The 55,878-nt window shown below is 71.8% G+C and carries 56 protein-coding genes (1 of these 56 running past the window's edge); 23 read left to right on the top strand and 33 right to left on the bottom strand.

Features of this window, described 5'->3' with window-relative positions; translation table 11 throughout:
* The 5 genes from ABZ860_RS27280 to ABZ860_RS27260 all read right to left on the bottom strand — a co-directional run.
* Window positions 1-249, bottom strand: the beginning of a protein-coding gene (locus ABZ860_RS27280; RefSeq protein WP_357225260.1) for an acetyl-CoA C-acetyltransferase. 897 nt of this gene lie to the left of the window's left edge; the window shows 249 of its 1,146 coding nt (coding positions 1-249); it begins with the start codon at window positions 247-249; its stop codon lies off the left edge, out of view.
* 101 nt (window positions 250-350) lie between these two features.
* Entirely contained in the window at window positions 351-1,283 is a 933-nt protein-coding gene (locus tag ABZ860_RS27275) for a hypothetical protein (RefSeq protein WP_357225259.1), read from the bottom strand.
* Between the two features lie 81 nt (window positions 1,284-1,364).
* On the bottom strand, window positions 1,365-2,279 hold the full coding sequence (locus ABZ860_RS27270; RefSeq protein WP_357225256.1) for a class F sortase: 915 nt from the start codon (window positions 2,277-2,279) through the stop codon (window positions 1,365-1,367).
* A gap of 8 nt (window positions 2,280-2,287) precedes the next feature.
* On the bottom strand, window positions 2,288-3,214 hold the full coding sequence (locus ABZ860_RS27265) for a hypothetical protein (RefSeq protein ID WP_357225255.1): 927 nt from the start codon (window positions 3,212-3,214) through the stop codon (window positions 2,288-2,290).
* Window positions 3,215-3,372: 158 nt separating this feature from the next.
* Complete coding sequence (locus ABZ860_RS27260; RefSeq protein ID WP_357225252.1) at window positions 3,373-4,605, bottom strand: hypothetical protein; 1,233 nt, start codon at window positions 4,603-4,605, stop codon at window positions 3,373-3,375.
* 148 nt (window positions 4,606-4,753) lie between these two features.
* On the opposite strand from ABZ860_RS27260, the gene ABZ860_RS27255 reads away from it, so the two are divergent.
* Entirely contained in the window at window positions 4,754-5,497 is a 744-nt protein-coding gene (locus tag ABZ860_RS27255) for a hypothetical protein (protein WP_357225251.1), read from the top strand.
* Between the two features lie 12 nt (window positions 5,498-5,509).
* Here the strand turns inward: ABZ860_RS27255 and ABZ860_RS27250 are convergent, their stop codons facing one another.
* Together ABZ860_RS27250 and ABZ860_RS27245 are read right to left on the bottom strand one after the other, a co-directional pair.
* Window positions 5,510-6,394 carry a class F sortase gene (locus ABZ860_RS27250; RefSeq protein ID WP_357225248.1) on the bottom strand — a complete coding sequence of 295 codons (885 nt, stop codon included), beginning with the start codon at window positions 6,392-6,394 and terminating at the stop codon, window positions 5,510-5,512.
* A gap of 11 nt (window positions 6,395-6,405) precedes the next feature.
* Complete coding sequence (locus ABZ860_RS27245; RefSeq protein WP_357225247.1) at window positions 6,406-7,836, bottom strand: hypothetical protein; 1,431 nt, start codon at window positions 7,834-7,836, stop codon at window positions 6,406-6,408.
* Between the two features lie 237 nt (window positions 7,837-8,073).
* Here ABZ860_RS27245 and ABZ860_RS27240 point away from each other — a divergent pair, with 237 nt between their 5' ends.
* Window positions 8,074-9,219, top strand: a complete 1,146-nt coding sequence (locus tag ABZ860_RS27240; RefSeq protein WP_357225245.1) for an acyl-CoA dehydrogenase family protein — start codon at window positions 8,074-8,076, stop codon at window positions 9,217-9,219.
* 31 nt (window positions 9,220-9,250) lie between these two features.
* On the opposite strand, the gene ABZ860_RS27235 is transcribed toward ABZ860_RS27240, so the two are convergent.
* Together ABZ860_RS27235 and ABZ860_RS27230 are read right to left on the bottom strand one after the other, a co-directional pair.
* The gene (locus tag ABZ860_RS27235) at window positions 9,251-9,412 is read right to left on the bottom strand and encodes a hypothetical protein (RefSeq protein WP_167538831.1); all 162 of its coding nucleotides are present in this window, start codon (window positions 9,410-9,412) and stop codon (window positions 9,251-9,253) included.
* A 65-nt stretch (window positions 9,413-9,477) separates the two neighbouring features.
* Entirely contained in the window at window positions 9,478-10,269 is a 792-nt protein-coding gene (locus ABZ860_RS27230; RefSeq protein ID WP_357225244.1) for an alpha/beta fold hydrolase, read from the bottom strand.
* Window positions 10,270-10,416: 147 nt separating this feature from the next.
* On the opposite strand from ABZ860_RS27230, the gene ABZ860_RS27225 reads away from it, so the two are divergent.
* On the top strand, window positions 10,417-11,307 hold the full coding sequence (locus ABZ860_RS27225) for a hypothetical protein (RefSeq protein WP_357225241.1): 891 nt from the start codon (window positions 10,417-10,419) through the stop codon (window positions 11,305-11,307).
* 35 nt (window positions 11,308-11,342) lie between these two features.
* Here ABZ860_RS27225 and ABZ860_RS27220 read toward each other — a convergent pair whose 3' ends face one another.
* Window positions 11,343-13,571: a SpoIIE family protein phosphatase gene (locus ABZ860_RS27220; RefSeq protein ID WP_357225239.1), complete on the bottom strand. Its 2,229-nt coding sequence runs from the start codon at window positions 13,569-13,571 to the stop codon at window positions 11,343-11,345.
* Between the two features lie 120 nt (window positions 13,572-13,691).
* Complete coding sequence (locus ABZ860_RS27215) at window positions 13,692-14,396, bottom strand: metal-dependent transcriptional regulator (RefSeq protein WP_357225236.1); 705 nt, start codon at window positions 14,394-14,396, stop codon at window positions 13,692-13,694.
* Between the two features lie 79 nt (window positions 14,397-14,475).
* Here ABZ860_RS27215 and ABZ860_RS27210 point away from each other — a divergent pair, with 79 nt between their 5' ends.
* Window positions 14,476-15,087, top strand: a complete 612-nt coding sequence (locus tag ABZ860_RS27210) for a UdgX family uracil-DNA binding protein (RefSeq protein WP_357225235.1) — start codon at window positions 14,476-14,478, stop codon at window positions 15,085-15,087.
* Between the two features lie 5 nt (window positions 15,088-15,092).
* Here ABZ860_RS27210 and pdxH read toward each other — a convergent pair whose 3' ends face one another.
* Window positions 15,093-15,764, bottom strand: coding sequence for a pyridoxamine 5'-phosphate oxidase (gene pdxH, locus ABZ860_RS27205; protein ID WP_357225233.1), 672 nt, complete (start codon window positions 15,762-15,764; stop codon window positions 15,093-15,095).
* A 143-nt stretch (window positions 15,765-15,907) separates the two neighbouring features.
* Between pdxH and ABZ860_RS27200 the strand changes: the two genes are divergently transcribed.
* Entirely contained in the window at window positions 15,908-17,014 is a 1,107-nt protein-coding gene (locus ABZ860_RS27200) for a citrate synthase 2 (RefSeq protein ID WP_357225231.1), read from the top strand.
* A 128-nt stretch (window positions 17,015-17,142) separates the two neighbouring features.
* Here the strand turns inward: ABZ860_RS27200 and ABZ860_RS27195 are convergent, their stop codons facing one another.
* The gene (locus tag ABZ860_RS27195) at window positions 17,143-19,875 is read right to left on the bottom strand and encodes an ABC transporter substrate-binding protein (RefSeq protein WP_357225229.1); all 2,733 of its coding nucleotides are present in this window, start codon (window positions 19,873-19,875) and stop codon (window positions 17,143-17,145) included.
* 123 nt (window positions 19,876-19,998) lie between these two features.
* Between ABZ860_RS27195 and serC the strand changes: the two genes are divergently transcribed.
* The 3 genes from serC (at window position 19,999) to ABZ860_RS27180 (ending at window position 22,501) form a co-directional block, all read left to right on the top strand.
* Window positions 19,999-21,111, top strand: a complete 1,113-nt coding sequence (serC, locus tag ABZ860_RS27190; protein ID WP_357225226.1) for a phosphoserine transaminase — start codon at window positions 19,999-20,001, stop codon at window positions 21,109-21,111.
* A 149-nt stretch (window positions 21,112-21,260) separates the two neighbouring features.
* Window positions 21,261-21,827, top strand: a complete 567-nt coding sequence (locus ABZ860_RS27185; RefSeq protein WP_357225225.1) for an RNA polymerase sigma factor — start codon at window positions 21,261-21,263, stop codon at window positions 21,825-21,827.
* Window positions 21,824-22,501, top strand: coding sequence for a hypothetical protein (locus tag ABZ860_RS27180; protein ID WP_357225222.1), 678 nt, complete (start codon window positions 21,824-21,826; stop codon window positions 22,499-22,501). The genes ABZ860_RS27185 and ABZ860_RS27180 overlap by 4 nt, the downstream gene beginning before the upstream one ends.
* A 12-nt stretch (window positions 22,502-22,513) precedes the next feature.
* Here ABZ860_RS27180 and ABZ860_RS27175 read toward each other — a convergent pair whose 3' ends face one another.
* Window positions 22,514-23,131: a rhomboid family intramembrane serine protease gene (locus ABZ860_RS27175; protein WP_357225220.1), complete on the bottom strand. Its 618-nt coding sequence runs from the start codon at window positions 23,129-23,131 to the stop codon at window positions 22,514-22,516.
* Window positions 23,132-23,263: 132 nt separating this feature from the next.
* On the opposite strand from ABZ860_RS27175, the gene ABZ860_RS27170 reads away from it, so the two are divergent.
* Entirely contained in the window at window positions 23,264-23,866 is a 603-nt protein-coding gene (locus tag ABZ860_RS27170) for a TetR/AcrR family transcriptional regulator (RefSeq protein ID WP_357225218.1), read from the top strand.
* Window positions 23,863-24,771 (top strand): SDR family oxidoreductase, encoded by a 909-nt coding sequence (locus ABZ860_RS27165; RefSeq protein WP_357225215.1) that lies wholly within the window; start codon window positions 23,863-23,865, stop codon window positions 24,769-24,771. Before ABZ860_RS27170 ends, ABZ860_RS27165 begins: the two co-directional genes overlap by 4 nt.
* An 83-nt stretch (window positions 24,772-24,854) precedes the next feature.
* On the opposite strand, the gene ABZ860_RS27160 is transcribed toward ABZ860_RS27165, so the two are convergent.
* The 9 genes from ABZ860_RS27160 to ABZ860_RS27120 all read right to left on the bottom strand — a co-directional run bounded on the left by ABZ860_RS27160 (window position 24,855) and on the right by ABZ860_RS27120 (window position 32,670).
* Window positions 24,855-25,763, bottom strand: a complete 909-nt coding sequence (locus ABZ860_RS27160; RefSeq protein WP_357225213.1) for a hypothetical protein — start codon at window positions 25,761-25,763, stop codon at window positions 24,855-24,857.
* 276 nt (window positions 25,764-26,039) lie between these two features.
* On the bottom strand, window positions 26,040-26,837 hold the full coding sequence (locus tag ABZ860_RS27155) for a crotonase/enoyl-CoA hydratase family protein (protein ID WP_357225212.1): 798 nt from the start codon (window positions 26,835-26,837) through the stop codon (window positions 26,040-26,042).
* 15 nt (window positions 26,838-26,852) lie between these two features.
* Window positions 26,853-27,632 (bottom strand): SDR family NAD(P)-dependent oxidoreductase, encoded by a 780-nt coding sequence (locus ABZ860_RS27150; protein WP_357225210.1) that lies wholly within the window; start codon window positions 27,630-27,632, stop codon window positions 26,853-26,855.
* 33 nt (window positions 27,633-27,665) lie between these two features.
* Window positions 27,666-28,010 (bottom strand): STAS domain-containing protein, encoded by a 345-nt coding sequence (locus tag ABZ860_RS27145; protein WP_142565964.1) that lies wholly within the window; start codon window positions 28,008-28,010, stop codon window positions 27,666-27,668.
* A gap of 40 nt (window positions 28,011-28,050) precedes the next feature.
* Window positions 28,051-28,803, bottom strand: coding sequence for an ABC transporter ATP-binding protein (locus ABZ860_RS27140; RefSeq protein WP_357225209.1), 753 nt, complete (start codon window positions 28,801-28,803; stop codon window positions 28,051-28,053).
* The gene (gene cbiQ, locus ABZ860_RS27135; protein WP_357225206.1) at window positions 28,800-29,564 is read right to left on the bottom strand and encodes a cobalt ECF transporter T component CbiQ; all 765 of its coding nucleotides are present in this window, start codon (window positions 29,562-29,564) and stop codon (window positions 28,800-28,802) included. The genes ABZ860_RS27140 and cbiQ overlap by 4 nt, the downstream gene beginning before the upstream one ends.
* A gap of 107 nt (window positions 29,565-29,671) precedes the next feature.
* A complete protein-coding gene (locus tag ABZ860_RS27130) occupies window positions 29,672-30,721 on the bottom strand; it encodes an energy-coupling factor ABC transporter permease (RefSeq protein WP_357225203.1) in 1,050 nt (349 codons plus the stop codon).
* Between the two features lie 76 nt (window positions 30,722-30,797).
* The gene (locus ABZ860_RS27125) at window positions 30,798-31,181 is read right to left on the bottom strand and encodes a hypothetical protein (protein WP_357225201.1); all 384 of its coding nucleotides are present in this window, start codon (window positions 31,179-31,181) and stop codon (window positions 30,798-30,800) included.
* Window positions 31,105-32,670 (bottom strand): glycosyltransferase family 2 protein, encoded by a 1,566-nt coding sequence (locus ABZ860_RS27120; protein ID WP_357225198.1) that lies wholly within the window; start codon window positions 32,668-32,670, stop codon window positions 31,105-31,107. The genes ABZ860_RS27125 and ABZ860_RS27120 overlap by 77 nt, the downstream gene beginning before the upstream one ends.
* Before the next feature lie 141 nt (window positions 32,671-32,811).
* On the opposite strand from ABZ860_RS27120, the gene ABZ860_RS27115 reads away from it, so the two are divergent.
* The 5 genes from ABZ860_RS27115 to ABZ860_RS27095 all read left to right on the top strand — a co-directional run bounded on the left by ABZ860_RS27115 (window position 32,812) and on the right by ABZ860_RS27095 (window position 38,742).
* Entirely contained in the window at window positions 32,812-35,166 is a 2,355-nt protein-coding gene (locus ABZ860_RS27115) for a GH1 family beta-glucosidase (RefSeq protein ID WP_357225195.1), read from the top strand.
* A gap of 69 nt (window positions 35,167-35,235) precedes the next feature.
* Window positions 35,236-35,874, top strand: coding sequence for an HD domain-containing protein (locus ABZ860_RS27110; protein ID WP_357225192.1), 639 nt, complete (start codon window positions 35,236-35,238; stop codon window positions 35,872-35,874).
* 75 nt (window positions 35,875-35,949) lie between these two features.
* Window positions 35,950-36,171, top strand: coding sequence for an EF-hand domain-containing protein (locus ABZ860_RS27105; protein WP_357225190.1), 222 nt, complete (start codon window positions 35,950-35,952; stop codon window positions 36,169-36,171).
* Between the two features lie 96 nt (window positions 36,172-36,267).
* Window positions 36,268-36,891, top strand: coding sequence for a TetR family transcriptional regulator (locus ABZ860_RS27100; RefSeq protein WP_357225187.1), 624 nt, complete (start codon window positions 36,268-36,270; stop codon window positions 36,889-36,891).
* 312 nt (window positions 36,892-37,203) lie between these two features.
* On the top strand, window positions 37,204-38,742 hold the full coding sequence (locus ABZ860_RS27095; protein WP_357225185.1) for an FAD-dependent monooxygenase: 1,539 nt from the start codon (window positions 37,204-37,206) through the stop codon (window positions 38,740-38,742).
* Window positions 38,743-38,769: 27 nt separating this feature from the next.
* Here ABZ860_RS27095 and ABZ860_RS27090 read toward each other — a convergent pair whose 3' ends face one another.
* Window positions 38,770-39,339 (bottom strand): isochorismatase family protein, encoded by a 570-nt coding sequence (locus ABZ860_RS27090; RefSeq protein ID WP_357225183.1) that lies wholly within the window; start codon window positions 39,337-39,339, stop codon window positions 38,770-38,772.
* Between the two features lie 90 nt (window positions 39,340-39,429).
* On the opposite strand from ABZ860_RS27090, the gene ABZ860_RS27085 reads away from it, so the two are divergent.
* Window positions 39,430-39,873 (top strand): MarR family transcriptional regulator, encoded by a 444-nt coding sequence (locus tag ABZ860_RS27085; protein WP_357225180.1) that lies wholly within the window; start codon window positions 39,430-39,432, stop codon window positions 39,871-39,873.
* Between the two features lie 4 nt (window positions 39,874-39,877).
* Here the strand turns inward: ABZ860_RS27085 and ABZ860_RS27080 are convergent, their stop codons facing one another.
* The 4 genes from ABZ860_RS27080 to ABZ860_RS27065 are packed head-to-tail and all read right to left on the bottom strand — an operon-like array spanning window position 39,878 to window position 46,068.
* Window positions 39,878-41,107: an MFS transporter gene (locus ABZ860_RS27080; protein WP_357225177.1), complete on the bottom strand. Its 1,230-nt coding sequence runs from the start codon at window positions 41,105-41,107 to the stop codon at window positions 39,878-39,880.
* Between the two features lie 23 nt (window positions 41,108-41,130).
* Window positions 41,131-42,114, bottom strand: a complete 984-nt coding sequence (locus tag ABZ860_RS27075) for a hypothetical protein (protein WP_357225175.1) — start codon at window positions 42,112-42,114, stop codon at window positions 41,131-41,133.
* Window positions 42,114-42,758 (bottom strand): hemerythrin domain-containing protein, encoded by a 645-nt coding sequence (locus tag ABZ860_RS27070; protein ID WP_357225172.1) that lies wholly within the window; start codon window positions 42,756-42,758, stop codon window positions 42,114-42,116. The genes ABZ860_RS27075 and ABZ860_RS27070 overlap by 1 nt, the downstream gene beginning before the upstream one ends.
* A 43-nt stretch (window positions 42,759-42,801) precedes the next feature.
* Window positions 42,802-46,068, bottom strand: a complete 3,267-nt coding sequence (locus ABZ860_RS27065) for a BTAD domain-containing putative transcriptional regulator (protein WP_357225169.1) — start codon at window positions 46,066-46,068, stop codon at window positions 42,802-42,804.
* Between the two features lie 87 nt (window positions 46,069-46,155).
* On the opposite strand from ABZ860_RS27065, the gene ABZ860_RS27060 reads away from it, so the two are divergent.
* Together ABZ860_RS27060 and ABZ860_RS27055 are read left to right on the top strand one after the other, a co-directional pair.
* Complete coding sequence (locus tag ABZ860_RS27060) at window positions 46,156-46,695, top strand: GNAT family protein (protein ID WP_357225167.1); 540 nt, start codon at window positions 46,156-46,158, stop codon at window positions 46,693-46,695.
* A gap of 105 nt (window positions 46,696-46,800) precedes the next feature.
* Window positions 46,801-48,648, top strand: a complete 1,848-nt coding sequence (locus tag ABZ860_RS27055) for an FAD-dependent oxidoreductase (protein ID WP_357225164.1) — start codon at window positions 46,801-46,803, stop codon at window positions 48,646-48,648.
* Between the two features lie 42 nt (window positions 48,649-48,690).
* On the opposite strand, the gene ABZ860_RS27050 is transcribed toward ABZ860_RS27055, so the two are convergent.
* The 3 genes from ABZ860_RS27050 to ABZ860_RS27040 form a co-directional block, all read right to left on the bottom strand.
* The gene (locus ABZ860_RS27050) at window positions 48,691-49,089 is read right to left on the bottom strand and encodes a hypothetical protein (protein ID WP_357225162.1); all 399 of its coding nucleotides are present in this window, start codon (window positions 49,087-49,089) and stop codon (window positions 48,691-48,693) included.
* Window positions 49,086-49,643: a MarR family transcriptional regulator gene (locus ABZ860_RS27045; protein WP_357225159.1), complete on the bottom strand. Its 558-nt coding sequence runs from the start codon at window positions 49,641-49,643 to the stop codon at window positions 49,086-49,088. The genes ABZ860_RS27050 and ABZ860_RS27045 overlap by 4 nt, the downstream gene beginning before the upstream one ends.
* Window positions 49,644-49,728: 85 nt before the next feature.
* On the bottom strand, window positions 49,729-50,214 hold the full coding sequence (locus tag ABZ860_RS27040; protein WP_357225157.1) for a MarR family winged helix-turn-helix transcriptional regulator: 486 nt from the start codon (window positions 50,212-50,214) through the stop codon (window positions 49,729-49,731).
* A gap of 83 nt (window positions 50,215-50,297) precedes the next feature.
* Between ABZ860_RS27040 and ABZ860_RS27035 the strand changes: the two genes are divergently transcribed.
* Complete coding sequence (locus tag ABZ860_RS27035; RefSeq protein WP_357225154.1) at window positions 50,298-50,942, top strand: NAD(P)H-dependent oxidoreductase; 645 nt, start codon at window positions 50,298-50,300, stop codon at window positions 50,940-50,942.
* A 103-nt stretch (window positions 50,943-51,045) separates the two neighbouring features.
* Here ABZ860_RS27035 and ABZ860_RS27030 read toward each other — a convergent pair whose 3' ends face one another.
* Window positions 51,046-52,563 carry an alpha/beta hydrolase domain-containing protein gene (locus tag ABZ860_RS27030; RefSeq protein WP_357225151.1) on the bottom strand — a complete coding sequence of 506 codons (1,518 nt, stop codon included), beginning with the start codon at window positions 52,561-52,563 and terminating at the stop codon, window positions 51,046-51,048.
* 85 nt (window positions 52,564-52,648) lie between these two features.
* The gene (locus tag ABZ860_RS27025; protein ID WP_357225149.1) at window positions 52,649-53,053 is read right to left on the bottom strand and encodes a nuclear transport factor 2 family protein; all 405 of its coding nucleotides are present in this window, start codon (window positions 53,051-53,053) and stop codon (window positions 52,649-52,651) included.
* A 58-nt stretch (window positions 53,054-53,111) separates the two neighbouring features.
* Here ABZ860_RS27025 and ABZ860_RS27020 point away from each other — a divergent pair, with 58 nt between their 5' ends.
* The 4 genes from ABZ860_RS27020 (at window position 53,112) to ABZ860_RS27005 (ending at window position 55,701) form a co-directional block, all read left to right on the top strand.
* On the top strand, window positions 53,112-54,059 hold the full coding sequence (locus ABZ860_RS27020; RefSeq protein WP_357225146.1) for an RNA polymerase subunit sigma-70: 948 nt from the start codon (window positions 53,112-53,114) through the stop codon (window positions 54,057-54,059).
* Window positions 54,060-54,076: 17 nt separating this feature from the next.
* Complete coding sequence (locus ABZ860_RS27015) at window positions 54,077-54,694, top strand: DUF1707 domain-containing protein (RefSeq protein WP_357225143.1); 618 nt, start codon at window positions 54,077-54,079, stop codon at window positions 54,692-54,694.
* A 75-nt stretch (window positions 54,695-54,769) separates the two neighbouring features.
* Complete coding sequence (locus tag ABZ860_RS27010; RefSeq protein ID WP_357225142.1) at window positions 54,770-54,973, top strand: hypothetical protein; 204 nt, start codon at window positions 54,770-54,772, stop codon at window positions 54,971-54,973.
* Window positions 54,970-55,701 (top strand): rRNA methyltransferase, encoded by a 732-nt coding sequence (locus ABZ860_RS27005; protein WP_357225139.1) that lies wholly within the window; start codon window positions 54,970-54,972, stop codon window positions 55,699-55,701. Before ABZ860_RS27010 ends, ABZ860_RS27005 begins: the two co-directional genes overlap by 4 nt.
* Window positions 55,702-55,878 lie beyond the last annotated feature (177 nt).

Below are 55,878 nucleotides of genomic sequence, written 5' to 3'. Positions count from 1 at the left end.
CACTCCGGCCACGGTCTCAGGCAGACCCGCGCTGAGCCACGCGTTGCGCGCGATGTCCATGGACTGCGGGCCGAACTGCATGACGCAGCCCATGATCACGTCGTCCACCGCGGCGGGGTCGACGCCGGTGCGCTCGACGAGCGCGGAGAGAGTGTGGGCGGCCAGGTCGACCGGGTGGACCGCGGAGAGCCCGCCCTTCTTCTTGCCGACCGGCGTGCGGACCGCCCCGACGATGTACGCCTCTGCCACAGTGCCTCCATAGGAAACCGAGCAATGTTCGGTTAGTGAGAGGTTACATCAGAACTTTCGTCGGGGGAGGCGACGGCAGGGGCATGGTCGACGGGCAGCGCTCAGGCGTACCGTCCGGGTAGCACGTCGTCGGCCTCGACGAGCTGGAAACCCCGGCTGTCGGCCGCGATCCCCCGGAGCCCGTACGCGAGCGCGAGCGCCACGGCCGCCCGCGCGAGCAGCGACTCCCGCACCTCGTCCGCCTCCTCCGCCTGGGAGCCGCCGTCCGGCGCGCTCGCGGTCGCGTCCGCGCTCGTCACGTCTTCGGTCGGGCCGTCGGCCGCCTCTCCCGAGACCACGCCGGTGAGCTCCACGTCCTCGCCTCGCGTCTCCTCCGTACGCGCGACCGGGGAGACCCGGGCGATCGCGATCTCCGTGAGGTACGGCCAGCGGGTCTGAGCGGCGGGCGGCAGGCGGTGCCCCTCCTCGATCGTGACCAGAACGTCGGCGCCCGCGTAGACGTCGGCCACCCGGCCACGGCGGACGGGGACGTGGACGACGCCCTCGACCAGCTCACCTTCCGGCCATCTTTCGGTGTCCACGGCGTCGGCGTGCCGCAGAGCCCCGGCCAGGATCGGCAGGATCTCCTCGGGCTCCGGCACGGCCGGCAGGTAGACCAGCGGGTCGCCGCCGTCCTCGGCCGGATCGAGCGGCTCGCCCTGGCAGAGCGACCAGCCGCCCAGGCGGTAGGCGATGCCCTCGGCCAGGCTCTTGTCGAAGAAGTCCACCGGCAGCGGGCCGTCGGCGGCGATCCGGCACGCCCAGAGCGTGTCCTCGCCGGGCACGCCGAGCTTGGCGAGGACCTCTCCGGTCAGCTCGACGGGCGGCTGGATGCGCGACCCGCCCGCGAGGATGTCGTCGCCGTCGGTTCTCGCCTCGGGGTCGGCGAGTTGCGCGACGGCCAGCAGCGTCTTCGGATCCGGCCGGGCGGGCAGCAGCGCCGTGGGCCCCGTGCGCAGCCGACCGGGCAGCAGGAGTTTCGAGAACCAGCCCACAGGCCCTCCTCATGATCGGTCGAAGAGACCATAGCCTCCGACGGCCGCCCGCCACGAGCCCTTCCGGCGAGGTGCCCCGGCTCAGGACTTCGTTTTCGCCAGACGCGTTCCGGTCATCGTGGCGTAGACGATGACATTGTCGAAGTAGTGACCGGTCGAATAGTTGTATTTGCCGCCACAGGTGATCAGCCTGAGCTCGGCGTTGTCGGCGTGCCCGTACACCCGGTTGGTGGGGAACGTCTGCTTGTTCGCCTGCTCGATACCGCCCACGGTGAAGATGGCCACGGTCCCGTCGAGGCGGTACACCTCGATCTTGTCGCCGTACGCCAGTTCGTGCAGCCGGGTGAAGACGGCGCTGCGCGAGGTGGTGTCCTTGTGGCCGAGCATGACCGCCGGGCCCGCCTCACCCGCCGTCGGGCCGCCGCGATACCAGCCGACCAGGTTCGGGTTGCTGATCGGGGGCGTCTGGATCGCACCGGAGCGGTCGAGACCGACCGACTTGATCGGGGCGTTCACGCCGATCTTGGGGATGACCAGGCGCTTGGGCGTGGACGGCTGCATCGCCGGAGCCGCCGGAATGTTCGGAACCGGCGGAGGCGCGTCGGCGACCGCCTGCGTCAGCGGCCGCCCGGCGCCGCCCGGCCCCACGGACGGGGCGAGCCCGTTCTGCGGCGCAGCGAGCTTCACCGTCGAACGGGTCGGCGCGTACTCGTCGGGGTTGTTCACCATGATCACTACACCCGCGATCACGATGACCAGGCCCAGGATGGCCGCCGTGATCAGCACCCGCCGGATGGCCGCCGCGGCGTCGCCGGGAGGCTTCTCCTCCGGCGGCTGCGGCGGGGGCACCGGCTGCACGGGCTGCATCTGGGGCAGCATGACCGGCTGGAAGACCGGCTGGCCGTAAACCGGCTGCGGGTAGCCCTGCCCGCCCGGCCCGAGAGGCACGCCGTACGGCCGGCCCGGCGGGTACTGTCCAGGTGGCGGGGTGGTCATGGCTCGTCCTACTGCCTCACCGGGCGGCGCCGGGTCCGCAGCACCAGTCCGCCGGCCCCCGCCGCCAGCATGAGCGCGGTGCCGGTGAGGACGAAGAGACGGGCGTCGGGGCCCGCGTCGCCTCCACCGCCGGTGGCCGCGCCGCCTCCGGGCGTGTTCTCGACCTGGGAGGACCTCGTCTTCCTCGTCTTGGGCGGCGTGGGCGACGCGAAGACCGTCTCGTACACCGTCCTGGTGTTACGCGGCGAGGGCGAGGCGCTCGCGGAGGCACTGGGGCTGGCGCTGGCGCTCGCGCTCGCGGACGCCGAGGGGCTCGTCACCGGAATCGTCGCCACCGCGGGCGCCGTGTTGGCACCCGTCGTGGCGACCGTGCAGGTGTAGAGCAGGGTGGGCGTCGTGGTGGTGGTCGTGCCCGTGCCGGCGGGCGCGACCATGCTGATCTTGAAGTCCTTCGCCGTCAGCACGACGGAGGTGGCCTGGGCCGCCGGCGTGATGGTCAGCGTCGCCGTGGGGAGCGGCGGCATCGACCCCTGGGCGGTGACGGACGCGGTCAACGCCGCGCCGGTCGGCGAGGGCGTGGACACGCCCGCGGTCATCCCGGCCGGCAGCGCCGACGCCGACACGCTGGGTTGCAACTCGATCGACGCACCGCTCGCGATCGCCACCGGCGCGGGGAACGCCGAGGTCGTGAGCGGCTGGATGTTCAGGGTGGCGGTGTACTGGGTGCCGGTCACCGCCGAGGTGTTCGCGCTCAGCGTCACCGTGAAGTCGTGTGCGACGGCGGTGCCGCCCGTTCCCGGTGCGCAGCTGTACGTCACGGTCTTGCTGTCGGCGTGCGCGCCGAGCGCGCCCAGGCCCAGGAGAAGGCCCGCGCTGACCACTCCGGCCGCGGCGGCCCTTCCCGCGATACGGCCCCGCGCCTTTGACTTCAGCACTGACTTCTCTCCACTTCGATGCTCGCAGTCAACAGGCGTACCAGCATTCCAGCATACGGTCACAGTCAGGTAGAGATCATACGGACAAAAACCCCAAGACCGCCTCCACTTGCTCAAACTTTCTCGCGTTTCCGGCATGTCCGCGCGTCAGCCGGACGCTAGTGCCTGCCGTACGAGCCGGGGTTCGGGCCGAAGCGCCGCAGCAGCAGCCCCCCGGCCGCCGCCGCGGCCACCAGCGCCAGGCCGGTGAGCACGACGAGCCGGGCGTCCGGGCCCGCGTCGCCCCCGGCCCCGGTCTGCGCGCCGCCGAGCGGCGTCGTCTTGATCTGCTTGGTCGCCGTGTGGGAGACCGCCGCGGTGGCGGTCGCCGTGACTGTGCGAGTCCTGGTCGGGGTCGGGGTCGGGGTCGCTGTGGCGCTGGGAGTGGGCGAACTGCTCGCGTCGTCGCTGTCGGACGGGCTCGGCGAAGGGGAGGGCGACGCGGACGCTGAGGGGGACGGCGAGGTGGACGAGGAGGCGGCGACGGTGAGCGCGAGCGACGCCCGGGTCGCGGACTCCGGCAGCGTGCACGTGTAGAGCGCCTCGCCCGCACCGGTGGTGTCCCCCGCGGGTCGCAGCCTCAGCGTGAAGTTCCCGGCCGCGACCCCGACGGTGCCCGTCGCCGTCGGGGTCAGCGTGACGAGCAGTTCGGGGATCGGCGTCAGCGTGGCCGACGGCGAGAGGGACGAGGGAAGCACCGTGGAGGCGGCCGGGCTCAGCGTGATGGCCGAAGGAGTCTCCTCCTGGGTGCCGGTCGCCTCGTCGCCCGTGGTCGAGCCGCTGTCCTCGCCTGAGGGAGTCGCACTGGCGGAAGGCGACGCACTCGCGGAGGGGGTCGGGGAAGTGTCCGTCGCCAGCTGGGCCCCTGTGCCGGGCGAGGCCGAGGGCGAAGGCGACGCGGAAGGCGAGGCCGAGGCGGACGGAGAGGACGACGGGCTTGGCGTCGGGGAGGCGGAAGGGGTGGGGCTCGGCGACGCGTCGGCGGGCTCGCTCACGACGGGAGCGCCGGTCACCTCCACCTGGCCCTCGGCGATCACGACGTCGTTCGCCGCGATGCCCGTCGCGGGCGCCACCAACGCGCTCTGGCCGGCCGGCGGCGAGGAGGGAGCGATCCGCCAGGTCACGGTCGCCGTGCTGCTCACAACCGGGTCGTCGGGCGCGACCAGAGTCACGTTGACGGGGTAGGTCGCGGCGGCGCCCCCGGCGGGAGTGCAGGAGTAGGGCACGGTCGTGGTTTCGGTCGCCGCGAGCACCGGCCACGCCATCAGGGCCAATGCGGCCGTCGCTCCCGCCGCCGACCGGGCCGCGATGCGGCCCCGGGCACTCCTGCGCCGGGCACTGGGGTCGGGCACGACGTCTCTCCTGCCACCACAGTCACGTACACGTAGCGAACAGTCTCGCAGGAGTTGACCATCGACATAACCGGCAGCGCCCGTATGTCAGGAAATTCCCAGGGAACCTTCATCGCCCTCCCACGGTAGGGAGAGCGGAGGTGTTGACATGAGACGACTGCTCGTGGCCCTCGCGGCGATGGCGGCGATCCTCGCGCCGGCCCTGCCCGCTCATGCGCGGGCCGGCTTCTGGGCCGTGACCGAGCTCGACCCGCTTCCCGCAAAGGTGCGGCCCGGGGTCTCCTACACGGTGGGCTTCTGGGTGCTCCAACACGGCACCCATCCGTACGAGGGCCCCGGCGGCCTCGAACCGATCGGCCTGCGCCTGACCGGGGAGGACGGCACGACCTTGACGTTCGACGGGACTCCGCTGCCGGAACCCGCCCACTACGCCACGTCCGTCAACGTGCCGGCCGGACGGTGGCGGGTGCAGGGCCTGCAGGGCATGTTCGCGCCGTACGAGATCGGCACGCTCACGGTGCCGGGCGGGCTCAAGGCGGCTCCGCCGCAGTTCCCGGTGCCCGCCGGCACCGAGGTCATGGATTACTGGGGGCCGGTGAAGCCGCCCGGATTCCCCTGGAAGGCGACGGCCGTCATCCCCAACCGCCTTCCCGCCGCGACACCCGCCGCGTCCGCGCAGCCGGTCAGGGCCACCCAGCCGGCCCGGGTCTCTGCGGCCGTCGACGATCCCTCGCCGTGGCGTCAGCCGTACGCGCTGGTGGCCGTCGCGGTGGCGGCGGTGGCGGGCACGCTGCTGGTCCAGCGCGCGGCCCGGGCGGCCGCACGGCGCAGGCCGCACGATCCGCCCGAGCGCGAGGCGCGAGAGGGCGAAGAGGTGATCAGCGCGGGCTGATCACCCCCGCGATCACTTGCCCTTGGTCTCCGTCAGCGTCGCGTAGACGATGATGTTGTCGGTGTAGTGGTGCTGCTTGGCGTTGTAGACCCCGCCGCAGGTGATCAGTCGCAGCGACGATGTGATCGTGTTGCTGTAGACCCGCTTGGTCGGGAACGTCGACTTGCTGACCTGCTCGATCCCGTCCACCGTGAAGATCGCCATCTTGCCGTCCGCACGGAGAACGGCGATCTTGTTGCCGCGCTTGAGCTCGCGCAGGCGGCTGAAGACGGCGGCGCCCTTGCGGGTGTTCACGTGCCCGAGGATGATCGCCGGCCCCTGGTCGCCGGGGGCCGGTCCGAAGCGGTACCAGCCGGTGAGGCTGGGCTTGCTCAGCGGGGGCGTCTGGATGACGCCGGACTTGTCCACGCCCACCGAGCCCACGGCGGCCTTCACACCGATCGCAGGAATGCTGATCTTGAGCGGTCTGCCGGTGACCTTCTTGGTCGTCGCCTTCTTCGCGCCGGACGACGAGGACGACAGCGGCTTCGAGGACGACGAGGCCACGCTCGTGAGAGTCAGCGGGGCGATCGGCTGCATCGCGGGAGCCGGCGGCGGCGCGGTCGGGTCCGCCGCCGTGAGCGGCACACCGGGCCCGCCCGGGCCCACGGTCGGCGGCAGGAAGGCCACGTTGCCCGCGTCCTGGACGTTCACCGCGCCGGGGACCGGCCCGCTCTCCTGTGCGTCCGAGGGGCTCAGCACGGCGAGCATCCCGGCCATCACCGCCGCGATGCCGCCGAAGGACCCGGCCACGAGCAGGGTCGCGAGGACCGGCTGGGGCAGCGGCTTGCGCGTCTTCTTGGCCTCGGTGCCCGCGCCGCCCTGCTCGGGAACGCTGCCGTCAGGAGTGTCGTTCATCGTCATCCTCCTCAGCCCCGCTCGCCCGAGTGCGCCGCCCTGCGCCGGAGCATTGCCACACCACTGAGCATGCCGATCATCAACAGCGCGCCGCCCGAGCCGATCAGCAGCATGCCCGAGGACGACACGCGCTCGGGAGCCTCACCGGTCTGCGCGCCACCCTGAGGCGTGATCGCCACCTGCGCCACGCTCGGTGTCGCGGTCAGTGTCACCGTCCTCGTCGCCGTCGGCGACGGGCTGCCCTGCGTCACCACCGCCGTCACGACGTAGTTCTGCGTCTGCGCCGCAGCCGGCGACGGACTGGCCGACGGCGAAGGCGAGGGTGAAGGCGACTGATTACCGCCGCTCGGCGACTGGGAAGGCGTGGGCGACGCGCTCGGCGAGGCGCTCCCGGAAGGGCTGGCCGAGCTGTCCGGAGAAGGCGAGCTGTCCGGCGACTGGCTCGGCTCCACCGAAGCGGACGGGCTGCTGTTCGTCCCGCCGCCGATCGTCACCTGGACGGCGACCGGTGCGCTGATGAGCGTGCACTCAGCGCGGTACTCCTGCGGCGGGTTGGCCAGCTCCCGCGTGACCACGCGGAACGCGTCGAGCTGGCCCCACTTGCCGTCCTCGACGTTCTTGATCGTGATCGTGTGCTCGCCGTACTTGAGACCGTGGAACTTCCACAGGGTCTGCCCGCCCTTGTTGGCGTCGTTCACCGGGGTGCCGTCGTCGTTCGTCGAAGGGTCGATCCGCGGCGGAGTGCCGGGCTGACCGTCGACGTCGATGTCGATCGGTCCCGCGCGCCGGTCGCGCTGCGCGACGTAGTCCACTCCGGTGCCAGTGAAGGTGAGAGACGCCCAGGCGCCGCCCGCCGTGGTCCGGTGCAGGTCGAGGTGGTAGTCGTTGTCCCCGCTCGGCTGCCCCTCGAGGTTCTCCCAGCCGCCGCTGTAGGTGATAGCCGAGTCGTCGTCGTTGACCATGACCTCGGAGGCGGGGGGACGGAAGTCGACGAACAGCTTGCCGGGTTTGACCGTGAGGGTGCCCTCTCGATCGGTGTAGGCGAAGTCGGCGATGCCGTCGGGAAGCTTGAGCGGGGTGCCCTTGATCATCGCGCCCGGCTGGTCCACAGACCCCTTGGGCTGAAGCTGCCCGATCCAGCTGCCGGTGAGATTGACCCTTCCGGTCACCTCGATCCGGCCGCCGTTGGGCAGCCGCGCGGGCGATCCGAAACGCGTCGCGTCCTTGTAGTTGAGCTTCCACGCCACGGTGAGTGGATCGCCGACGTTGAGCGTCGTCGGGACGGTGAGCTTCGTCCGGAGATAGACGGTGCCCGAGCCCGAGGTGGCGATGCCCTGCTGACAGGCATAGTCCACCACTAGATCGGCGGTATTCGCCTGCGCCGTCATCGACGGCACGACGACGATCGCCGTACCGGCCAGGCCGAGGGCCAAGGCGGCCATGGTCCTAGGAAGACCAGCTTTCCACCGAATCACCGCATACTCCGATCACAGGTCCGTCCTGGCGGGCCTATAGCAAACCGAAGGTAGATCTTAGGGGTAACCGAAGCGGTCAAAGGGGTCGTTATCGCGATGGTTTCGGAGTTGTGACCGTCCGTACAACCTGGAGCCGATCGACCGGGGAGGACCAGAATCGTATTCTGGTGCGGCCAACAGACCCTGAGCCGGAAGGCGTACCCGATGCGGCGAGACCTCTTCGACGAGGAGCACGACCTCTTCCGCGAGACCGTCCGTGAGTTCATGGCCCGTGAGGTCGTCCCCCACCACGCGCAGTGGGAGAAGGACGGCATCGTCCCCCGCGAGGTGTGGAAGAAGGCGGGCGAGCTGGGCATGTTCGGCTTCTCGGTGCCGGAGGAGTACGGCGGCTCGGGGATCACTGACTTCCGCTACAACGTGGTGATCGTCGAGGAGATCATCCGCGTCGGCGCCACCGGCCTGGGATTCGGCCTGCACAACGACATCATGGCGCCGTACATGGTCGACCTGACGAACGACGAGCAGAAGCAGCGCTGGCTGCCCGGCTTCGCGTCCGGCGAGCTGATCACGGCCATCGGGATGACCGAGCCGGGGGCCGGCAGCGACCTTCAGGGCATCCGCACCACCGCCGTCCGCGAGGGCGACCACTACGTGGTGAACGGGCAGAAGACTTTCATCACCAACGGCATCAACTCCGACCTCGTCGTGGTCGTGACCAAGACCGACCCCTCGGCGGGCGCACGCGGCACCTCGCTGCTGGTGGTGGAGCGCGGCATGGAGGGCTTCACCCGCGGCCGCAACCTGGAGAAGGTCGGCATGCACGCGCAGGACACCGCCGAGCTGTTCTTCGAGAACGTCCGGGTGCCGGTGGCCAACCTCCTGGGCGGCGAGGAGGGCCAGGGGTTCTTCCAGCTCATGAACAACCTGCCGCAGGAGCGGCTGTCGATCGCGGTGGCGGCGGTGGCCGCGGCGGAGACGGTGCTGGAGGAGACGATCGAGTACTGCCGCAACCGTACGGCCTTCGGCCGCAGCATCGGCAAGTTCCAGAACACACGGTTCCTGCTGGCCGAACTGGCCACCGAGGTGGAGATCGCCCGCCACTACGTGGACAAGTGCGTGCGGGCGCTCAACGTCAAGGAGCTCACGGCGGTGGACGCCGCGAAGGCCAAGTGGTGGACGACGGAACTGCAGAACAAGGTCATCGACCGGTGCGTCCAGCTCCACGGCGGTTACGGCTACATGCTGGAGTATCCGGTGGCCAAGGCCTGGCTGGACAGCCGCGTACAGACGATCTACGGCGGCACCACCGAGATCATGAAGGAGATCATCGGCCGGTCCTTCGGCTTCTGACCCGGCGGCTCGGCGGGCGGCCGACGGCGGATCAGCTGTGCTGCTGTCCCCAGATCAGCAGCATGGCCACCACGAACACGACCATCACGCCTCCGTAGGCCACCGGGCTCAGCCGGAAGAACCGGCGCACCTTGTTCAGCAGCCACGCGAACAGGAGCGCCAGGAAGACCAGAAGGATGAGTCCGGTGTCCACACTGATCAGTATGCGTGGGTTTCCCCGCCCCCGCGCGCCCGTCGGCACAAGCGGCGCAGGGAGACTCAGCGCGGGTCTTCGCCGCTTTCGCGGCTGCTGCCCTCGGCGATCACCCGCGCGACCAGTTCCGGGTCGTCGCTCATCGGCAGGTGGCCGCAGCCCCGCAGCAGCAGCGCCCGCTGCCCGGCCCAGCGCGCCGCGCGTACGGCCTGCCGTCGCGGCAGCAGCCGGTCGCGGTCGCCCCAGGCGATCGTGACCGGCACCTGGGGCGGCGCGGGCGGCGCGACCCACGCCATCGAGTCCAGCGTCTCCTCGAACCCCACGCACTCGCGCATCGCCGTGGCCGCCGCGAGCACGGCCTCACGCGACAGCCGTTCCGGACGGGCCACGAACAGGCCCATGGCCAACGCCTTCCCCTCGTCCGTGCGGGCCGCGAGCGCGGGCAGCCCGTCCGCCCGCGCCGCCAGCCGCACCAGGCGGAGCACGGCCCGCGCGTACGCGTGCTCGGGCCGGGACCAGAACCCGGCGGGAGACAGCGCGACGGCCGTGCGGACGTCGGCGGAAGAGGCCAGGTCGAGCGCGATGTAGCCGCCCAGCGAGTTGCCCGCGACGTGCGGCCTGCTCAGGCCGAGCCCGGTCCAGAACTCGCGCACCGCCCGCCCCAGCGTCTCCACGTTGTACGGCGTGCCGTATGGCAGCGGCGGGGACTCGCCGAAGCCGGGCAGGTCCACCGCGATGACGTCGTGCCGCTCCGCGAGCAGGTCGAGGACCGGCAGCCAGCCGTGCCGGTGGTGACCGATGCCGTGGAGGAGGACGAGCGGCGGGCCGCTGCCGCGGCGGTCGTGGGCGAGCTCCATGCGTCCGAGTCAAGCACCCGGGGCGGCCGGAAAGAAGCGCGCAGTGCGTCGCGTCCGTCGTCGTCGGTTAACGGACCCGCCGTTCGCTCGTCTTCTGCTCCTGCAATCATGTTCCGTCGCACTGATTGAAAATGAAATGAACCACAAATGATCATGACAAAGCCGGAGGAACACACCGGCCTCGCCGACCTGCCCGAGCCGGAGACGAAAGCCGGGGTCGTCGATCTGCTGGAACGCGGCGGGTCGGTCGTGGTGCCGATCGGCATCGCCCTCTACGCGCTGCTCTATCTCGGCATCCAGCAGGTCTACGGCATCTTCAACATCAGCCCCGAGCAGGCGGGCATCGACCAGGCCACGATGTTCGGCCGCCTGGTGGGGACGCTGGTCCTGCTCATCATCGCCGGCGCCCTGCTCGCGGGTGTCGTCGTGGCTGCCGTGTGGCTGCTCGACAAGGCGACCCTCGGCCATCTGTCCCGCCTGACCCAGGCCGTACGCGTGCGCCCGTGGGCCGCCGCGATCGTCGGCGCGCTGTGGTGCGGGGCGAGCTATTGGGGCTTCCTCGGCTACCTCGGGCTGGGCGAGGGCGCGTCGCTGGCCGGCGTCGTGATCACCTCGGTGCTGATCGGCGCCCTGGCCTTCCTCGTGCCGTTCCGGCTGCTGCGGCGGCGGCCGACCGGCCGCGCGGGCATGAAGATCGTGGTGGCCGCGTTCACCGGCATCGGGCTGGGCTTCGCGCTGATGGGGCAGATGGAGAGCGACGCGCTCGCCGTCGCCGAGAAGGGCAGGCCCGCCAGCATGCTCCTGTCCATGGTGGGCTTCCAGGACCAGTGGGTGGTGCTCAACGACCGCGAGAGCGGCAAGGTGCTGCGCGGGGGCGTGGAGGTGCTGCTGCTCGGCGAACGCGAGGGCACGTACGCGTTGTACGACTGCGCGCACCAGGAGACCTTCCGCATCTCCATGGAGGCGACCGTGCTGCGGCAGGTGACGCTCGAACCCGAACGCCCGGACGGATACAGCTGCCTGGTGCAGAAGAACTGACCGTGACGCCCCCCGCGCCGGAGGCGCGTCACGCCCTAACGACCGCCGATGGGGATCTCGAACCAGACCGCCTTGCCCTCGCGGGTAGGGCGGGAGCCCCAGCGCCGCGCGAGCTGGTCGACGAGATAGAGGCCACGACCGCCCTCGTCGTTCTCCCCCGCGCTGCGGATGCGGGGCAGGCGGAGATCCTGGTCGAAGACCTCGACCCAGACGGACTCCGCGCCCCTGCGCAGCCGCAGGGTGAACTCCTTGTCGCCCGCGATCTCCTCTTCGAAGCCCGGCACGTCCCACGACTCGTCGAACGGCAGCGGCGGCCCGTCGAGCACCAGCTCGCGGCGCGGCACGCTGGCGCTGGCGGCGTGCAGGACCACGTTGGTCACGACCTCGGAGACGAGCAGGCAGGCCAGCTCCGCGCGTTCCTCGGGCACCTGCCATCCCGCGAACGCCTCGGACGCCATCCGCCGCGCCTCGCTCACCATGATCGGCTGGGCCGGGAACGTGCGCTCCTGGGACTGCAGCTCGGTGCCCGCGGAACGGACGACGAGGATGGCCATGTCGTCGTCGATCTCGCCGGGCACGGCCACCGTGGCCAGGTCGGCGATGCGCTCGACGGACTCCCCCGACGCCTTGGCGAGCTTCTCGCGCAGGATGTCGAGCGCCTCGTCGTCGCCGGGGACGCCCGTGGCGGAGTCGCGCGGCGGCCTGCGGTCGACCAGTCCGTCGGTGTAGAGAAGCAGGGTGGCGCCGGGCGGCAGCACCCTCGTCTCCTCCTTGTAGACCAGGTCGGCGTGCATGCCCTTGGCCCGCACCCCGAGCGGCTGGCCGACCTCGGTGATGTCCAGGTCCTTGACCTCGCCGTCCACGATCAGCAGCGGGGGCGCGTGTCCGGCGTTGGCGAACGACAGCTGCCTCGACCACGCGTCGTACACCATGTATTGGCAGGTGACGATCGGCGGGTTGGTGATGTCGGCGCCGAAGTCGTCGTGTTCCGGCGCGGCGACGATCCTGGTCCACTCGTCCAGGCGGGCGAGGATGTCGGCGGGTGGTTTGTCGTCCTGGGCGAAGGCGCGCAACGCGGCCCTGAGCTGGCCCATGACCGCCGCCGCCTTGGCCCCCCGGCCCTCGACGTCGCCGATGACGATGCCGACGCGGCCGGCCGACAGCGGGATCACGTCGTACCAGTCGCCGCCCACCTGGGTCTGGATGCCCTGGCCGTGCGAGGCGAGCGGGGCGGCCGGGTAGTAGCGGACCGCGATCTCCAGTCCGTCGAGCGAGGGCAGCGGCTGACGCGGAAGCAGGTGCTTCTGGAACGACTCGGCGGTGTGCCGCTCCTCCTCGAACAGCAGCGCGTTGTCGACGGCGAGCGCGACGCGGGTGGCGATGGCGCCGACGAAGTCGCGGTCGAAGGTGTCGTAGTGGGGGGAGCGCCGGTTGGTGAGGTTCGACAGGCCGAGGTACATGAGGCCGAGCGTCTCGCCGCGCACGCACAGCGGGGCGACGATGGCCGAGGTCATCCCGATCTCGCCGCACAACCGGGCCGCGCCCTCGCTCGTCGCCGGGTAGCTGACCTGCGAGAAGTCCTCGACCAGGATCGTCTCCTGGCGGCGCAGGGCGGTCTCGGCGTAGTGCCCGAGGGGGTATCTGATCTCCGCGCCCACCGGCCGCCAGGTGTCCGGCGGCGGCGTCCAGCCGTTCACATGCGTGGAGACCTTGCGCACCAGGCGGTCGCCCTCGTTCAGTTCGATGAAGCAGTGGTCGGCGAACTGCGGGACGAGCATCTCCGCGACCCGGTTGAGCGTCTCCTCCACGTACAGGGAGCCTGCGAGCCGCTCGCCGATCCGCTCGAGGAGGCCGAAGCGGTCCTTCTCACGCTCGTTGCTGCGCATCGCCTCGCGCGCTGTGATCACGATGCCGCTCACGGAACCGGAGGGGTGCCGCAGCGGCACGGCCTGCGCGCGCACGTAGATCGTCGTGCCGTCGCCGCGGGCCACGTCGAACGTGCCCTCCCACACCCCGCCGCGCAGCACGTGCTTGGCCAGCTCGGCCGCCAGCGGATGGTCCTTCTCCGAGATCCCGAGGGTGTGCAGCGACTCCTTGCCGGGGGAGGCGCCCACACGGCCGAACAGCTGCTCGGCGAAGGGGTTCCAGTACAGGACGTTGCTGAAGCGGTCGGTCACGACCACGGCCATCTCCGCGTGGTCGAGCACGGAACCGGCCGAAAGGTGGTCGTCGGCGTCCTGTGACAGATCTCCCCATCGCCTCATGCCACGACCGTCCCTTGACGAGGTGGGTTCGCTATGCCGGGCACGGGCGCTCCTGCGAAGGCTGGGTCGCGAGAAATGAAAGGACTCCCTAGGGGATTCAACCAGGCACAACTCATTCCGTCATCGTCTGGTGACAAAAACGTGTGAGGCGACGTCCCTCGAAAGGTCCGCGGTCGTGGTTCCCACCTCACCATCACCAGTCACCGTTACACCGTTGTCACTCGCCGCGAGCGTCACCTCGCGTCCGGGTTGTATCCCAACTTGCTTGAGTTTAAGCATCACGGCGGGGTCGCTTTGCACTTGTTCGCTGATTCGGCGCACTACAACGGGCACAGGCGCCTGTCCCGCGAGGGTCACCATGGGAGACACCATCTCATCTCCGGCCGAACCGGACTGCGGCACCCCCAGCTCGTCGAGACCGGGGATCGGGTTGCCGTGCGGGCACACCCGGGGGTTCTTGAGAAGGTTCACGAGCCGGGTCTCCACCGAGTCCGACATCACGTGCTCCCAGCGGCACGCCTCTATGTGGACCTCTTCCCACGGCATGCCGATCACCTGGGTCAGCAGGCACTCGGCGAGGCGGTGCTTGCGCATCACGCGGATGGCCAGCGTGCGGCCCAGCGCGGTCATGCTGAGGTGCCTGTCGCCCTCGACCTTGACCAGGCCGTCGCGCTCCATGCGCGCCACCGTCTGGCTGACGGTCGGACCGCTCTGCTGCAGCCTCTCGGCGATCCGGGCGCGAAGCGGGACGATGCCCTCCTCTTCGAGTTCGAAGATCGTCCGGAGGTACATCTCCGTCGTATCGATCAGGCCGTGTGCGGTCAAAGCTCCTCCAGTCCCTGTAAATCGATGCTACGACCTCCCCCTGTGTTCGCAGCCGACCTTATTGGGGAAGCGACCCAGGGTGGGAAACATCGGAGCCCAGGGATTCCTTCCGGCGGAGATCAGCCTGCCCGCGCTCAGGGAGGCCGCACGGCACTGCGAGGGCTGCGACCTCTACCGCGCCGCCACGCAGACGGTCTTCGGCGAGGGCGTTCCCGACGCGCGGTTCATGCTGGTCGGCGAGCAGCCGGGCGACCAGGAGGACCGCGAGGGCGCGCCGTTCGTCGGGCCCGCCGGGCGCATGCTCGACAGGGCGCTCGAAGAGGCGGGCATCGAGCGCGAGGCGGTGTACGTGACCAACGCGGTCAAGCACTTCAAGTACGAGCCCCGCGGCAAACGCAGGATCCACCAGAAGCCCACCGTGGGAGAGATCAACGCGTGCCGGCCCTGGCTGGAGGCCGAGATGCGCCTGGTGGACCCGGAGGTGACCGTGGTGCTGGGGGCCACGGCCGCCCGGGCCCTGCTGGGCCCGGACTTCCGCGTCACCAGGCACCGGGGAGAGCCGGTCCCCCGGCGCGAGGGGGCGTACTACGTGGCGACGATCCATCCCTCGGCGATCCTGCGCGCGCCCGACCGGGACGAGGCGTACTCGGGCTTCCTCGCCGATCTCAAGGTCGCGGCCGGGCTGCCCTGACCGGGTCAGGGGGCGAGGCGCTCCAGCGTCCAGGTTCCGCCGGTCCGCCGGTAGCGGAGCCGGTCGTGCATGCGGTCGGTCTGGCCCTGCCAGAACTCGACCTCCGCCGGCGCCACCCGGAAGCCGCCCCAGAAGTCCGGCAGCGGCGGATCCTGCGGCCAGCGCGCGGCCAGCTCGCGGAACCTGGCGTCGAGCTGCTCCCTCGACTCCACGACCGCCGACTGACGGGAGGCCCACGCGCCGATGCGGGAGCCGTACGGGCGAGAGTGGAAGTAGGCGGCGCTGTCCTCGCGCGGGAGCCGTACGACGGACCCCTCCACGCGGACCTGCCGCCTGATGGGATGCCACGGGAACAGCAGGCAGGCCCGCGGGTTCTCACCGAGGTCGCGGCCCTTGCGAGACTCGTAGTTGGTGAAGAAGACGAACCCGCGCTCGTCGAAGCCCTTGAGGAGGACGGTGCGGGCGGAGGGACGGCCACCGGCGGAGCTGGTGGCGACGACCATGGCGTTCGGTTCGGGCAGGCCCGCGGCGACCGCGTCCGCGAACCACAGCGCGAACTGCGTCACCGGGTCGCCTGCCATGCCGGATTCGAGCAGGGGCTCACCTTCGTAACTGTGCCGGAGCCCGGGGAGGTGCGAAGCGCTGTCCACGGAAAGGTATTCTCGCCTGCTCGGCATACGTCTCGCTCGGTGGCCCCTACCTGGGAGAACCCCATTGGGTAGGGCCGGGGGCGCGACAGTCGGGCGCTGCGGGTTAAATTGACCCGCCGGTATCTCGACATCAAGGCTCTGGACTTCACAAGAGAGGGAGGCGGCCGAGAATGTCCGACTTCAAACCCGGGCTCGAAGGCGTGGTGGCGTTCGAGACCGAGATCGCGGAACCGGACAAAGAAGGGGGCGCCCTGCGATACCGGGGCGTCGACATCGAAGAGCTCGTGGGCAACGTCTCCTATGGACACGTCTGGGGCCTGCTCGTCGACAACACGTTCCAGCCGGGCCTGCCCCCGGCGGAGCCGTACCCACTTCCCGTCCATTCCGGCGACATCCGAGTAGACGTACAGAGCGCGCTGGCCATGCTGGCGCCTTCGTACGGCTTCCGCCCGCTGCTCGACATCGACGACGACCAGGCCCGCGACGATCTCGCACGCGCCTCGGTGACCGCTCTGTCGTTCGTCGCGCAGTCGGCCCGCGGCCTGGGCCTGCCCATGGTCCCGCAGAAGCGCGTCGACGAGGCCGAGAGCATCGTCGAGCGCTTCATGGTCCGCTGGCGCGGTGAGCCCGATCCCAAGCACGTGAAGGCCATCGACGCCTACTGGACGTCGGCCGCGGAGCACGGCATGAACGCCTCGACGTTCACCGCCCGCGTGATCGCCTCCACGGGCGCCGACGTGGCGGCCGCCCTGTCGGGCGCGGTCGGCGCGATGTCCGGCCCGCTGCACGGCGGCGCGCCGGCGCGGGTGCTGCACATGATCGAGGGCGTCGAGAAGATGGGTGACGCCCGCAAGTACGTCCAGAGCGAGCTGGACAAGGGCCAGCGGCTCATGGGCTTCGGCCACCGGGTCTACCGGGCCGAGGACCCGCGCGCCCGCGTGCTGCGCCGTACGGCCAAGGAGCTGGGCGCGCCGCGCTACGAGGTCGCCGCCGCGCTGGAGACCGCCGCACTCGAGGAGCTGCACGCCCGCAAGCCGGACCGGGTCCTCGCGACCAACGTGGAGTACTGGGCCGCGGTGGTCCTCGACTTCGCCGAGGTGCCGTCGAACATGTTCACCTCGATGTTCACCTGCGCCCGGACCGCCGGCTGGGCCGCCCACATCCTGGAGCAGAAGCGCACGGGCAGGCTGGTCCGCCCCAGCGCCAACTACGTGGGCCCGAAGCAGCGCTCCATCAACGACGTGCCCGGCGCCGCCGAGGTCGTCGGCAAGGTCTGAGCCTCAGCGCGGGTCGTGGCCCTGCGGCGTGCCACAAGCTCCGAGAGGCCGCCGGGCCCCGCCCGCGCACCGTCGGCAACCTGTGACGGCCCGCCCTGAGGGGCGGGCCGTTTCCGCGTCCGGAGGCGTCATCGGCCGGAGCCGGCGGCGTCCTGGCGTGCGGGCGCGGACGGGCCCGCGGACGGGACCGCCGCCGGGGCGTTCCGGGCCGCGCGCTCCCCGGCGTCCCCGTCGAGGTTCGGGCAGATCCTCTCCTCGCCGTTCTTCTCCTTGCCCTCCTCGGGCTCGGTGGTGGCCAGGCGCCCGCAGCGGTACGCGACCTCGGACCTGCCCGCGTCGTTCACCTTCATGATCGCGATGGTCTTGTCCTCGGGCTCGTGGGCGGCGGCGCCGAAGGAGATCACCCCGCTCGAACCGTTCCATCTGTCGCGCGGGGAGACGAGGGAGATCTGGTAGAGCACGTCTCCCCTGCTGGGCAGCCCGCCCCGGTAGGCCGCGTTGACGCGCTCGTAGAAGAGCTTGGCGGCGTCGTAGCTGAGGATGAGGTTGTCGTCGGACTCCTTCGGGTGCCGTCCGCTCAGCAGGCTCTGCACGAAGCCCGTCGGCGCCACGGTGCCGCCGCGCCACAGCTCGCGGCTCGCCAGCGCCGCGTAGTAGACCTGCACGCGCCGGTAGTCGCCGATCACCGGGCCGCTGTTGGCGACCGCCTTGATGACGTCGTCGCCCGCGAGGACCTTGATCGGCTCCTTGCCGCAGTCCTTGCCCTCGATGTAGCGCAGGAAGTCGAGGAAGTCGGCCGCACGGCCCGCGTAGAGGAGCAGGTCGGGCCCGTGCCCGCAGGCCCGGCTCACCGCCAGGTCCATGCCCGTTCCCCGGTCCTTGTACGCGACGCGGTCGCTGACCGTGATCCCCACGGCGCGGGCCTCGTCCGCGTAGTCGTCGGCGAGGTTGTTCGTGTAGTTGTCGTCGTCCGTCTGGTCCTGGACGACCACCGCGGACGGCTTGGGCACCCTGCCGAGGAGCCGATGGCGGGCGTACCTGGCGGCCAGCCGCGCCTGCCGCCGGTTCGACGGCCCCAGGCGGAACACGTACGGCGAGGTGTAGCCGGACCCGGACCGGGCGGGGTCGTCCGCCAGGTAGCCGAGCCGGTCGGCCGTCGCGGTGGTCACCAGCATCGGGATCTTCGCCGTGTGCAGCGTCCGGATGGCCTCCTCGACGCCGCGGACGCTGCGCTGGAAGCCGATCACGCCGAGGACGCGGGGGTCCTCGGCCGCCATCTCGCTGACCAGCTCCGCCGTACGCCGCCCCCGGTGGAAGTTCGTCCCGGCGTTGGCCACGAGCACCTGGAGGCGGGGCGCGCCGGAGACGCCGCGCTGATACTCCTCCACGGCCGTCAGCTCCGCCCGGGCCCCGACGAACGCGCTGTCGTTCTGGTCCTGCGCCACGGAGTACTCGCCGAACAGCACCACGCTGACGTACGTCCCGGCCTGCCTGGCCAGGTCGTTGTTGTGGTCGATCCGGGCGACGAGCTTCGTTATCTCGTCCGACGAGAAGAGCCCGTCCGGGGTGGGCCCGTCGGCGTTCACGACGCCGACGCACTCCTTGTCCATGCGCTCGACCCAGGACAGGCCGCCGCAGTGCGCGTTGCGGTCCTGCTGGATGCGCCCGAGCAGGACGACAGGACCGATGAGCAGGAGCGCCATCACGCACCAGTAGCCGATCGCCCGCAGCCGGCTGCCCAGCAGGCGCGGCCGGTAGTCGTCGTCCGGCGGGATAGCGGGCGCGCTGACCATCAGCCGCAGCGGCGGCACCCGCCGCCGCGCCGCCGTCCGCCACGACGCCACCAGCGTGGACAGGTCCGACATCCGGCCCGCGGTGACCGGCCGGCTGCCCGGCGCGAACGAATCGGGCACGGCGGCCAGCACCAGGAGCGGCGGCAGCAGCCCGGTCTCCTCGACCGTCTCCTCCAGCGTGCGCAGGAGCCGCTCGTTGACGTCGCCGGACCACCGCGCGTCGAGGACCAGCATCGCGTAGAGGCCACGCCCCCAGCTCGGCCACGGGATCAGCCACTTCTGGTACGCCTGGCGCAGGTCCTGGCACAGGGCGTGGACGAGCAGCCGCTCGACCTCCTCCTCGCTCGCGTCGGCGATGCGCAGCGCGTACTTCGGCAGGCGCTCGAAGGGCTTCCTGGTCAGGTAGGGCTGCTTCCTGAACCAGCCGTTGAAGAAGGACCCCCTGATCGAGAGCATGGCCTGGATCAACGTGCCGACGACGGCGACGAGCACGCCGAGCGCCCACGGGATCAGGCCGACCAGGTCGGAGGCCCCGCCGAGCGACCAGGCCGCGAGCGTGCCCACCGGCACCCATGTGGTGGCCGCGCGGCCGAGGAAGTCCGCCGCGGTCCTGCGCCCCCGGTCGCCGCCGTACCTGCCCCTGCGCCAGTCCTTGAGCCGCTCCTTGAACTCCTCCTGGCCCGTACGCGACTGCGGGTCGGGCGGCCAGGTCCGGCCGGGCACGTCGACCGGCTCCCCGGAAGGCGGCTCCTCGCGCTGGCGGCGCGCCCACAGCACGAACTGGACCAGCGGGAACCGCGGCGGGGGCAGGAACGATCCGCCGACGGGCTTGCCGAGCTCACCGTGCTCGCCCGCCAGCGCCTCGACCAGCTCACGCAGCGTGTCGTACTCCCCCGCCCTGACCGTGGCCTGCGGGAGGGAGTCCTCGAAGGGCGCGGCGAGCCGCCGGGCCGCGTCGAAGGCGCCGCCGTCGCGGCCGACGACGAGGACGAGGGGCAGGGGTCGGTCGGATCGCCAGAAGAACGGCCTGCGAACCAGTGTCTCGATGACGGCGTGCGGGTCGGCCACGCGGTTGTCTCCCGGGGGGCGGGGTCCATTCCTGAGGTGGTGCGTGATCTTAAAACGGGACCATGATGTCTCACCATCCGGACCATGGTCTAGAGCATCCGCAGGTCTCACTACGCTTGAACCGTGGCTGACATCGTGATTCCCGCTGACATCAAGCCCGCCGACGGCCGCTTCGGCTGCGGGCCCTCGAAGGTACGCCCCGAGCAGCTCGCCGCTCTCGCCGACGCCGGGGCGAAGGTGATGGGCACCTCCCACCGGCAGAAGCCGGTGAAGAACCTCGTCGCCCGCGTCCGCGCCGGGCTCACCGACCTGTTCTCCCTCCCGGAGGGGTACGAGGTCGTGCTGGGCAACGGCGGCACCACGGCGTTCTGGGACATCGCGTCCTTCGGGCTGATCCGGGAGAAGTCGCAGCACCTGAACTTCGGGGAGTTCTCCTCGAAGTTCGCGACGGTCGCGAAGAAGGCCCCCTGGCTCGCCGACCCGTCGGTGATCAAGTCGGAGCCGGGCAGCCACCCGCTGCCGGTCGCCGAGGAGGGCGTGGACGTCTACGCGCTCACCCACAACGAGACCTCGACCGGCGTCGCGATGCCGATCAAGCGCGTCGTTGACGACGAGTCGCTGGTCCTGGTCGACGCCACCAGCGGCGCCGGCGGCCTGCCGGTCTCCGCCGACGAGTTCGACGTCTACTACTTCGCCCCGCAGAAGAGCTTCGCCTCCGACGGCGGCCTGTGGATCGCGCTGTTCTCGCCCAAGGCGCTGGCCCGGGTGACGGAGATCGCCGAGAGCGGCCGGTTCGTCCCCGAGTTCTTCAGCCTGCCGACCGCGATCGACAACTCGGTCAAGGACCAGACGTACAACACCCCGGCGGTCGCCACGCTGTTCCTGCTGGCCGACCAGATCGACTGGATGAACGCCCAGGGCGGCCTCGCCTGGACCACCGCCCGGTCGGCCGACTCCGCCTCGCGGCTGTACACCTGGGCCGACAAGACGTCGTACACCACGCCGTTCGTGGCCGACCCTGCGCAGCGCTCCAACGTCGTCGGGACCATCGACTTCGACGACGCCGTGGACGCCGCGGCGGTCGCGAAGGTGCTGCGGGCCAACGGCATCGTGGACACCGAGCCCTACCGCAAGCTCGGCCGCAACCAGCTGCGGATCGCGATGTTCCCGGCGGTCGACCCCGCCGACATCGAGGCGCTGACCTCCTGCGTCGACTACGTGGTCGAGCGTCTCTAGTGTTCTCACGGCGGCCGCCTCCCTGGCGGCCGCCGATCTCGCCGACGGTCTCCGGGCCGTCGGCTTTTTCGTTTTTCCGGTCCTGTAACGGTGTGCGGCCCTTCGTCCAAGCAGGGTTGTGTTTTGTCACACGACCGAGGGGAGCGCCGGTGCGCCGCAGACAGACGGGTCCGGCGGGCTTCGCCCGTGATCCCGACGCATTCGAAGCCTTCTACCGGCGGCACGTCGACGCCGTGACGCGGTTCCTGTCCAGGCGGGCGGACGATCCGCACACCGTCGCCGACCTCACGGCCGAGGTGTTCCTCGCCGTGCTGGATTCCGCGCACACCTACCGCCCGGACAGGGGCAGCGAGATCGCCTGGCTGTACGGCGTTGCGCGCAACACGGTGCTGGCACAGCGCCGCCGTACGGCGAGGGAGTTACGCGCCACCAGCAGGATCGCCGGCCGCCGCCTGCTCGACGCCGACGACATCGCCCGCCTGGAGGAACGCGTCGACGCCGAGTCGCCGGCCCGCCTGGCGCTGGAGGCGATGGCCGATCTGCCGGACGCCGACCGCGCGCTGCTGGAACTCGTGGCCGTGGACGGGCTCAGCCCCGCCGAGGCCGCCGCCGCGCTCGGCATCAGGCAGGGCACCGCCCGGGTGAGGCTGCACCGCGCCCGTCGGCAGGTCCAGCGCTTTCCCGGCGTCATGGAACTGATCGGAGGAACGAAGTGAACGACACTTTCGAGGACAGGCTGCTCGCGGAACTCAAGGCGGAGATCGCCGCACGTGAGGTCCGGGCGCACACACCGAGGCGCCGGAGCGTCCGGACCCGGGTCCTGGCCGGCGCCGGGATCGTCGCCGCCGCCGCGGCGGCCGTCGCCGTGCCGCTCGTGGCCGGGCAGCAGACCCCTGCGTACGCGCTGACGAAGAACCCGGACGGCTCGATCAACCTCAAGATCAACGAGTTCAGGGACCCGGACCAGGTCGAGCGCGACCTGGCGAAGATGGGCGTGCACGCCGACATCACCTATCTGCCGCTGGGCAAGAGGTGCGCCTACGGGCGCGCTCCCGTGGTGAAGGGCGACCGGACCTCCTTCGCCAAGAAGGACCTGGAGAGCAAGGACCCGGCCGTCCAGGCGCGCATCCGAAGGGCGACGGAGAATCTCGCGTCCAGTAAGGCCATCCGGCCGAAGAACGGCATCACCATCCACCCCGAGTTCATCGAGCCGGGGCAGATCGTGATGATCGAGGTCAACGAGAATCCGGTGGAGCCGGACCCCGGCCACCCGGGAGTCGCCTGGCAGTTCTCCGGCCGGCTGACCGAAGGGCCCGTGAAGCCCTGCCGGGTCGTCGACGACCCCTCGGCGTTCGACGTCGGGACCGCCACCCCGCCTCCCGGCTCCTGAGCCGTACGCGGGTCAGGCCCTGCGGCGGCGCAGCAGCCAGGCGGCGATCACGCCGCCGATGAGGCCGAACAGGTGGCCCTGCCAGGAGACGCCCGGCTGGGTGGGCAGGGCCCCCCACAGGATCGAGTAGTACAGCACGGCGACCACGACGCCGAGCACGATGTCGAGGGCCCGGCGGTCGAACAACCCCCGGGCCACCACATAACCGAAATATCCGAAGACGAGGCCGCTCGCGCCGATCGTCAGCGTGTCCGGCGGGCTGGTGAACCACACGCCCAGCCCGCTGACCAGGATGATGATCAGGCTCGCCCCCAGGAACCTGCCGATCCCCCTGATGGCGGCCACGAACCCCAGGATCAGCAGCGGCACGGAGTTCGCCATCAGATGGGCGAACCCGGCGTGCAGGAACGGCGCGAACAGGATCCCGGGCAGGCCGTCCGGCTCGTGGGCGACGATGCCCCACCTGTCGAGCCGTCCGTTCTCGATGTAGTCGACGATCTCGATCGCCCACATCACCGCGACGAGCACGATCATCAGGATCGCGCTGCCGAGGGCGCCGGTGAGCAGCGCGGACGTCCGCTCCCGCATCGACCGGCCCGGCCGGGGCAGCCCGGGCCCGGAATCACTCATGGTCTCACCGTACGCAGTCCCGCTCACGAACGAGCGGACTGCCCCGATCCGCCGGGATCATGCCTCGGGTTGCGGGGAGAGGCCGGGTGACTGTATTTATAAATGAACAGTCATTTATAAATGGGAGGACCGGTGGCCGGACGACCCCGCGGAGTGGACGATTCGGTGATCCTGCGAGCGACGGCCGAGGTGATCGGCCGGGTGGGTCCGGCCGGCCTGACCCTCGGCGCGGTCGCCGACGAGGTGGGGCTCGTGCCCGGCACTCTCGTGCAGCGCTTCGGGTCCAAGCACGGCCTGCTGGTGGCGCTCGCGAGGCAGTCTGCGCACGAGGCGCGGGCGCACCACGAGCGGCTGCGGCAGGGGCATCCCTCGCCGCTGGAGGCGCTGCTGGCGCTGGCCGAGGAGTCGATGACCCTCATGGACACCCCGGAGCGTTTCGCCAATCACCTGGCGTTCCTGTGCATGGACCTCACCGATCCGCAGTTGCACGAGCACGCCCTGGCCATCCACGAGGCGCAGCGACGGGCGATCCTGACCCTGCTCGACGAGGCGGTGGCCGAGGGCGAGTTGCGAACCGGCACCGACACCGCCGCGCTGGCCGAGTCGGTCCAGGCGCTGATCGCTGGCACCGGCCTGACGTGGGCCCTCGACCGGCGGGGCACGCTGCCGGAGCGGCTCAGGAGGGCTGTCACCGACCTGCTGGCGCCCCACACCCGCCGTGAGGAGAAGCGATGAACGACAGGCAGCCGCTCGCCGGGAAGGTCGCCCTGGTCGCCGGGGGCACGCGGGGCGGCGGACGCGGCGTCGCCGTCGAGCTCGGGGCCGCGGGCGCCACGGTCTACGTCTCCGGCCGCAGCAGCGCGGCCGGCCGCTCCGACCTGGACCGTCCTGAGACCGTCGAGGAGACCGCGGCGCGGGTCACCGCGGCCGGCGGCACCGGCATCGCCGTGCGCACCGACCACAGCGACCCCGAGGAGGTGCGCGCCCTGGTCGGCCGGATCGCCGCCGAGCAGGACGGGCGGCTAGACGTCCTGGTCAACTCGGTGTGGGGCGGCGACGCGCTGACCGACTGGGAGCACCCCCTGTGGGAGCAGGACCTCGACACCGGCCTGCGGCTGCTGCGCCGCGCGGTGGAGACCCACATCGTCACGAGCCGGTTCGCGCTGCCCCTGATGGTCGCCCGCCGGAGCGGCCTGGTCGTGGAGGTCACCGACGGCAACACCGCCCGCTATCGCGGCTCGTTCTTCTACGACATCGCCAAGTCCACGGTGATCCGCCTCGCCGTCGCCCAGGCGGCGGAGCTCAAGCCGTACGGCGTCGCGGCCGTCGCCGTCACGCCGGGTTTCCTGCGCTCGGAGGCCATGCTGGAGCACTTCGGCGTGACCGAGGCCAACTGGCGGGACGCGGTGGCTCAGGATCCCAACTTCGCCCACTCCGAGACCCCGGCGTACCTCGGGCGGGCCGTCGCCGCCCTGGCCGCCGACCCCGGGATCATGGCCAGGACCGGACGCGCCCTGGCCACCTGGGATCTGTACAAGGAGTACGGCTTCACCGACGCGGACGGCGCCCAGCCGGACTTCGCCGCCCACTGGGCGAACGCCTTGGAGGAGGAGTACGGCCCCCTCGGCGACCCGCTCTGACCCGGTTTCGCTCTCGCCCGTGGCGGGCGAGAGCGATTCCGTCGAGCGCCTCCTCGCCTGCGTCGAGCCGTCCTCCGGCGTCGTCAGCGCGACGGCGTGGGCGTCGGCCCGGCTGTCGAAGGGGCGGTCGGCGTGACGGTCGGCATGGCGGTCGAAGTGACGGACGGCGTGACGGTTGGAGGGGCAGACGGTGTGACGGTCGGCCCGGGCCCGGTCGTGACCTCGGGCACGCTGGTCACCAGCAGCTTGCCGGTCGTGACGACGTCGATGGCTCCGGTGGAAAGAGCGTGACAGCTGAGGATCACCGGACCGGAGGCGTTCAGCTTGGCGGTGGCCGGAAACGCGAGCGTCACCGTCGCGTTCGGTGCGCCACTGCCGTTCTGGTTCGCGCGGGCGGAGGTGGAGCCGACAGGCGTGCTGACCGAGCACTCGACGGAGAACGACACGGGATAGAGGTGACGGGCGACCACGCTGGCCTGGATGACGTAGTTCCCGGCGGGCAGGTTGGAGATCCTCGTCACCTCATACATCGTCCCGTCTGTCTGCTCGATCTCCCTGTTCTCGAGGTAGGTCTTCCCGTACGCGGCGCCCGGCTCGCCCTTGTCCCCCTTGGGGCCCTGCGGTCCGGTCGCGCCCTGAGGCCCCTGGGGGCCGGTGTCTCCCTTGGGCCCCTGCGGTCCGGTCGCGCCCTGCGGGCCCTGCGCGCCCTGTGGGCCCTCAGGGCCGACGACGTTCCAGGTGACCGTCCGTTCGCCGGTGCGGCACACCGCCCCGGGCGCCGTGGCGGTGGGAGTGGGCGCGGCGAGCCCAGCGGCTGCGGCCTGGCCCGACTCCAGCTCCCCAACCATGCGCATCACGCCGTCGGCTCCCACGCAGGCCACGATCGAGGTCGTCGCCGCCGTCGTGGCCACGGCGATTCCTCCACCGCCCACGAGCAGCCCCGCCACCGCCCCGGCCGCCAGCCAGGTCCCACGTCCTGTCCGCAGATTCATCTCTCTCCCCTTCGTGGTGATCTTCACGAGGGAAGGTAGGCGGACGAGCCGGAGTGCCGCGTCCACACAGCGACCGATGCACCGTCCGCCGTCCGGGTTAGGGCAGCGCCCAGCCGGACAGGACACTGTCCCGAGATTCCGTCCCCGGCCGGAACGGCCCCTGGGACACCGGTCCCGGAAACCGTCCCGACTCCTCACGGCGCGCCTACGACGGCCCCGGACATGACTCGGGGCGCCCCTGCGCGGAGCGCCCCGAGCGGCCTTACGAGACGAGGGTCACTCGCCCTTCCAGACGGGAGCGCGCTTCTCGGCGAAGGCCGCGGCGCCCTCCATCGCGTCCTTCGAGGTGAAGACCGGGCTCACGATCTCGCCCTGCCTGCGGAACATCTCGTCGAGCGGCCAGTCGGCCGACTCGACGACGACCCGCTTGGTCGCGGCGAGCGCCAGCGGGGCGTTCGCCGCGATCGTGCGGGCCAGTTCGAGCGCGCCGTTGAGCGCCTCGCCCGGGTACGTGATGCGGTTGACCAGCCCCAGCTCGTACAGCCGGGCGGCCGGGTAGTGATCGCCGGTCAGGGCGATCTCCATGGCGACGTGGTACGGGATCCGGCGGGGCAGCCGCATGATCCCGCCCGCGCCGGCGACCAGGCCGCGCTTGGGCTCCGGCAGGCCGAACTTGGCCTCCTCGGACGCCACGATGATGTCGCACGACAGCGCCAGCTCGAATCCGCCGGCCAGCGCGTACCCCTCGACCGCGGCGAGGATCGGCTTCTTCGGCGGCGCCTCGGTGATGCCCCCGAAGCCCCGGCCCTCGACCACCGGCATGTCCCCGGTGAGGAAGCCCTTCAGGTCCATGCCCGCGGAGAACGTGCCGCCGGCCCCGGTGAGGACGATCGCGGACACGTCGGGGCTTTCGTCCAGCTCGTCCAGTGCGGCCGCGATCCCGCGCGCCACCGCGCCGTTCACGGCGTTCCTGGCCCTGGGCCGGTTGATGGTGACGACGGCGACGCCGCCGTCGACGATCTCTACGAGTACCTCGTCCGGCTCAGCGGACGGCCCGGAGTTGACCTCGGACACCTGACCTCACTCGGCTTACTTGGGCTGGAAACGGATGCCGCCGTCGAAGCGGATGACCTCGCCGTTCATGTAGTCGTTCTCGATCAGCGCACGCACCAGGTGGCCGAACTCCGAGGCCTTGCCGAGGCGCTTGGGGAACGCCACCGGCCCGATGAGCTTGGCCTTGAACTCCTCGGCGTTCTTGTCGCCGATCTTCCCGTAGATGGGGGTGTCGATGATGCCCGGCGCGATGGTCAGCACGCGGACGCCGATGGCCGCGAGGTCGCGGGCCGCGGGCAGGGTCATGCCGATGATGCCGCCCTTGGACGCGGAGTACGCCACCTGGCCCGTCTGGCCCTCGATGCCGGCGACCGACGCGGTGTTGATGACGACGCCGCGGGCGCCGTCCTCGTCCACCGGCGCGGTCTCGGCCATGGCCGCCGCGCCGATGCGCATGAGGTTGAAGGTGCCGATCAGGTTGACGTCGATCACCTTGCGGTAGGACGCGAGGTCGTGCGGCGAGCCGTCCCGTCCGACCGTGCGCTGGGCCCAGCCGATGCCGGCGCTGCTGATCACGGCGCGCAACGGCTTGCCGGTGGCGACCGCCGCCTCCACCGCGGCCTGCACCGACGCCTCGTCGGACACGTCGGTGTGGGCGAACACGCCGCCGATCTCGTCGGCCAGCGCCTTGCCGCGCTCCGCGTTCAGGTCGGCCACGACCACGGTCGCGCCGACACGGGCCAGCTCGCGGGCCGTGGCCTCACCGAGGCCGCTGGCACCGCCCGAGATGATTGCTGCTGCTCCGTTCAGATCCATAGCCGGACCTTAACGCGCGAACCGAATGAAGTTCTACTCGGGGTGCTGCAAAATCGCGGTATCGACGTCGGGGTAGACCTTGATCCGCCTGTCCAGGCCGGTCGTGCGCAGGATGCGGGCCACCGGAGGCTGCGGTGAGGCGAGGCACACCCCGCCGCCCTCGCTCGTGGCGAGCCGCCAGGCCTCGATGAGCACGCTGAGCCCGCTCGAGTCCATGAACGACAGCTCGCCGAGGTCGAGCACGAGCGTCGGGCCGTCGTCGCGTATGGCGTCCCGTATCTCGTCACGCAGGAACGGAGCCGTGAACAGGTCGAGCTCCCCCTCCACGGCCACCACGACGGCATTGGAGAGCGATTGGCGCGCGAGCCGCAGCTTCATCGTCGGGACCTCCTCAGCTCCGGCCCACTTTACTTATCCATCACCCCGGCTGAGCAGGGACGGCGAAGCCGAAGGGAAGTTCGAGCCGGTGCGCGGCGAGCAACCCCTCGTCGGCGAGCAGCGCGTGCGTCGGCCCGTCGGCGGCGATCACGCCCTCGGACATGACGAGCGAACGCTCGCACAGTTCCAGCGCGTACGGCAGGTCGTGGGTGACCATGAGCACGGTCACGTCCAGACTCTTGAGGATCTCGGCCAGCTCGCGGCGGGACGCCGGGTCGAGGTTGGACGACGGCTCGTCGAGGACGAGGATCTCCGGCTCCATCGCCAGCACCGTGGCCACGGCCACCCGGCGGCGCTGGCCGAAGGACAGGTGGTGCGGCGGCCGGTCGATCGCGTCCAGCATGCCGACCCGCTCCAGCGCGTCGCGCACGCGACGGTCGAGTTCCGCGCCGCGCAGCCCGAGGTTGGCCGGGCCGAACGCGACGTCCTCCCGCACGGTCGGCATGAAGAGCTGGTCGTCCGGATCCTGGAACACCAGCCCGACCCGGCGGCGGATCTCCCGCAGGGTGTCCGCGCGCACGGGGAGCCCGGCCACCTCCACCGTCCCGTGCCCGGCCGTGAGGATGCCGTTGAGGTGCATGACGAGCGTGGTCTTGCCCGCGCCGTTCGGGCCGAGCAGGGCGACCCGCTCCCCCCGCTTGATCGTCAGGTCCACGCCGTACAACGCCTGCGTCCCGTCGGGATAGGCGTACGCGAGCCTGCTCACCGCGAGGGAGGGGCTGCCGGAGGTCATGTCGTGCTCCACGCCAGTAGGGCCGTCACCGCGGCGAGGCAAGGCAGCATGCCCGCCACCGCCCAGTCTCGCCCAGTCGCTGCTATATCCCTAATCGTCGGCATCTCGCCCGTGTAGCCGCGGCTCAGCATGGCGAGGTGCACCCGCTCCCCCCGCTCGTACGAGCGGATGAACAGGGCGCCCGCCGACTTCGCCAGCACGGGGGCCTGCCTGAGGTCCCTGGCGACGAATCCCCGCGACTCCCTGGCGATCCGCATGCGCCGCATCTGGTCGAGGATCACGTCCAGATAGCGCAGCATGAACGTCGCGATCTGCACGAGCAGCCGGGGCAGCCGCAGCCGTTCGGCGCCGAGCAGCATCATCCGGGGCTCGGTCGTGGCCGCCAGCAGGATCGAGGCGACCACTCCCAGTGTGGCCTTGGCCAGGATGTTCCAGGCCGCCCACAGACCGGGGGCGCTCAGCGACAGGCCGAGCACCTGGATCCGCTCGCCCGTGCCGATCAGCGGGATCGCCAGTGCGAACAGCACGAACGGCACCTCGATCGCCATGCGCCGCACGATCGCGCCCGCCGGCACCCGGGCGGCGGCCGCGACGGCGGCCAGCAGGAGCGCGTCGACGGCGAACGCCCAGAAACGCTCACGCGGCGTGGCGACCACGACCACCGCGAAGGCGACGACCGCCGCCAGCTTGCACTGGGGCGGCAGCCGGTGGACGGGCGTGTCGGCGGGCCGGTAGATCGGGTGATGGTGCCCGGCGCTCACTTCGCACTCACAGTGTCATCATCGCCGACCCGCCCTGCCCGCACGCGGGCAGGGCGCTCACGGCCTCACCGGCGCCGTGCTCGTCGAAATCGGCGGCCTCGGCGGAATCACTGGGCGCTCGCGGGCGTCATCGCGTCGGTCGCGCGCCGGCGCCTGCGGATGACGTAGAACACCCCGCCTCCGGCCACGACCGTCAGCGCGACGCCCGCCACCCCGGCCAGGCCGCCGGACAGGCGCTGGTTGTCCACGCCCTTGACGCTGTATCCGGCCAGCGGGCCGTTCTCCGCCGTGTGCGGCTTCTCCTGCGCGCTCAGGCCCTTGTCGGCCGCCACCTTCTCCAGCCCGTCGGGAGCGCTGGAGGCGTAGAACGAGACGACACCGGCCAGCAGCACGGCCACGAGCGCGCCGCCCACCAGGACCGGGCGCAGGCCGATGCCGGCCCGGGGAGCCTGCGGAGCCGCCGGCCCGACCTGGACATCCCCGTCGGCGGTGCGGAGCGTCAGCGCCCTGGTCATCCCGCGCGCGCCGTACACGAGGTCGGGACGCACGGCCAGCACGCTGCTTACGGTGAGCGCGGTGATGAAGCCCTCGCCGAGCCCGATGAGCAGGTGCACCCCGCCCATCGCGGCGGCCACCGAGCCCACCTCGATCGGGGCGGTGCCGCCGAGCCAGAACAGGGCCGTGAACGCGAGCGCCGCCGCCGGGACGGAGACCAGCGCCGCCACGAACGACGCGGCCACCAGCGCCGGCCGCCCGCGCGGCGCGCCCCGGGTGATCAACCGGAACACCGCCCAGCCGACGACCGAGGTCACGATCGCCATCAGCGTGATGTTGACGCCCAGCGCGGTCAGCCCGCCGTCGGCGAAGAAGAATCCCTGGACGAGCAGCACGACCGCGACGCACAACACGGCGGTGTAGGGCCCGACGAGTATCGCCGCCAGGGCCCCGCCGAGCAGGTGACCGCTGGTGCCGGCCGCGACGGGGAAGTTGAGCATCTGCGCCGCGAAGACGAACGCGGCCACCAGGCCCGCCATGGGGGCGGTCCGGTCGTCGAGCTCCCGCTTGGCGCCCCGCAGGCAGACGCCCACCCCGGCGGCCGCGAAGACCCCGGCGCCGACGGACACGGGGACGTCAAAGAACCCATCGGGCACGTGCACGGCTATAACCCCTTCGAAACGGGCGAATCTCCTTACCACTTTAGGGCACCGAGTTGTAGTTGCAAATAATTCGCAATTAGCTGCGACGCAGGGCCCTGGCCATCCGCCTGGCCACGGTCAGCGGGGTCGCCACCCGCACCGACACGCTGAGCCGCCGGTTGACGGCCGTGGCGTACGGCCGGACGGTCCACTGCACCACTCCCCAGCGCAGCGCGCCGCGCCACCATCGCAGGGGCCGGTCCAGCGCGTCCGCGCTGGCGACCTTGACGGGAAAGCGCACCGGAGGACCGCCGAGGCCGAGTTCGAGGTAGGCGTCCCACGTGCCGGGCCGCAGGCCGGCCGTCTCTGCCGCGAACTCTCGTGGCCCGACCGCCACCGCCCGCTCACGGTGTTCCCGCCCCGACGCCCGCTCGCGCCAGATCAGGTGCCGTACGGCCGCGGCGGCGGCCTCCTCGCCCATCAGCGCCCGGCCCTCGACCCGCAGCCGCCTGCCCCGCCACCACGCCCGCGTCAGCCGTACGACGGCGGGGACCCGGACGACGTGCCCCCCCGAGGTCGAGGCCGAGGTGGCCGTGGGACCGGCTGAGGAAGGGCACCGCGACGACCCCGCTCACCAGGTGGGCGGGCGGAACGCCGGCTCCGGGTTCGCGGCGGGAGCCGAGCCGGGCCAGCCTGCGCGCGCCCTCGCATTCGACGGCCACATGGACGTCCCACACTCCGGCCGGCAGCGCGGCCACGTCGAGCACGGCGGTGAAGGATCCGGCGCCGGCCTCGCCGGGCGTCACGAAGGGCACGCGCTCCTGACGCGACATGCGCTCGCGCAACACCAGGCCCACAGTGCCGGTCAGCGCAGGGCCGGTCAGCGCAGGGCCGGTCAACACCGTTCCGGCCGTCGCAGTGCCGTCCGATAGGCCGTCCGCGCCGGTGAGGGCCGCCCAGCCTCCGATCACCAGGCGGTCGCCTCGCCACTCGACGCCGGTCAGCCGATGCCGCAGCGGCGCCGCCTCGACGAGCGCGAGCCGTACGAGCCGGTCGGGGTCGTCGAGCGCGGCGACACGGGCGGCGTCCACCCCGTCGAGACCGGCGCGCACGCCCGGCGTCAGCCATTGACCGCAGATGTCGGCGACCTCGACGGCGATCTTCTCGCGCTCGGCCTCGCAGGCCGCCATGAACGGCGCCCCGAGCTGGGCCAGCACGTCGCGGCGCAGGTGCCGCAGGAGCAGGCGGTCGCGCAGCGCGCCGGGCGGCACATGCCGCGCCATGACCTCGATGGGTGTGCGGACCACGCGCAGCCAGCCGAGCGGGTCCCGCGCGGACGCCTCGCTCCCGCCCTCCGCGTGGTAGCAGTCCCCGTCCGCGACCACCGAGATCACCCGCGCGTGGCAGTAGGCGTGGACGGCGAAGGTCATGTCCTCGCCGCGCCGCTGCGTCTCGTCGAAGCGGATCGCGTGCCGGTCCAGGAAGTCCCGGCGGAAGAGCTTGAAGCAGGACAGATCGTCGTAGACGGCGGTTAACGAGGCCCTGTCGGCGCTCTCCCGCAGCCCCCGGCGGGCGCCGGCGACCTTCCCCACGACGACGTCGGCGCCGTTCCTGTCGGCCGCTGCGACCAGACGGGCCAGCGCGTCGGGGGCGAGGTGGTCCCCCGCGTCGCAGAAGAAGACGTATCTGCCCGCCGCTCGTTCCAGTCCGCGGTTGCGGGCGCCGCCGGGCGTGCCGGGCTGGGCGTCCCGGATCACGGTGATCAGCCGCGGGTGATGGGCGGCGTAGAGGCCGAGCAGCGCGTGGGTTCCGTCCCGCGACCCGCCGTCGACCACGATGATCTCCTTGGCGACCCGCTGCACGAGCAGCGAGGTGAGGCAACGGTCGAGCGACGCCCGGCGGTTGTACGCCGGGACGACGACGCTGACGTCGATCCCCCGATCGGCGCGTTGGTCACTCCCCGTATCCATCGCCCTTCATTATGTGCCGACGACCGGCCCCGACCCCGTCTGCGCCGCGCCGGGCGCGCCGGATGCCCTCGTCTTAGTGGCGCATGCCGCGCGCGACGCGGCAGACTGAGCGCTCACCGAGTCACCGGGGGTTTCGCGTCGATGCGCACCGCGTTGTTCCCAGAGGGTTTCGTCTGGGGAGTGTCCACGTCCGCGTTCCAGATCGAGGGCGCCACCGACCGCGACGGCCGGGGCCCCTCCATCTGGGACGCCTTCGCGGGCGGGGCGTACGGCGACCCGGCCTGCGACCACTACGCGCGCCACCCGGAGGACGTCCGGCTGATGCAGGACTTGGGCATCGCCGCCTACCGGTTCTCGGTCAGCTGGCCGCGCGTGCTGCCCGAGGGGCACGGCCGCGTCAACGACCGGGGGCTCGACTTCTACGACAAACTCGTGGACGAGTTGCTGGAGGCGGGCATCGCGCCGTACGCGACGCTGTACCACTGGGACCTGCCGCGGGCGCTGCAGGACGGCGGGGGGTGGACCTCGCGCGAGGTGGCCCGCCACTTCGCCGACTACGCCGGCGTCGTGTACGACAGGATCGGCGACCGCGTGGACACCTGGTTCACGTTCAACGAGCCGTGGGTCGCCGCCTTCCTCGGCCACGCCTCGGGGGTGCACGCCCCGGGCCTGCGGTCGGCGGCCGACGCCTTCGTCAGCGCCCACCACATGCTGCTCGCGCACGGGCTGGGCCTTGAGGCGCTGCGCGCGCGGGGCGCCGCGAAGGCCGGCGTCGTTCTGAACCTCTCCCCCGTCCTCACCCCCGCGCAGCTCGGGGACATGACCACCGGGATCCCCGAAGAGGACGCCGAGGCGGTGGCGAGGATCGACGCCCTGCACAACCGGCAGTTCCTCGAGCCGTTGCTGCGGGGCCGCTATCCCGCCGAGCTGCTGCCCCTGATCGAGAAGATCGCCGGGCTCGGCCACATCCGCGACGGCGACCTCGACGTCATCGGGCGGCCCATCGACCTGCTGGGGGTCAACTACTACACGCCGATCGCGGTGCAGGCCCAGCCCAGCGCCCCGGCCGACCCGGCCTTCCCGGGCAGCGAGGGCGTCCTGTTCTGCAGCGTGCCCTCGGCCGTCACCGCGATGGGCTGGCCCATCATGCCGAGCGGCCTGTCCCTGCTCCTGCGGCGCCTGTCCGAGGAGTATCCCGAGACCGAGCTGATGATCACCGAGAACGGCGCCGACTTCGAGGACGTCGTGACCGGCGACGGCATCCACGACGTCGACCGGATCAGCTTCGTCGAGGAGCACCTGCGGGCCCTGCGAACCTCGATCGACGAGGGCGCCCGGGTCCGCGGCTACCTGCTGTGGTCGCTGCTCGACTGCGTCGAATGGGCGGACGGCTACCGGCGCAAGTTCGGCATCGTCCACGTCGACTTCACCACGCAGCGGCGGCTGCCCAAGGACAGCGCGCTGTGGTATCGCGACGTCATCAAGCGCAACGGGCTCGGGGCTGAGCGGCCGAAGCGGCCCACTCTCGAGACCGTCGCCGCCCGCGCGGGCGTATCCCGGGCCACGGTCTCACGGGTCGTGAACGGGGAGGCGCGGGTCAGCCCCGATGTGCGCGCCGCCGTGCTGCGTGCCGTGCAGGAGCTTGGCTACGTGCCCAACGCCGCCGCCAGGAGCCTCGTCACCCAGCGGACCGACTCGGTCGCGCTCGTCCTGTCGGTCCCCAGGCACGGCGGCGAGGCGCTGACCTCCGCCGTCGTCCAGTACGTCACCAGCGTCCTGGAAGGAGCCGGCAAGCAGATCACCCTCATGCTCGCCGACACGGCCGAGAGCCATCGGCGCATCGTCCGGCACGTGGAGGCACGGCAGGTCGACGGGGTCGTGCTGGTCCCCCCGGACGGCCCTGACACGCTCACCGAACGGCTCGCCCGCACCGGGGTGCCGGTCGTGCTGCTCGGCAAGCCCGCGATCGCCTCCCTCGTGCCACACGTGGACGTGGACAACGCGGGCGGCGCGAGGGCGGCCACCCGGCATCTCCTCGACCGGGGTCGCCGCAGAATCGGCGTGATCTGCGGCCCCACGGACCTCGTCGCCGTACAGGACCGCCTCGCGGCGCACCTGGCCACGCTCCACGAGGACGGACTGCGGCCGATGATCGCGCTCGCCGGCCTGGACGGCGCGTCGGGCGCCGCCGCGGCCCGCGAGCTCCTGTCCGGCGGCCAGGACCCGGACGCCGTGTTCGCCACCTCGGACGAGCTGGCGATCGGCGCGATGGAAGCGGCGCGCGAGATGGGACTGCGGGTGCCGGACGACCTCGCGATCGTCGGCTTCGGCGACATCCACGCCGCCTCCTGCACGACGCCGGCGCTCACCACCGTCCGGGTGCCTGCCGCGGACCAGGCCCTCGCCCTGGCGCGGCTGCTCCTGTCCCGCCTCGACGGCCGCCACACCAGCCCCGTCGTCCTCCCCACGCGTCTGGTGGTCCGCGCGACGACGTGACCACGGTGGCGGGCCGGCGGCCGCGGGAACGCTCCGGTGTGGACCATCGGTCACACGAGGAGGAGTGTCATGAGCGAGAGCATCGCCGGAGTCACCGTGCCCGATTCGACGCTCGCCACCGAGGCGACCGAGCTGGTGCGGGAGGCGGCGCCCGCGCTGCTCTACCACCACTCGCGCCGGGTGTTCCTGTTCGGCTCGTTGCGGGGCCGGCGGCTCGGGCTGCGGGCCGATCCCGAGTTGCTCTACGTCGGGGCGATGTTCCACGACCTCGGGCTCACCGAGCGGTATCGGCGTACGGACCAGCGGTTCGAGATCGACGGCGCCGACGAGGCCCGCCGGTTCCTCGCCGCCCACGGCGTGCCCGAGGCCGACGTCCGGAGGGTGTGGGAGGGCATCGCCCTGCACACCACGCCGGAGATCCCCTACCGGCTGGAGCCCGAGGTGGCCCTGGTGACCGCCGGGGTCGAGGCCGACGTGCTCGGCATCGGGTACGCCGACCTGGCCCCCGAGGACGTCGCCGCGGTCGTCGCCGCCCATCCGCGGCCCGACTTCAAGCGGCAGATCCTGGCCGCGTTCACCGAGGGGTTCAGGGACCGTCCCGACACCACGTTCGGCACCGTCAACGCCGACGTGCTGGAGCACTTCGTGCCCGGATTCCGGCGCATCGACTTCGTCGAGGTGATTCAGGGCTCGGCCTGGCCCGAGTGACGGCCTGCCGTCGATCTTTCGCGCCGTACGGCATAGGTTGTCTGGTGTCGTCCCCCGGTGCGAAGGCAGGTCCCTGTGACTCACGAACTCAGCCACGAGCGGTTTGAGACCCTCAAGCGCGAATTCGAGGCGATCGACGACGACGGCGACGGCTTCATCACCGAGTCGGAGCTGCGGTCGCACTTTCCCGGCCTGCCGCCGGAGGCGATCGGCGCGCTCGACCGGGACGCCGACGTGGACGCCGACGGCCGGTTCTCCCTGGAGGAGTTCATCCGCCTGGCCGGCGCCCGCGACTGAAGCATTCCACGATCGCACAGGACAAAAAGTGCGGCTTCCGCAAATTTACGGCTCCCGCATCTTTGCGTCGCACGCAAGTAGTTGTATGGTGGTCCTGTGAGCAGGGAAGCCGAGCGGCCGGGGCTGCGCGAGCGCAAGAAGCAGGAGACGCGCATCGCGCTGAGCTGGGCGGCGATCCGGCTCGCCGTGGAGCGCGGGCTGGAGAACGTACGCGTGGAGGACATCGCCGCGGAGGCGCGCGTGGCTCCGCGGACCTTCAACAACTACTTCTCGAGCAAGGGCGAGGCGATCGCCGCCAGGCACCTCGACCGCGCCCGACTGATCGCACAGGAGCTGCGCCGCCGCCCGGCGTCGGAGCCCCTGTGGGAGGCCATCAAGACCGCCGTGCTCACCCAGCTCGCGATGGGTGAGGAATACGACGCCAGGCAGCCGGACCAGCAGTGGCAGACCGGCATCCAGCTCATGGTCAGCGAGCCCTCGCTGCAGGGCGAGATGCTCAAGGCCAACGCCATCGCCGAGGAGGAGCTGGCCGCGGCCATCGCCGAGCGGACCGGCACCGACGTCGCCCGCGACCTCTACCCGCGCCTGGTGGCGGGCGCGGCCGGGGCCGCGATCCGGGTGGCGATGGACCAGTGGTTGCGGGCCGACCCGCCGGTGCCCGTCAGACCGCTCATCGAGGACGCGCTCGACCGGCTCGCCGCCGGACTGCCCGAACCCTGACAGAAGGACGCCCCCGCGGGGGGGCGCCCGGCGACTCGTCGTGTGATTGCCGCGCACGCCGCTCGGCCTTTCACACCCTGACGCGGGTGCCGTAAGCACCCGGCGCCGTCCTTTTCGTTCGCATGCCGCGGACGCGACATGCCTTCCATGTCCACGCGCCGTGCTCTCCGTCCGCCATGCCGCGGACGTGCCATGCCTTCCCTGCGCCATGCCTGCCGTGCGCCATGCCTTGCATGCGCCATGCCTTCCCTGCGTCATGCCTTCCCTGTGCCATGCCCAGATTTTCCGTGTCCCGATTCAAGGAGGACCACCATGACCGTCGACGTCGTGATCGCCGGAGCCGGACCGAACGGGCTCATGCTCGCCTGCGAGCTGAGCCTGGCCGGAGTGCGGCCGACCGTGCTGGAACGCCTGCCCGGGCGCACGGAGGAGAACCGGGCCAACGGACTGGTCGGCCAGGTCGTACGCGCCCTCGACCGCCGCGGCCTGTACGAACGCCTGAGCGGCAGCGCGGAACCACCCCGGCCGAGCCCTGCCTTCGTGTTCGGCGCGCTGCGCCTCGACCTGAGCCGCCTCCACGACAATCCGATGTACGGCCTGCCGGTGCCTCAGCGCCGGATCGAGCAGGTGCTGGAGGAGCGCGCCCTCGAACTCGGCGTGGAGATCCGCCGGGGACACGAGCTGACCGGGCTCTCCCAGGACGAGGACGGCGTCACCGCGGAGATCGCCGGACCCGAGGGGCCCTATAGCCTGCGCACCCGCTACCTCGTCGGCGCGGACGGCGGGCACAGCGTCACCCGCAAGGTGTGCGGCATCGGCTTTCCGGGGGTGACCAGGAGCGACTCGATCTCCCGGGGCGCGCACGTCAGCATGCCCGCCGAGCTGATCGACCCGGTGACCGGCGGGCTGAACGTGCCCGGCTACGGGCCGATCCCCCCGTTCATGCACCACCGCACCGACCACGGCCTGTTCGTCTACGCGCCGTTCCCCACCGGGACGCTCATCAACACGACAGAGTGGAACCCGGTCGGCGACGACGAGCCGATGAGCCTCGACGAGCTGAGGGAGAGCGTGCGCCGCGTGCTCGGCGTCGACCTGCCGTTCGGCCCGCCCACGGGCCCTGGCCCGCACCAGCTGCGCCGCCTGAGCGGCGGCAACACCCGCCTGGCCGAGCGGTTCAGGGACGGCCGGGTGCTGCTGCTGGGCGACGCCGCGCACGTCCACAGCGCTATCGGCGGCCCCGGCCTCAACCTGGGCCTGCAGGACGCGGTCAACCTCGGCTGGAAGCTGGCCGCCGAGATCCACGGCTGGGCCCCGCCCGGCCTGCTCGACACGTACGAGACCGAGCGGCGCCCGGCCGCCGAACGCGTGGTCATGCACACGCAGGCGCAGGCGGCGCTCATCGCCCCCGGGCCCGAGGTCACCGCGCTGCGCGTGCTGTTCACCGAGTTGTTGCGCGACGAGCGGACCACCAAGCACATCGCGGACATGATGTCCGGCGCCGACATCAGGTATGACCTCGAAGGAACCCACCCCCTGACCGGGCGGCCGGCCCCCGACCTCGTGCTGGAGACGGAGACCGGCTCCGTACGGCTGGCCGAGCTGACCAGGACCGCCCGGCCGCTGCTCATCGACCTGACGCCGGACGCCGCACTCGCCGAAGCCCTCGACGGCCGGCGCGACCGCGTGGACCTCGTCACCGCGAAGACGAGCCAGGACGGCCTGCCCACCGCGCTGCTGCTGCGTCCCGACTGCTACGTGGCCTGGGCGTCGGACTCCCCGCGGCCCGACGCGAAGGAGCACGACACCCTGCGTACGGCGCTGACCTCCGCCTTCGGCCCGGCCCGCTGAGTCTTTCCGCGCTCCGCGCCGGGCGGATCAGGCGAAGGCGGCGAGGATGGCCTCGGTCGTGCCGACCTGCGCGATCCGCGGCAGGATCACCCCCAGAGAGTTCTCGTGGGCCGAGGCGACCAGGTCGGTGACGGCGTCGGAGGCCACCGCGATCTCGTAGCCCCGCTCCCGGGCGCCGCGCGCGGTGGACTCGACGCCGATGCTGGTGGAGATCCCCGCAAGCACGATCCCTGTGATCTTCCGGCGGCGCAGCTGCAGGTCGAGTTCGGTGCCGTGGAAGGCGTCCCAGCCGCGCTTGGTGATGGGAACGTCGGTCGGCCCGTCCGGCACGCGCTCGTCGTACTCGGCGAAGTCCGGCGCGGGGGCGATCGCGGGCCCGGGCGCGTCCGTCCGGGCCCGCAGCACGTCACCGCCGTCGGGGGAGAACGCCACCCGCACCCGCACGACCGGAAGACCCCGCTCGCGGGCGGCTCCCGCGAGCCGGGCGGCGTTGGCGACGACCTCGGCCGCCGGATGCGCGGTGGGCAGGGCGGTGATCCCCTTCTGTAGGTCGATCAGGACGACGGCCGTACGGTCGTCGAGCAGCGTGACGGGCATGGTGAGCTCCTCGAGAGATAGACAGCCGAACTGTACAGCCTTGCTGCATAGATTGCCAGCAATGCTGTATATCTCGGCTACGCTGAGCCCATGAGGGACGCGTCCGAGGTCGCCGCCGAGCTGCGGCTCGTGGTCGGGCAACTGGTCAGGCGGGTGCGCGAGGACGACCCGATGCCTCCGGGGATCATCGCGGTGATCGGCCTGCTCGGCCGGCAGGGCCCGATGACCACCAGCGAACTGGCCGCCGCCCGGCGGGTGCGCCCGCAGTCGATGGCCCGCACCGTCGGTCAGCTGATCGAGCAGGGGCTCGCCGAGCGCGGCACCCATCCCGTCGACGGCCGCAAGGCCCCCGTCTCGCTGACCGCCGCCGGGCTCGACGCCCTGGAACAGGTGCGCGCCCGGCGGGCCGACTGGCTCGCCGAGGCCATCGAGGACACGCTGTCCCCCGCCGAGCGGGAGATGCTGGCGAGCACGGTGGACCTGGTTCGCCGCCTGGTCGACTGGGAGCCGTCCGGGCCGGGCCCCAGGACGTGAACCGTCAGCCGGTGGCGCCGGACAGCTCCGGGTTCTGCTGACGGATGGGCGTGAAGAACGCGGCGACCGCGATCAGCAGGCAGGCCGCCCCGGCCAGCAGGCAGACCACCTCGACCCCGTGGCGCTGCGCGCCCCAGGTCAGCACGGCCGCCCCCGCCGGGCCCAGCGAGAAGTGGATCGTCCAGAAGGCCGAGGTGACCCTGCCCAGCAGATGGTCGGGGGTGACCTGCTGGCGCAGCGACATGGAGCAGATCCCGGCCACGCTGACGCAGGCGAGATAGGCGGCGGCCGTCGCCGCGGCGACCGGGACGCCGGCGGACACGCCGAGCCCCATGACGGCGAGCCCGGCGACCGCGATCGCCCCGATCCAGGACGCGCCGAACCCCAGCCGGCGGCGTACCGGACCGACGAGGAGCGAGCCCGCGACGGTGCCCAGCGCGGCGACCGCGAGCACCACCCCCACGGCGCCGTCTGACTGGCCGAGGTCGTGCTTGAGGTGGTAGATCAGCACGTCGGTCAGCCCGAGGGTCAGGAAGATGAAGAACGACAGCAGGACGGTCAGGGCACGCAGCACCGGCTGCCGCCACAGGAAGCGGGCTCCGGCGAGCAACGAACGCCAGGACCCCCGCTCCTCCTCGGGCGAGGACACCGGCTGCCGCCTGAGCCGGATCAGCAGGACGCCCAGCGCCGAGACTCCGAAGCTGGCCGCGTTGATCGCGATCGCGGCCGTGGGCCCGAACCAGCCCGCCACCACCCCGGCCAGCAGCGGCCCGCCGACCCCCGCCGCGGCGGCGGTGGCCCCCAGCCGCCCGTTGGCCTCGGTGATCCGGTCCGCGTCGACCAGGCCCCGCACCGCCGTGACGTACGCGACCTGGAAGACCATGCCGATCGCCTCGCTGAGCGGCAGGACCACGTAGAGCAGCCAGACCTTCGGCCCGAAGGCCCAGGCGACCGGGACGACGCCGTACAGGGCCATCCTCGCCACATCGCACCAGATCAGCAGGCGCCTGCGGTCGAGCCGGTCGACCAGGACCCCGGCGAAGACCCCCGCCGCCACCGACGCGGCGCTCGCCAGGCCGGTCAGCAGGCCCATCTGCGCGACCGATCCGGTCACGTGCAGCACGAGCAGGGGTACGGCGATGAGGGCGAAGGAGTCCCCCGCGACCGACAGCGTCTGGGACGCCCAGAACACGGTGAAATCCCGGTTACGCCACAGTCCTGATCCTTCTGCCACCCCACAATGTTGCCGTAGGGAGATCAGGTGCGGGGACGGCGGACGACGGGGACGGGCTGGCCGCGGCGCCCGGCCTCGGCCCGCAGGCGCTTCCTGAGCATCCTGCCCTGTCCGAGGAACGACCGGAACCGCTCGCGACCACTCCCGGCGAGGCTCCAGTCGTTCAGGGCCCGGTCGACCCGTACGCTCAGCCGGTCGCCCTCCCCCGTCGCGGTTCCGACGAGCACCACGTTCTCCTGCCACTCCAACCCCGGGCCGTGCCGATGGAAGGTGAGGCACACCGGACCGGCGACGGCCTCGACGCCGGCGGGCAGGCGCAGGTCGAAGCCCGCCTCGGTGCGTACGGCCGAGCGGGTGCGCACGGCCAGCGGCATGCCGCCGGCGACCATGGTGACGACGGGCTCGCCCAGGCGGGCCGCGCGGCCGGCGAAGGGCCGCCAGTCCGACGGCGGGACCGACCGGCTCGGCAGCCGGGGGCCCTTCGGAGCGGGGTCGGAGACGGGCGCGGCCACCTCAGCAGGTGGGGTCCACGCCTCCGGTGTCCTGGACAGGTCACCCTCGGGCCACCAGACGATCCGCTCCGGGGTGACCTCCACGTAGACGCGGGCGAAGTACCACCCCAGTCGCTTCGTCAGGAACCACGGCATCCCGGCGAACCCGGAGCCCGTCTTGGCCAGGGACTCCCGGACGTACCTGTCGGTGTTGGCCTGCAGATCGGCGTCGCGTACGGCGGCCCGGCCCTGCACGAGGACGACGGGCGGCCGGTCGAGACCGCTGCCATCGGCGGAGGAGTACAGCAGCGCGACGCGCGGGTCGCGGCGGGCCCGCTCAGCCTTGTCGGGATAGGTGAGGCCGGTGCTCACGTCGAGCGTGCCGCCCGCACCGACGTACGGCGTGACCGGCCAGGTGACGGGCCGTCCGTCGCGGGTGAGCGAGGCGTACTCGCAGACGACGGCGTGGTCGAACAGCTCGGCCGCCTCGCGCGGCCAGGTGGTCAGGGTGGCCATCAGGACTCCAGGGGTGTGGGCAGAGAGGTGGAGGCGCCGTACAGCCGGGCGAACCGCCGCTGGTAGGCGGGCCACCAGAACAGGCGGAACATCAGCCGGGCCACGACCGGCAGGTCCGCGAAGGCGGCCGCGAGCAGGGCGGGGTCGGCGCTTGAGGCGAGCCAGCCGAAGACGACGGGGATCCGGCGGCGGCCGAAGTCGGCCGTCGCCTTGCGCCTGTCCGCCTCGATGTCGTCGGGCGTGAGGTGCCGGAGCATCAGCGGCACGGCCGTGCGCTCCTCGTGGTCGAGGTGCTCGTTGAGCACCTCGTGCAGCCGCCGCAGAGCGGGAGCGCGCTCCGGCAGCGGCGCCGCGCGGTCGGCGGCGGCCGCCACGAGCGGGTCGAGCACGGCGTGCTCGGACTCCAGCTCGGCCAGCACGTCCGCCGCCTCGGGGGCGTGGGCGACGAGCTTGGGCCACAGCGTGGTGTCCTCGTGGGTGTGGTGGGCGTGGAGCATCTCCAGCAGGAGCGCGAGCTGCTCCTCCAGGAGTTCCTCGTGCTCGCCGTCCCGGGGGCCGCGGCACGCCTCGGCGAGGCGGCCGAACTCCGCCCGGAAGCCCGCGTGCATCAGCAGGAAGCCGGCGAGGTGCTCTTGTGTGATCATCTGTTCCCTCACTTCGGTTGGGAACAGCGTGGGTTTCCTGCCCTTATGAGCACTTGTCGAGGGCTTGTCGAGCCCTTGACAGCCAGTAGCCCGCGCCCGCCTCCTCCAGGAGGCGCACCGCCTCCCGCAGATGGGCCCGCGCTCCCGCGCGGTCCCCCAGCGTCAGCAGCGCCTCGCCCAGGTGGCCGTCGTACGCCCCGTCGACGGTGGTGCAGGTGCCGTTCACGAGCAGCAGGCCGGCGAAGGGACGGAACGCGTCGTAGACCTCCCGCACGACGTCCAGCTCGCCGAGCCGGATCGCCGCGTGCAGCCGGCACATGGTGGCCATCGCCCAGTGGTAGTCGCGCGGCGGGACAGGGGTCTCGCGCAGCAGCCGCAGAGCACGCTCACGCTCGCCCAGGTCCGCCAGCGCGCAGGACAGGACGTAGGCGAGCCCCGCCAGGCCCGTGCGCCGGAACATCTCCTCGAACCATTCCGCCTCCGCGCCGAGGCGGTCCTCCTGCAGGAGCGTCTCGGCCCGTACGGCGAGCATGCCCACCTCGAAGTACGCGAGTTCGGAGAAGGACAACGTCGCCCTGACGGGCTCGAAGTGGCGAGTCGGGTCCGGCACACCCTGGAACAGGTCGAGCCCCACGTGCGCGATCGCCGCCTGCAGCGCCAGCGTCGGGTTGTGCAGGCCGCTCAGCAGCGCGTCGGTCTCCGTCAGCAGCTCGCGCGCCTCCGCCACCCGGCCGTACTCGACGAGATGGGCGACGATGTGGAGCTGTGCGATCGCCTGCAGCTGGGGCGACAGATCCGGCTCCGCCAGCAGGCGCCGCGAGGTCTCGGCCAGCTGGTCGATGAAGTCCTGCCCCTGCATGGCGAGCAACCGCAGATGGAGCACACGCCGCAGCAGGGCGGGGTCGCCCAGCCGGTCGGCCGCCGCCACGGCCTGCGACGACACCCGGTCGACCTGGTCCTCACCGCCGATCTGGGCCAGCACGACGGCCCGCACGGCCTGCGCGGACGCCCAGGCGGGGGCGTCTCGCGGCAGCTCGCGCACCGCGCGGTCCATGGACTCCTGCAGGGACCGCACGTCCAGGCCATAGCGGAAGGGGACCCAGACACCGTGCCCCATCGCGATGTCGGCGGCCCTCACGGCCCGCTCCAGGTCGTCTCCGGCGAGAGCCAGCGCCTGTTCGATCGCCTCGTAGCCCTCGTCGTACCGACCGGCGGCGTAGCGGCTCTCGGCCAGGCCCACCGCGAGCTCGAACCGCTCGGCCACCTCCGCTCCGGCGAGCTCGGCTGCCGCCAGCGCCTCCTGCCACGAGGTGGCCGCGTCGTCGAGCGCGTGCCTGCGCATGGCCGCACGCGCGGCACGGGCGGCGTAGCCCATCGCCATGCGGGCAGGTTCCGGGCCCAGCTCGGCCGCCGCCAGCCAGTGCCGCGTGATGGTCGCCGCCTGGTCGTCCCGATCGCCGTACGCGCGGGTGAGCACGCCGGCCAGCCGCGCGTGCACGCCCGCCCGCCAGAGGCGGGAGCGGCGCGACAGCAACGCGTCGGTCACCAGGGCGTGCGCGAACGCGTACCCACCCAGCCTCGTGCCCGACTCGCGGATCAGACCGGCCGCCAGCGCCGCGTCCAGCGACGGCACCAGGTCGCCCAGGTCGCGCCCGGCGACCTCGGCCATGACCCGCGCCTCGAACTCGTCGCCCGCGACCGCGGCCAGCTCGAGCAGCGCGGCCGTCTCCTCCCCCAGACCGGCCACCCGGTGCAGCACGACGTCGAGCACGCCCTGCGGCAGCTCCTCGCCCGCCCGGGCCAGCTCGGCGAGGAAGAACGGGTTCCCCCCGGTGCGGCCGCACAGTTCCTCGGCCTTCCGGCTGCCCGGGTCACGGCCGGACAGCTCCCGCACGAGCGCGCGCACCTCCTCGGCCGCGAGCCCGTCGAGCCCCAGCCTGCGCGCGCCGAGCCGGGACAGCGCCGACAGGGTGGCGGTCAGCGCCGACGCCTCGTGCCTTCGGAAGCTGGCCACGACCAGCAGGCCCGGTCGCGCGGTGGACGCGACGTGGACCAGCAGGCGCAGCGTCGCGTCGTCGGCCGCGTGGACGTCCTCCAGGACGACGGCCACCGGGCCGAGATCGGCCAGGAACGCCCCGACCGCCTCGAAGAACCGCAGCCGCGCCCCCTGCGCGTCGTAGGCCGGGATCGCCTCCACCCCGCCCGACAGGAACGTGCGGACCTCCTCGGGCAGGACGGCCCCGGGTGCCGCGTCCGCGAGGTCGCGCAGCACCTGCTCCCACGGCCACAGCGCGGGCGCCGTCTCGTGGTCGGGGCTCGACCCCCACCCCACCGGGACGCCGGCCGTCGCGCGGAACCTCCTGAGCAGGCTCGTCTTGCCGACCCCCGGCTCGCCGTCCACGAGCACGACCTGCCGGGCCGTGGACGCCGCCTGCACGGCGCCGGCCAGGAACTCCAGCGCGCTCTCGCGTCCCACGAACGGCCCGTCGTCGGCGCGTCGCCGGGGGGCGGACCGCCTCGGCGGCGGCGCGGCGGGCCTGGCCGCGGCGGTCAGGCCGGCGTCCTGGCGCAGCACGGCGGTCTCCAGCTCGCGCAGCCGGGGCCCGGGATCGATGCCCAGCTCGCCCGCCAGCACCTCGCGCACCCTGCGCAGGCACTCCAGCGCCGCCGCCTGGCGGCCCGACCGGTAATGCGCCAGCGCGAGCAGTTCCCAGGCCCGCTCCCGCAGCGGATGGTCGTGCACGAACGGTTCGAGCCGCGCGACCACGTCCGTCTGGCGGCCCAGCTCCAGCAGTGCCTCCGCCAGCCCCTCGACCGCGTCGAGCCGGAGCTGCTCCAGCCGGGCGATCTCCGGCCGCGCCCACTCCTCGGACCGCACGTCGGCGTACGCGTCGCCCCGCCAGAGGGCGAGCGCCTCGGTGAGCACGGCCGCCGCCTGCTCGTGCCGTCCCTCGCCCAGGTGTCCCGACCCCGTGGACACGAGCGCGTCGAAGTCCCGCGTGTCGAGGCCGATCCCGCCGGTCATCAGGCCGTACCCGTCCGCCGCGCTGACCAGGACCGTGGCCGGCGCCCCGGCCTTCCGGCCGGGCTCCAGGCGGCGGCGCAGGTTGGAGACGTACACCTGGAGGCTGCCCTGGGCGCTCGCGGGCGGGCTGCCGCCCCAGAGCCGGTCGGCCAGCACGTCCGCCGGGAGCACCCGATCGGCGCTCATCAGGAGGAGGGCCAGGAGCGCTCGCTGCTTGGGCGGCCCGGCCGGCACGGCCTGCCCGGCCACGACGAGTTCCATGGGACCGAGGACGTTCAGCCGCACGGGCCAATGGTAGGGAGATGCGTTGAACCGGTCCAGCCGTTACTTTCCCGGCGGCGCGGACGGCACACGAGCGGAGGAGAGAACCGCATGACGGACCAGGACACCACGATCCGGCTCATCCGGGTGGACGACGCCGAGGCGATCGCGGCGCACCGCGCCCGCGACAGGCGGGCGTACGCCGCCTGGGAACCGGCCCAGCCGGACGAGTTCTACACGGCGGCCGGGCAGCGCCGGCGCATCGAGGCGCTGCTCCACGAGCACGACCGGGGCGAGCGCTGGCCTGCGGTCATCCTCGCGGGCGGCGAGGTCGTCGGGCAGGTGACCGTGAGCACGATCCTGCGCGGCCCCTTCCGGAAGGGCTTCCTGGGCTACTGGGTCGCCTCGGCCTTCGACGGCCGGGGGCACGCGACCCGGGCGGTGGGCCGGATACTCACCGTGATGACCGAGGAGCTCGGGCTGCACCGCGCGGAGGCGCACACCCGCATGGACAACCTGGCCTCGCAGCGGGTGCTGCGCGCCAACGGCTTCCGCCCCTGGGGGATCGCCCACGCCCACATCTTCCTCGAGGGCGCATGGCATGACGAGGTGTTCTGGGAGCGGACGCTGGACGGCACACCCTCGTCGTGACCATTGCCTGGGACACCAGTTGCACGTCCCCGGCGCGTCGCATGCCGTCCTTTGACCATGACCCCGAAACTCACCCTCCGTAACCGAATCGCGGAGGAGGAGTTCGTGGTCTCAATCGACCGTCGGGGATTCGCCAGGCTGGCCGGGCTGGGCGCGGTGGGATCGGTCATGAGTCCGTCCCTGGGCACGCCCCCCGCCTCGGCGGCGCGCGCGCCGTACGCGGGAGAGCGCTGGCAGACCTGTCTTCAAGTGGCGCGCGACCACCTGCTCGTGGACAGGGACGGCAACGACCTCAAGCACCGCTACCTGCAGGTGCTCATCGACCAGGGCCTGCCGAGGACTCGTACGCCCAAGAAGGTCCTGATCGTCGGGGCCGGGATCTCCGGCCTGGTGGCCGCGACGCTGCTGAAGCGGGCCGGGCACCACGTCACCGTCATCGAGGCCAACGGCAACCGGATCGGCGGCCGGATCAAGACCTTCCGGACGGGCTTCCGCGACCGGCGGCAGTACGCGGAGGCGGGGGCCATGCGCATCCCGGACTTCCACCCGCTGACGCTGGCGCTCATCGACAAGCTGGGAATCACGCGCCGGCCCTTCTACAACGTCGACGTGCCGCCCGGCGCCGTGCCCCGCGGCCCGGTGCCTCCGGTCGTCTACACCTCCTACAACGGACAGGTGTGGCGTTCCGGCCCGCCCAAGGGCGCCTTCACGCCGCCCCCGCGCGTGAACCACACGTTCATCCACGTCAACGGCATCACCCAGCGGCGCGACGAGTACGCCAGGGATCCCCGCAGGATCAACGCGTCGTTCGGCCTCAGGGACGACCGGACCGCGGCCGCGATCCTCGACGAGGCCCTGGACCCGGCGAGGGACTACTTCTCCGTACGCAGGGGCGACAAGCGGGTCGACAAGCCGCTGCCCGAGCAGATCGAGGGCTGGGCCCGGCTGCTGTACGACTTCGACGGCTACTCGATGTACGCCTACCTGAAAGAGCACGCGAAGCTCGGCGACGAGGCGATCGACGCCATCGGCACGCTGGAGAACCTCACCTCCCGGCTGCCGCTGTCGTTCATGCACACGTTCCTCACCCGCAGTCTCGTCAACCCGGCCGTGACCTACTGGGAGATGGCCGGGGGCAGCAGGGAGCTGCCGTACGCGCTGGAGCCGGGCCTGCGCGACGAGATCCGCATGGACCGCAGGGCCGTACGGATCGAGACGTCGGGACGCGGCGTGCGTATCTCGACGGTCAGCGAGGCGGGCAGCACGGAGTCGGAGTTCACCCGGCAGACGCCGCGGGAGACGTTCGAGGCAGATGTGGCGATCATCACGGTCCCGTTCTCCGCGCTGCGTCACGTCGAGATCGCGCCGGCCCTGTCCTATCGCAAGCGCCGCTCCATCATGGAGCTGCACTACGACTCCGCCACCAAGGTGCTGCTGGAGTTCCGCAGGCGCTGGTGGGAGTTCACCGAGGAGGACTGGAAGCGCGAGCTCGGCGGCCGCTACCGCCCCGGACCGCTGACGCACACGATGGGCGGCGGGTCGGTCTGCGACAACGCCAACCGGTTCATCTACTTCCCCTCGCACCCCGTGCCGGGCAGCGAGGGCGGCGTCGTGCTGGCCAGCTACTCGTGGGCCGACGACGCGACCCGCTGGGACTCGATGGACGACGAGGAACGGTACGGCTACGCGCTGCGCGGGCTCCAGGAGGTGCACGGCGACCGCATCGCGGAGTTCTACACCGGCCGCGGCCAGACCCAGAGCTGGATGCGCAACCGCTACGCCTTCGGCGAGGCCGCGGTCTTCACGCCCGGCCAGATGACCGAGATCCACCCCGCCATCGGCGTCGCCGAGGGCCCGCTGCACTTCGCCGGCGAGCACACCTCGCTCAAGCACTCCTGGATCGAGGGCGCTCTGGAGTCGGCCGTACGCGTGGCGCTGGAGGTCAACGGCTGACCCGTACTCCCGCGGGGTCCTCGTGCCCGGGGCCCCGCGGGTTCACCCTGCAGGCTCGATCTCGGCCCTCATGGGCTGCCAGGGCGACGCGTCGAACACCAGCATGATCGAGACGATCTTGCCGCCGTCCAGGCGGAAGTGCTCGGCGGTGCGCTGCGTGCCGGCCGGCGTCGCGGTGTGCACGTCGTACACGAGCGTCGCCTCGGCCTCGCCGTACAGCTCACTGATGAGGTCCACCCCGGTGACGATCGACACGAACCCCGGCAACGTCGCCAGGTGCCCGGCCCTGTCGCCGGAAGCGAAGAACGGGCTCTGGAACCGGAAGGGCTCCCCCAGATGTGTCGCGGCGGCGGTCGCGTCCCCGCGGAAACGGGCCTCGTGATACCCGCGTACGGCACGGCGCGTCTGTTCCCGCGCCTGTTCCTGGGCGGTCACGGTCATGGCTGGGATCCGATCTGACGAAGGTGGGCGGCGAGGCGCTGCTGGTTGGCGGCCAGGCGCAGGCACAGGTCGCGCAGGACGACCAGCTCTTCGGGCGTGAATCCCCGGAACAGCGCCCGCATGGCGAGCCTCGACGGCGTGCGGAAGTCCTCGATCCACGCCCGGCCGGCCGGGGTGATCTCGGCGAGGACCGAACGCCGGTCACTCGGGTCGGGGACCCGGCGGACCAGTCCGTCGCGTTCGAGGGTGTCCACCAGGCCGGTGACGTTGCGGGAGCTGACCCCTGCGGCCCGCGCGAGTTCGCCGATGCTGATCCCCCGCTCGCGTGCGGCGAGCCGGATCAGCAGGTCGAGAGCGCCCGCGCTGACCCCTCTGCCCTCCGAGCCGTGGGAGCGGAGGCGCTCGACCGCGTGAGACGCGGTGCGGACGGCCGCGCTCGCCTCGAACGCCGGCAGATCGCCGTCGTCACCGGCGATCCACGCCATCGCCGCCCTGGCTCGCGGGTCGTAGAGGAAGCCGTCAGGATCATTCTCATAGGTATCTACGTCCTTCATAGTAAGAACGTAGATTAGTACCTACTTCCAGATTTTGCGACCTGCTTTGGCGGCAGACAGACAGGCAGGCGTCCCCGCCTCGGGCTCAGCAGGGTGGGACTTCGTCGCAGGCGGCCACTTCGGCGCAGGCCTCCACGCCGCCGGTGGCCACCTGCTGGAGCAGGCTGTAGAGAGTCTCGCGCTGGTCGTAGTCGAGCGCGCCGAGCACCTCGTCCTCGACCGCCGCCAGCGCGAACTCGGCCTTCGCGAGCCGCTTCGCGCCGGCTTCGGTGAGTTCGACGATGTGCCTGCGGCGATCCTCCGGCGACCGCCGCCGCTCGATCAGTTTCTCGGCTTCCAGGTCGTTGAGCAGCCCGACGACGTTCGTCCCGTCCATCTCCAGCGTGCTCGCGAGCGCCTGCTGGGTGCTGCCGCCGCGGTCCCGCAGCACCGTGAGGGCGACGAGGTGCCGGGGACGCAGGCCGAGCGGTGCGAGCACCGACTCGGAACGAAGACGCAGACGGCGCGCGAGGTGTTCGAGCAGCGCGCCGCATCGATGCACCGGCTGATTGACGACGGGCAAGGACGTCATGGCTCAACTCTAGCCCACTTGACCTGTAATGAGCGAAGGACTAATCATTGATGCAGCATCAATCATCTGTGAAAGGCCAGGAGATGTCTCATCTGCTGCACATCGACGCGAGCATCCAGGGCGAGCGTTCCGTCAGCCGCAAGCTCACCGCGAGGGCCGTCGCCGTCTGGCGCGCCACCCATCCCGGCGGCACCGTCACCTACCGCGACCTGGGCGGCGCCCCGCTCCCGCACCTTGACCAGGACAGCGGCCTGGCCCGGATGGTGCCGCGAGAGCAGCACACCCCCGCCCAGGCGGCCTCGTGGAGATTGACGGAACAGCTGGTCGACGAGGTGAGGCAGGCCGACACGATCGTTCTCGGGCTCCCGCTCTACAACTTCGGGGCGCCCAGCGCCGTCAAGTCCTGGGTCGACCACCTCATCGCCCCCGGGCTGTCGTACGACCCCGCGACGGGCGAGGGTCTGCTGGGAGGGCGTGACTTCCTGGTCATCGCGAGTCGCGGCGGCGGCTACGGGACGGGGACGCCACGCGAGGGGTGGGACCATGCCGCGCCGTGGCTGCCGCACGGTCTGTCCATGACCGGCCTGCAGCCGCGCTTCATCACGGCCGAGCTCACCCTCGCCTACGTCACACCGTCGATGGCCGAGCTGATCCCGCTGGCCGAAAAGAGCCTCGCGGCGGCGGAGCAGGAGATCGACGGTCTGTGGGCTCCCGCCGCCGTCGCCTGAAGGGAGCCCGGCGGAAGCGGGCAGCCGGCGGGCGAAGGCCCCTTCCCGGGCGCGGGAAGGGGCCTTCGCCGTCGAGAGAAGGGGCTTTGCCCCGGTGGTCGCGTCAGCCGCCGATGCCGGAGTTCTCCGCGGCGGTGACGATCGTGGTCGCGTCCTCCGGGAGGAGGTATCCCGCGCTCACCGACGCCTGCGCGGCCGCCCGCACCTTGCTCACGTAGTCGGCGTGCGTCGGGTAGAGCCGGCCGAGCACCGGCTCGGCCGTACGCGGCAGCAACGGGTCGGACGGGTCGCCCGCGTTGTGCCGGTCCCACGGGTCGGCGTCGCCGTTCCAGGGGTCGCGGGCGCCGTAGAGGCCGCAGAAGACGCCGCTGCCGCTGGTGTCCCGCTCCCCCGTGAGCGTGCGGGTCGGCACCGCCACGTCGGGGAGCCGGATGCCGCCCGCGGCCAGGCCCGTGGCCGGGTCGCGCAGGTCGGGGTGCAGCAACGCCCCGCTCGGCGGCCGGGGCCCGCCCCTCGCCCAGGCGGCCAGGAGCCGCAGCGCCGCGTTCATCGAGTAGTGGCCGGGTCCGTCGTTGAACGGCGCCGACCCGGCGGCGCAGTCGGCACTCGGCGCGGCGGAGCCCGCCGACTTCTGCACCGTCGGGTCACCGAGGTCGTAGGCCCACTGGTCGCCGTGGGCCGTACCGGCCAGCTCCCAGCGCACCACCCGGTCGGTGTCCGGCTGCCGAGTCACGAACGTCGTCGGCACGTCGGTCTCGGTGAGCACCACGAACGTCGGCACCGGCAGGTCCGTACGGATCCTGCTCGGGTTCGGCATCGCCAGCACGTCGAGCAGGCTGCCGCTGATCGGGGCGCCCATCGCGCCGTTGCTGTGGATCATGAATCCGTCGTAGACCTCCGCCATGGGCTGGATCGCGTTGACGTACGTCGTCATGAAGCCGGCCGACTGCGACTCGCCGTCGGCGAGCAGCGTCGTGACGCGCAGGCCGCCGAGCGGGTCCGGCCCGCTCGGTGTACGCAGCGCCTGCCCGGCCTGGGAGAAGATGTCGTACGCGTAGGCGTCGCCGGGGTGGACGAGGCTGCCGTACCGCGCGGGGTCCCAGCCCTTGAGACCCTGGATCTCGCCGAGGCCGCCGTCGACACCGACCTCCTGCGCCGAGACGCCGACCCACGCGTAGCCCTTGCGCAGCAGTTCGTCGCGTTCGAACCAGTAGTCCGGGGACAGATCGATCTGGCCGCTGACGTTGAGCCACTCGACCACGACCGTGCCGTTGAACCTCGCCGCGTCGGCGGGCCGGCGGACCAGGAGCCGGGTCTTGTACGGAGCGCGGCCGGACGCCCGGACGCCCCACCGGCCGTCCGAGGTCCAGATGCCGGACTTGGCGTAGGAGGTGGCGGTGCCCTCGATGAAGTACTCGCTCTCGGTGAAGCCGAACGAGCCGAGGTCCTCGGCCGCGGCGAGGAACGGGAAGCCGTGCTCCCCGGCGGCCGGGACGCTGATGACGGGGTTCGCTGCCGCGGCCTGGGCGGCCGGCGGGGCGCCGAGGAGGGCGGCGGCGAGCGCCACCCCCAGCGCCGCGGCGGTGATCCGCCGCCGGGGGGACCGGACGGGTACGCGCACGGGTTACCTCCGTGAGACGAATGTCGGGGAGGCACAGTGTCACCCGCCCTGCCCGGCCCGGTAATCGGCGGAATCACCGGCGTTCCTACCGGGTCGTGTCTCCCCGGACCCCCGGGACGCCCGCCTGGGCCTGCCGGCGGCGGAACTCGTCGAACGGCGTGCGGTCGAAGACGAACCGGTTGTACACGATCTTCCCGTCGCGGACCGTGACGCACTCGGCCGCGGGCGCGCTCTTCGCCGGGATCGTCTCCGCGTCGTACATCATGAGGGCCCTGTCGTCGTCCCCGAACGCCGCGATCATCTCCGCTCTGACGAGGAACCGTTCGGCGAAAGGCGCAAGGAAGTCCCGGTACGCCTGGATCCCGACGAGCCGTCCCGCCGGGGCGTCGAGCACGACGTCGTCGGCGATATGGCCCATCGCGAGGTCTATGTCCGTGCCGGTCCACGCGCGGTGATAGGCGAGGGCGATCTGCAATGCTGAGCTGGTCATCATGTCTCCTTCCGGTGCTGCCTTGTACGACACCGAAGACCCGCGGAACGGAACGGTCGTGGCGGAAATCGCGTTCGAAGAGCTCGCGGCGTACCGGCAGGAACTGCTGCTGCACTGCTACCGCCTGCTGGGCTCGCTGACCGACGCGGAGGACGTGCTGCAGGAGACGTTGCTGGCGGCCTGGCGTGGCCTGGACGGCTTCCAGGGCCGCGCGTCGTCGCGGTCGTGGCTCTACCGCATCGCGACCAACCGGTGCCTCAACGCCCTGCGCGACCGCGGCAGGCGGATGCCGCCCGCGCCCAGCCCGCCGTTCCGGCCGCCGGAACCGAGCCGTCACGGCGACGTACGGTGGCTGCAGCCGTACCCGGACAGCCTGCTCGAGTCCGTGCCGGACGCCGCCCCCGGCCCCGAGGCGCGCTACACGGCGCGGGAGGCGGTCGAGCTGGCCTTCGTCGCCGCGCTCCAGCGGATCCCGCCGCGGCAGGCCGCGGTCCTGGTGCTCTGCGACGTGCTCGGCTACCCGCTGATCGAGGTCGCCCCCATGCTCGGCACCACACCGGTGGCCGTCAAAGGCCTGCTGCAGCGGGCACGGGCCTCGCTCGGCCACCGCCGTGGCGAACCGCCCGCGCAGGGCTCGGCGCAGGAGCGGCATCTGGTCCGCCGCTTCGCCGAGGCCTTCACCGGCGACGACATCGACACCCTGGTCGCCTTGCTCACCGACGACGCGTGGCTGTCCATGCCGCCCGCGCCGCACGAATACCACGGTGTGGTGGCGATCGCCTCGTTCCTGCGGGCGAGCGCGGAGTGGCGGGCGGGCCGGCGCCTGGAGCTGAGGCCCGCCCGCGCCAACGGGCGACCGGCGTTCACCTGCTCCCTCGACGGCGAGCCCACCGGGGTCATCGTGCTCACGCTGAGCGGCGACCGCGTTCGCGGCATCACCCGGTTCCTCGACGGCCGGCTACAGGAACATTTCGAGGCGGGACGAACTCCCTGTCGGGTCGATTGAGAACTATCGTGACCAGCATGGAAAATCCCCCCCAGCGCCGGGACTCCCCGACGTCTCACCTGCGTGCTTCGGACAGCAACAGGGACCAGGTCGCCGCCCTGCTCGGGGAAGCCCTGAGCACGGGCCAGCTGAGCCACGAGGAGTACTCCGAACGCCTCGACACCCTCTACCAGGCCAAGACCGTGGGAGAGCTCGAGGTCCTCACCCATGACCTCCAGGTCGAGCGGCACGCCGAGCGGCCGCGACCCGCCGTGAGCCCGGTGTCCTACGCGCCGAGCGCGAGCACCGAGCCCGACAACGTCATCGCCGTCTTCGGCGGTGCCGACCGCAGGGGCCGCTGGCGGGTACGACGGCAGACCAAGGCGCTGGCCGTCTTCGGCGGCGTACGGTTCGACCTCACCGACGCCGAGTTCGAGGCGAAAGAGGTCGAGATCACGATCAACGCCATCTTCGGCGGGGCCGAGATCATCCTGCCGGAGGGGGTCGAGGTGCGCTGCCAGGGCGTCGGCGTCTTCGGCGGCTACGACGTGCACAACAGCCCGGACGTCGACCCGTCGGCGCCGGTGGTCGTGATCAAGGGCCTGGCGCTGTTCGGCGGAGTGAGCGGCAGGTTCCGTCGCCGCGGCGACCGCTGAGCCTCGCCGAGTTCCGGGAGACGCCGGGCGAGGAGCTCCAAAGATCGGCGGTCGGCGCTGATATCGTCCCCAAATGTGACAATCCTCGACGTCGATCCGTTTGCCGCGAACGGGTTCGCCACGGCGGAGGCGGTGGTCCCGCGCGAGGTCGGCGACCCCTCCGGGGAGCCGCTGTGGCAGCGGATCGGGTCGTCACCGGACGATCCGCGGGGGGTGGACGCAGCCGCAGGGACGGATGCCCGGCTGGTGAGGCGTCACGAGAACGGCCCCGCGTCGTGACCTACCGGCACGCGACCGTCCGGGACGACTACGCCGATCTGGCCAGCGGCGCGGTGCTGCATTCGGCTCCGGGGTTTCCCGCCTTTCCGGTCCGGCTGGCCAGCGAGATGTTCCAGCGCGCGATGGAGCTACGGGGCGGCGACCGGGCCACGGTGTGGGATCCGTGCTGCGGCAGCGGCTACCTGCTGACCGTGATCGGGCTGCTGCATCGTCGCCGGATCTCGGCCGTGCTGGCCTCGGACATCGATCCGGCCGCCGTCGGGCTCGCGGAACGGAATCTGGCCCTGCTGACGCGATCCGGGCTGATGGCACGTGCCGCCCATCTCGCCGAGCAGGCCGAGCGCTGGGGACGCCCTTCCCACACTGCGGCGGCCGAGGCGGCACACCGGATCGCCCACACGCTGAGCGCCGACGGCGGCGACGTGCCCAACGCCGTGTATCAGGCGGACGTCTTCGACGCCGCCCGGCTCCGCCGGATCCTCGCGGAACGCCGGCCGGACGTGGTGATTACGGACGTGCCCTACGGCGAGCAGACGTCCTGGCACGGCCCCGACGGCGCCGGCGGAGCCGTCGGCATGCTCGACACCCTGGGCTCGGTGCTGGACGAGAACGCGGTGATCGCGGTGGCGGTCCGCGGACGTAAGGCGCCGCGCGCCGACCGCCTGCGTACCTGCGCGTCCTTCAAGATCGGGACCAGAACGGTCGCCCTGCTGCGGCCTCAGCCGTGAGGTGACGCCGGTCCGCTCGGTGGCCGGCCGTCGGCGAAGGCGGGATCGAGGCCAGGGGCCTGCACGACTCCCGCACGACGGTATTCACCCGGGTATCCCGCGGCGCACGGCCACAATGGCGAAGTGACCGATTCCAGAGGCGTCTCAGGCTTACCGGCGGCGGTGACCGTATGCGCG

Source organism: Microbispora sp. NPDC046973, from assembly GCF_040644495.1.
Classification (GTDB): Bacteria; Actinomycetota; Actinomycetes; order Streptosporangiales; family Streptosporangiaceae; genus Microbispora.
This window is presented reverse-complemented; position numbering and strand designations above follow the sequence as displayed.

Excerpts from the sequence above, each read along its gene's own strand:
- ABZ860_RS27270 (WP_357225256.1), bottom strand. The coding sequence starts at position 2,279 with ATGACCACCCCGCCACCTGGACAGTACCCGCCGGGCCGGCCGTACGGC.
- ABZ860_RS27255 (WP_357225251.1), top strand. The coding sequence starts at position 4,754 with ATGAGACGACTGCTCGTGGCCCTCGCGGCGATGGCGGCGATCCTCGCG.
- ABZ860_RS27250 (WP_357225248.1), bottom strand. The coding sequence starts at position 6,394 with ATGAACGACACTCCTGACGGCAGCGTTCCCGAGCAGGGCGGCGCGGGC.
- ABZ860_RS27245 (WP_357225247.1), bottom strand. The coding sequence starts at position 7,836 with ATGGCCGCCTTGGCCCTCGGCCTGGCCGGTACGGCGATCGTCGTCGTG.
- ABZ860_RS27240 (WP_357225245.1), top strand. The coding sequence starts at position 8,074 with ATGCGGCGAGACCTCTTCGACGAGGAGCACGACCTCTTCCGCGAGACC.
- ABZ860_RS27230 (WP_357225244.1), bottom strand. The coding sequence starts at position 10,269 with ATGGAGCTCGCCCACGACCGCCGCGGCAGCGGCCCGCCGCTCGTCCTC.
- ABZ860_RS27225 (WP_357225241.1), top strand. The coding sequence starts at position 10,417 with ATGATCATGACAAAGCCGGAGGAACACACCGGCCTCGCCGACCTGCCC.
- ABZ860_RS27220 (WP_357225239.1), bottom strand. The coding sequence starts at position 13,571 with ATGAGGCGATGGGGAGATCTGTCACAGGACGCCGACGACCACCTTTCG.
- pdxH (WP_357225233.1), bottom strand. The coding sequence starts at position 15,764 with ATGCCGAGCAGGCGAGAATACCTTTCCGTGGACAGCGCTTCGCACCTC.
- ABZ860_RS27200 (WP_357225231.1), top strand. The coding sequence starts at position 15,908 with ATGTCCGACTTCAAACCCGGGCTCGAAGGCGTGGTGGCGTTCGAGACC.
- ABZ860_RS27175 (WP_357225220.1), bottom strand. The coding sequence starts at position 23,131 with ATGAGTGATTCCGGGCCCGGGCTGCCCCGGCCGGGCCGGTCGATGCGG.
- ABZ860_RS27165 (WP_357225215.1), top strand. The coding sequence starts at position 23,863 with ATGAACGACAGGCAGCCGCTCGCCGGGAAGGTCGCCCTGGTCGCCGGG.
- ABZ860_RS27160 (WP_357225213.1), bottom strand. The coding sequence starts at position 25,763 with ATGAATCTGCGGACAGGACGTGGGACCTGGCTGGCGGCCGGGGCGGTG.
- ABZ860_RS27150 (WP_357225210.1), bottom strand. The coding sequence starts at position 27,632 with ATGGATCTGAACGGAGCAGCAGCAATCATCTCGGGCGGTGCCAGCGGC.
- ABZ860_RS27145 (WP_142565964.1), bottom strand. The coding sequence starts at position 28,010 with ATGAAGCTGCGGCTCGCGCGCCAATCGCTCTCCAATGCCGTCGTGGTG.
- ABZ860_RS27140 (WP_357225209.1), bottom strand. The coding sequence starts at position 28,803 with ATGACCTCCGGCAGCCCCTCCCTCGCGGTGAGCAGGCTCGCGTACGCC.
- ABZ860_RS27125 (WP_357225201.1), bottom strand. The coding sequence starts at position 31,181 with ATGGGCGAGGAGGCCGCCGCCGCGGCCGTACGGCACCTGATCTGGCGC.
- ABZ860_RS27120 (WP_357225198.1), bottom strand. The coding sequence starts at position 32,670 with ATGGATACGGGGAGTGACCAACGCGCCGATCGGGGGATCGACGTCAGC.
- ABZ860_RS27115 (WP_357225195.1), top strand. The coding sequence starts at position 32,812 with ATGCGCACCGCGTTGTTCCCAGAGGGTTTCGTCTGGGGAGTGTCCACG.
- ABZ860_RS27110 (WP_357225192.1), top strand. The coding sequence starts at position 35,236 with ATGAGCGAGAGCATCGCCGGAGTCACCGTGCCCGATTCGACGCTCGCC.
- ABZ860_RS27095 (WP_357225185.1), top strand. The coding sequence starts at position 37,204 with ATGACCGTCGACGTCGTGATCGCCGGAGCCGGACCGAACGGGCTCATG.
- ABZ860_RS27090 (WP_357225183.1), bottom strand. The coding sequence starts at position 39,339 with ATGCCCGTCACGCTGCTCGACGACCGTACGGCCGTCGTCCTGATCGAC.
- ABZ860_RS27085 (WP_357225180.1), top strand. The coding sequence starts at position 39,430 with ATGAGGGACGCGTCCGAGGTCGCCGCCGAGCTGCGGCTCGTGGTCGGG.
- ABZ860_RS27075 (WP_357225175.1), bottom strand. The coding sequence starts at position 42,114 with ATGGCCACCCTGACCACCTGGCCGCGCGAGGCGGCCGAGCTGTTCGAC.
- ABZ860_RS27070 (WP_357225172.1), bottom strand. The coding sequence starts at position 42,758 with ATGATCACACAAGAGCACCTCGCCGGCTTCCTGCTGATGCACGCGGGC.
- ABZ860_RS27060 (WP_357225167.1), top strand. The coding sequence starts at position 46,156 with ATGACGGACCAGGACACCACGATCCGGCTCATCCGGGTGGACGACGCC.
- ABZ860_RS27050 (WP_357225162.1), bottom strand. The coding sequence starts at position 49,089 with ATGACCGTGACCGCCCAGGAACAGGCGCGGGAACAGACGCGCCGTGCC.
- ABZ860_RS27045 (WP_357225159.1), bottom strand. The coding sequence starts at position 49,643 with ATGAAGGACGTAGATACCTATGAGAATGATCCTGACGGCTTCCTCTAC.
- ABZ860_RS27040 (WP_357225157.1), bottom strand. The coding sequence starts at position 50,214 with ATGACGTCCTTGCCCGTCGTCAATCAGCCGGTGCATCGATGCGGCGCG.
- ABZ860_RS27035 (WP_357225154.1), top strand. The coding sequence starts at position 50,298 with ATGTCTCATCTGCTGCACATCGACGCGAGCATCCAGGGCGAGCGTTCC.
- ABZ860_RS27025 (WP_357225149.1), bottom strand. The coding sequence starts at position 53,053 with ATGACCAGCTCAGCATTGCAGATCGCCCTCGCCTATCACCGCGCGTGG.
- ABZ860_RS27015 (WP_357225143.1), top strand. The coding sequence starts at position 54,077 with ATGGAAAATCCCCCCCAGCGCCGGGACTCCCCGACGTCTCACCTGCGT.